51 protein-coding genes (1 of these 51 running past the window's edge) are annotated in these 53,383 nt (G+C 64.9%); 22 read left to right on the forward strand and 29 right to left on the reverse strand.

All coding sequences use genetic code 11. The annotated features are described in order from the left end of the window. The 7 genes from amaB to AC5P7S_RS11465 all read left to right on the forward strand — a co-directional run. Positions 1 to 912: the 3' portion of an L-piperidine-6-carboxylate dehydrogenase gene (gene amaB, locus AC5P7S_RS11435; RefSeq protein ID WP_005416301.1), read on the forward strand. The gene continues 621 nt to the left of window position 1, outside the view; the window shows 912 of its 1,533 coding nt (coding positions 622–1,533); its start codon lies beyond the left edge, outside the window; its stop codon occupies positions 910 to 912. Continuing rightward, positions 912 to 1,751 carry an SDR family NAD(P)-dependent oxidoreductase gene (locus AC5P7S_RS11440; RefSeq protein ID WP_095377696.1) on the forward strand — a complete coding sequence of 280 codons (840 nt, stop codon included), beginning with the start codon at positions 912 to 914 and terminating at the stop codon, positions 1,749 to 1,751. Before amaB ends, AC5P7S_RS11440 begins: the two co-directional genes overlap by 1 nt. A gap of 160 nt (positions 1,752 to 1,911) precedes the next feature. Beyond that, positions 1,912 to 2,196, forward strand: a complete 285-nt coding sequence (locus tag AC5P7S_RS11445; protein ID WP_005416299.1) for a DUF4190 domain-containing protein — start codon at positions 1,912 to 1,914, stop codon at positions 2,194 to 2,196. Positions 2,197 to 2,200: 4 nt separating this feature from the next. Further along, the gene (locus AC5P7S_RS11450) at positions 2,201 to 2,971 is read left to right on the forward strand and encodes a class I SAM-dependent methyltransferase (RefSeq protein ID WP_095377697.1); all 771 of its coding nucleotides are present in this window, start codon (positions 2,201 to 2,203) and stop codon (positions 2,969 to 2,971) included. Positions 2,972 to 2,979: 8 nt separating this feature from the next. Continuing rightward, entirely contained in the window at positions 2,980 to 4,035 is a 1,056-nt protein-coding gene (locus AC5P7S_RS11455; protein ID WP_095377698.1) for a quinone-dependent dihydroorotate dehydrogenase, read from the forward strand. An 8-nt stretch (positions 4,036 to 4,043) separates the two neighbouring features. Further along, positions 4,044 to 5,105 carry a UDP-N-acetylmuramate dehydrogenase gene (murB, locus tag AC5P7S_RS11460; RefSeq protein WP_005416296.1) on the forward strand — a complete coding sequence of 354 codons (1,062 nt, stop codon included), beginning with the start codon at positions 4,044 to 4,046 and terminating at the stop codon, positions 5,103 to 5,105. Positions 5,106 to 5,134: 29 nt separating this feature from the next. Next, positions 5,135 to 6,022 (forward strand): DMT family transporter, encoded by an 888-nt coding sequence (locus tag AC5P7S_RS11465; protein ID WP_095377699.1) that lies wholly within the window; start codon positions 5,135 to 5,137, stop codon positions 6,020 to 6,022. 118 nt (positions 6,023 to 6,140) lie between these two features. On the opposite strand, the gene AC5P7S_RS11470 is transcribed toward AC5P7S_RS11465, so the two are convergent. The 3 genes from AC5P7S_RS11470 to AC5P7S_RS11480 form a co-directional block, all read right to left on the reverse strand. Then, the gene (locus AC5P7S_RS11470; RefSeq protein ID WP_005416294.1) at positions 6,141 to 7,145 is read right to left on the reverse strand and encodes an aminoglycoside phosphotransferase family protein; all 1,005 of its coding nucleotides are present in this window, start codon (positions 7,143 to 7,145) and stop codon (positions 6,141 to 6,143) included. Positions 7,146 to 7,244: 99 nt separating this feature from the next. After that, a complete protein-coding gene (locus AC5P7S_RS11475; protein ID WP_095377700.1) occupies positions 7,245 to 8,279 on the reverse strand; it encodes a heparan-alpha-glucosaminide N-acetyltransferase domain-containing protein in 1,035 nt (344 codons plus the stop codon). After that, positions 8,276 to 8,866 carry a TetR/AcrR family transcriptional regulator gene (locus AC5P7S_RS11480; protein ID WP_095377748.1) on the reverse strand — a complete coding sequence of 197 codons (591 nt, stop codon included), beginning with the start codon at positions 8,864 to 8,866 and terminating at the stop codon, positions 8,276 to 8,278. Before AC5P7S_RS11480 ends, AC5P7S_RS11475 begins: the two co-directional genes overlap by 4 nt. Positions 8,867 to 9,011: 145 nt before the next feature. On the opposite strand from AC5P7S_RS11480, the gene AC5P7S_RS11485 reads away from it, so the two are divergent. Next, entirely contained in the window at positions 9,012 to 9,437 is a 426-nt protein-coding gene (locus AC5P7S_RS11485) for a DoxX family protein (protein WP_095377701.1), read from the forward strand. Here the strand turns inward: AC5P7S_RS11485 and AC5P7S_RS11490 are convergent. Continuing rightward, positions 9,410 to 10,213 carry an APH(3')-II family aminoglycoside O-phosphotransferase gene (locus tag AC5P7S_RS11490; protein WP_095377702.1) on the reverse strand — a complete coding sequence of 268 codons (804 nt, stop codon included), beginning with the start codon at positions 10,211 to 10,213 and terminating at the stop codon, positions 9,410 to 9,412. The two genes, AC5P7S_RS11485 and AC5P7S_RS11490, sit on opposite strands and share 28 nt — an antisense overlap. 278 nt (positions 10,214 to 10,491) lie before the next feature. Between AC5P7S_RS11490 and AC5P7S_RS11495 the strand changes: the two genes are divergently transcribed. Both AC5P7S_RS11495 and AC5P7S_RS11500 read left to right on the forward strand, forming a co-directional pair. After that, positions 10,492 to 11,208 (forward strand): SDR family NAD(P)-dependent oxidoreductase, encoded by a 717-nt coding sequence (locus AC5P7S_RS11495; protein WP_095377703.1) that lies wholly within the window; start codon positions 10,492 to 10,494, stop codon positions 11,206 to 11,208. Positions 11,209 to 11,304: 96 nt separating this feature from the next. Continuing rightward, the gene (locus AC5P7S_RS11500) at positions 11,305 to 13,251 is read left to right on the forward strand and encodes an EAL domain-containing protein (RefSeq protein ID WP_095377704.1); all 1,947 of its coding nucleotides are present in this window, start codon (positions 11,305 to 11,307) and stop codon (positions 13,249 to 13,251) included. Here the strand turns inward: AC5P7S_RS11500 and AC5P7S_RS11505 are convergent. Further along, positions 13,248 to 13,859, reverse strand: coding sequence for a TetR/AcrR family transcriptional regulator (locus AC5P7S_RS11505; protein ID WP_005416287.1), 612 nt, complete (start codon positions 13,857 to 13,859; stop codon positions 13,248 to 13,250). The genes AC5P7S_RS11500 and AC5P7S_RS11505 overlap by 4 nt on opposite strands. Positions 13,860 to 13,963: 104 nt before the next feature. On the opposite strand from AC5P7S_RS11505, the gene AC5P7S_RS11510 reads away from it, so the two are divergent. Further along, the gene (locus tag AC5P7S_RS11510; protein ID WP_095377705.1) at positions 13,964 to 15,040 is read left to right on the forward strand and encodes an MBL fold metallo-hydrolase; all 1,077 of its coding nucleotides are present in this window, start codon (positions 13,964 to 13,966) and stop codon (positions 15,038 to 15,040) included. 164 nt (positions 15,041 to 15,204) lie between these two features. Continuing rightward, positions 15,205 to 18,324 carry a discoidin domain-containing protein gene (locus AC5P7S_RS11515; RefSeq protein WP_095377706.1) on the forward strand — a complete coding sequence of 1,040 codons (3,120 nt, stop codon included), beginning with the start codon at positions 15,205 to 15,207 and terminating at the stop codon, positions 18,322 to 18,324. Positions 18,325 to 18,383: 59 nt separating this feature from the next. On the opposite strand, the gene AC5P7S_RS11520 is transcribed toward AC5P7S_RS11515, so the two are convergent. The 9 genes from AC5P7S_RS11520 to AC5P7S_RS11560 all read right to left on the reverse strand — a co-directional run bounded on the left by AC5P7S_RS11520 (position 18,384) and on the right by AC5P7S_RS11560 (position 29,002). Beyond that, complete coding sequence (locus tag AC5P7S_RS11520) at positions 18,384 to 19,361, reverse strand: ABC transporter substrate-binding protein (protein WP_069139936.1); 978 nt, start codon at positions 19,359 to 19,361, stop codon at positions 18,384 to 18,386. Between the two features lie 16 nt (positions 19,362 to 19,377). Further along, complete coding sequence (locus AC5P7S_RS11525) at positions 19,378 to 21,120, reverse strand: amino acid ABC transporter permease/ATP-binding protein (RefSeq protein WP_095377707.1); 1,743 nt, start codon at positions 21,118 to 21,120, stop codon at positions 19,378 to 19,380. Continuing rightward, positions 21,117 to 21,668: a GNAT family N-acetyltransferase gene (locus AC5P7S_RS11530; protein WP_005416281.1), complete on the reverse strand. Its 552-nt coding sequence runs from the start codon at positions 21,666 to 21,668 to the stop codon at positions 21,117 to 21,119. The genes AC5P7S_RS11525 and AC5P7S_RS11530 overlap by 4 nt, the downstream gene beginning before the upstream one ends. Further along, positions 21,665 to 22,885, reverse strand: coding sequence for a M20 aminoacylase family protein (locus tag AC5P7S_RS11535; RefSeq protein ID WP_095377708.1), 1,221 nt, complete (start codon positions 22,883 to 22,885; stop codon positions 21,665 to 21,667). The genes AC5P7S_RS11530 and AC5P7S_RS11535 overlap by 4 nt, the downstream gene beginning before the upstream one ends. Before the next feature lie 4 nt (positions 22,886 to 22,889). After that, complete coding sequence (locus AC5P7S_RS11540; RefSeq protein ID WP_095377709.1) at positions 22,890 to 24,233, reverse strand: LLM class flavin-dependent oxidoreductase; 1,344 nt, start codon at positions 24,231 to 24,233, stop codon at positions 22,890 to 22,892. 18 nt (positions 24,234 to 24,251) lie between these two features. Further along, the gene (locus tag AC5P7S_RS11545; protein ID WP_095377710.1) at positions 24,252 to 25,229 is read right to left on the reverse strand and encodes an MsnO8 family LLM class oxidoreductase; all 978 of its coding nucleotides are present in this window, start codon (positions 25,227 to 25,229) and stop codon (positions 24,252 to 24,254) included. A 14-nt stretch (positions 25,230 to 25,243) separates the two neighbouring features. Beyond that, positions 25,244 to 25,606: a DUF3088 family protein gene (locus AC5P7S_RS11550; protein WP_065197036.1), complete on the reverse strand. Its 363-nt coding sequence runs from the start codon at positions 25,604 to 25,606 to the stop codon at positions 25,244 to 25,246. A 156-nt stretch (positions 25,607 to 25,762) separates the two neighbouring features. Beyond that, positions 25,763 to 26,344, reverse strand: a complete 582-nt coding sequence (gene msuE / locus AC5P7S_RS11555) for an FMN reductase (protein WP_053498382.1) — start codon at positions 26,342 to 26,344, stop codon at positions 25,763 to 25,765. A gap of 81 nt (positions 26,345 to 26,425) precedes the next feature. Continuing rightward, positions 26,426 to 29,002: a TonB-dependent receptor plug domain-containing protein gene (locus AC5P7S_RS11560; protein ID WP_095377711.1), complete on the reverse strand. Its 2,577-nt coding sequence runs from the start codon at positions 29,000 to 29,002 to the stop codon at positions 26,426 to 26,428. A 337-nt stretch (positions 29,003 to 29,339) separates the two neighbouring features. Between AC5P7S_RS11560 and AC5P7S_RS11565 the strand changes: the two genes are divergently transcribed. The 3 genes from AC5P7S_RS11565 (at position 29,340) to AC5P7S_RS11575 (ending at position 31,444) form a co-directional block, all read left to right on the forward strand. After that, positions 29,340 to 30,341: a helix-turn-helix domain-containing protein gene (locus AC5P7S_RS11565; RefSeq protein WP_095377712.1), complete on the forward strand. Its 1,002-nt coding sequence runs from the start codon at positions 29,340 to 29,342 to the stop codon at positions 30,339 to 30,341. A 94-nt stretch (positions 30,342 to 30,435) separates the two neighbouring features. Further along, complete coding sequence (locus tag AC5P7S_RS11570; protein ID WP_095377713.1) at positions 30,436 to 30,879, forward strand: BLUF domain-containing protein; 444 nt, start codon at positions 30,436 to 30,438, stop codon at positions 30,877 to 30,879. A 97-nt stretch (positions 30,880 to 30,976) separates the two neighbouring features. After that, positions 30,977 to 31,444 carry a chemotaxis protein CheW gene (locus AC5P7S_RS11575; RefSeq protein ID WP_095377714.1) on the forward strand — a complete coding sequence of 156 codons (468 nt, stop codon included), beginning with the start codon at positions 30,977 to 30,979 and terminating at the stop codon, positions 31,442 to 31,444. An 11-nt stretch (positions 31,445 to 31,455) separates the two neighbouring features. Here AC5P7S_RS11575 and AC5P7S_RS11580 read toward each other — a convergent pair whose 3' ends face one another. Beyond that, positions 31,456 to 31,956, reverse strand: coding sequence for a hypothetical protein (locus tag AC5P7S_RS11580; protein WP_095377715.1), 501 nt, complete (start codon positions 31,954 to 31,956; stop codon positions 31,456 to 31,458). Positions 31,957 to 32,048: 92 nt separating this feature from the next. After that, positions 32,049 to 32,636 carry a TetR/AcrR family transcriptional regulator gene (locus AC5P7S_RS11585; RefSeq protein ID WP_095377716.1) on the reverse strand — a complete coding sequence of 196 codons (588 nt, stop codon included), beginning with the start codon at positions 32,634 to 32,636 and terminating at the stop codon, positions 32,049 to 32,051. Positions 32,637 to 32,869: 233 nt separating this feature from the next. Here AC5P7S_RS11585 and AC5P7S_RS11590 point away from each other — a divergent pair, with 233 nt between their 5' ends. The 3 genes from AC5P7S_RS11590 to AC5P7S_RS11600 are packed head-to-tail and all read left to right on the forward strand — an operon-like array spanning position 32,870 to position 34,112. Beyond that, positions 32,870 to 33,325: an SRPBCC family protein gene (locus AC5P7S_RS11590; protein WP_095377717.1), complete on the forward strand. Its 456-nt coding sequence runs from the start codon at positions 32,870 to 32,872 to the stop codon at positions 33,323 to 33,325. An 11-nt stretch (positions 33,326 to 33,336) separates the two neighbouring features. Then, entirely contained in the window at positions 33,337 to 33,651 is a 315-nt protein-coding gene (locus AC5P7S_RS11595; RefSeq protein WP_095377718.1) for an ArsR/SmtB family transcription factor, read from the forward strand. A 2-nt stretch (positions 33,652 to 33,653) separates the two neighbouring features. Further along, a complete protein-coding gene (locus AC5P7S_RS11600) occupies positions 33,654 to 34,112 on the forward strand; it encodes an SRPBCC family protein (protein ID WP_069139948.1) in 459 nt (152 codons plus the stop codon). Between the two features lie 9 nt (positions 34,113 to 34,121). Here AC5P7S_RS11600 and AC5P7S_RS11605 read toward each other — a convergent pair whose 3' ends face one another. After that, positions 34,122 to 35,450, reverse strand: coding sequence for an alpha/beta hydrolase family protein (locus AC5P7S_RS11605; protein WP_095377719.1), 1,329 nt, complete (start codon positions 35,448 to 35,450; stop codon positions 34,122 to 34,124). 143 nt (positions 35,451 to 35,593) lie between these two features. Between AC5P7S_RS11605 and AC5P7S_RS11610 the strand changes: the two genes are divergently transcribed. Next, positions 35,594 to 35,965 (forward strand): DUF4180 domain-containing protein, encoded by a 372-nt coding sequence (locus AC5P7S_RS11610; RefSeq protein ID WP_495213632.1) that lies wholly within the window; start codon positions 35,594 to 35,596, stop codon positions 35,963 to 35,965. Here the strand turns inward: AC5P7S_RS11610 and AC5P7S_RS11615 are convergent. From AC5P7S_RS11615 to AC5P7S_RS11630, 4 genes are all read right to left on the reverse strand, one after another. Further along, positions 35,962 to 36,744: a 3-hydroxybutyrate dehydrogenase gene (locus AC5P7S_RS11615; protein WP_005416264.1), complete on the reverse strand. Its 783-nt coding sequence runs from the start codon at positions 36,742 to 36,744 to the stop codon at positions 35,962 to 35,964. The genes AC5P7S_RS11610 and AC5P7S_RS11615 overlap by 4 nt on opposite strands. A 1,360-nt stretch (positions 36,745 to 38,104) precedes the next feature. Then, positions 38,105 to 38,584, reverse strand: coding sequence for a hypothetical protein (locus AC5P7S_RS11620; protein ID WP_242441342.1), 480 nt, complete (start codon positions 38,582 to 38,584; stop codon positions 38,105 to 38,107). Between the two features lie 85 nt (positions 38,585 to 38,669). Further along, on the reverse strand, positions 38,670 to 39,401 hold the full coding sequence (locus AC5P7S_RS11625; protein WP_095377720.1) for a hypothetical protein: 732 nt from the start codon (positions 39,399 to 39,401) through the stop codon (positions 38,670 to 38,672). A 91-nt stretch (positions 39,402 to 39,492) separates the two neighbouring features. After that, positions 39,493 to 40,914, reverse strand: a complete 1,422-nt coding sequence (locus AC5P7S_RS11630) for a DUF1963 domain-containing protein (RefSeq protein ID WP_095377721.1) — start codon at positions 40,912 to 40,914, stop codon at positions 39,493 to 39,495. A gap of 329 nt (positions 40,915 to 41,243) precedes the next feature. On the opposite strand from AC5P7S_RS11630, the gene AC5P7S_RS11635 reads away from it, so the two are divergent. Continuing rightward, entirely contained in the window at positions 41,244 to 41,819 is a 576-nt protein-coding gene (locus tag AC5P7S_RS11635) for a 5' nucleotidase, NT5C type (protein ID WP_095377722.1), read from the forward strand. A 95-nt stretch (positions 41,820 to 41,914) separates the two neighbouring features. On the opposite strand, the gene AC5P7S_RS11640 is transcribed toward AC5P7S_RS11635, so the two are convergent. Then, positions 41,915 to 42,754 carry a type 1 glutamine amidotransferase domain-containing protein gene (locus AC5P7S_RS11640; RefSeq protein WP_095377723.1) on the reverse strand — a complete coding sequence of 280 codons (840 nt, stop codon included), beginning with the start codon at positions 42,752 to 42,754 and terminating at the stop codon, positions 41,915 to 41,917. A 96-nt stretch (positions 42,755 to 42,850) separates the two neighbouring features. On the opposite strand from AC5P7S_RS11640, the gene AC5P7S_RS11645 reads away from it, so the two are divergent. Together AC5P7S_RS11645 and AC5P7S_RS11650 are read left to right on the forward strand one after the other, a co-directional pair. Continuing rightward, positions 42,851 to 43,768: a LysR family transcriptional regulator gene (locus AC5P7S_RS11645; RefSeq protein WP_095377724.1), complete on the forward strand. Its 918-nt coding sequence runs from the start codon at positions 42,851 to 42,853 to the stop codon at positions 43,766 to 43,768. A gap of 551 nt (positions 43,769 to 44,319) precedes the next feature. After that, a complete protein-coding gene (locus tag AC5P7S_RS11650; protein WP_095377750.1) occupies positions 44,320 to 44,676 on the forward strand; it encodes a hypothetical protein in 357 nt (118 codons plus the stop codon). A 139-nt stretch (positions 44,677 to 44,815) separates the two neighbouring features. Here AC5P7S_RS11650 and AC5P7S_RS11655 read toward each other — a convergent pair whose 3' ends face one another. From AC5P7S_RS11655 to guaB, 7 genes are all read right to left on the reverse strand, one after another. Beyond that, positions 44,816 to 45,223: a 5'-nucleotidase gene (locus AC5P7S_RS11655; protein WP_277948688.1), complete on the reverse strand. Its 408-nt coding sequence runs from the start codon at positions 45,221 to 45,223 to the stop codon at positions 44,816 to 44,818. Continuing rightward, positions 45,199 to 45,756, reverse strand: a complete 558-nt coding sequence (locus AC5P7S_RS11660; RefSeq protein ID WP_277948689.1) for a 5'-nucleotidase — start codon at positions 45,754 to 45,756, stop codon at positions 45,199 to 45,201. Before AC5P7S_RS11660 ends, AC5P7S_RS11655 begins: the two co-directional genes overlap by 25 nt. A gap of 281 nt (positions 45,757 to 46,037) precedes the next feature. Next, positions 46,038 to 47,192 carry a Shedu immune nuclease family protein gene (locus AC5P7S_RS11665; RefSeq protein WP_095377725.1) on the reverse strand — a complete coding sequence of 385 codons (1,155 nt, stop codon included), beginning with the start codon at positions 47,190 to 47,192 and terminating at the stop codon, positions 46,038 to 46,040. A gap of 508 nt (positions 47,193 to 47,700) precedes the next feature. Continuing rightward, positions 47,701 to 48,252, reverse strand: a complete 552-nt coding sequence (locus tag AC5P7S_RS11670) for a hypothetical protein (RefSeq protein WP_071305778.1) — start codon at positions 48,250 to 48,252, stop codon at positions 47,701 to 47,703. 1,093 nt (positions 48,253 to 49,345) lie between these two features. Beyond that, positions 49,346 to 50,911 carry a glutamine-hydrolyzing GMP synthase gene (gene guaA, locus AC5P7S_RS11675; protein ID WP_005413109.1) on the reverse strand — a complete coding sequence of 522 codons (1,566 nt, stop codon included), beginning with the start codon at positions 50,909 to 50,911 and terminating at the stop codon, positions 49,346 to 49,348. Continuing rightward, entirely contained in the window at positions 50,908 to 51,387 is a 480-nt protein-coding gene (locus tag AC5P7S_RS11680) for a hypothetical protein (RefSeq protein ID WP_095377726.1), read from the reverse strand. Before AC5P7S_RS11680 ends, guaA begins: the two co-directional genes overlap by 4 nt. Before the next feature lie 107 nt (positions 51,388 to 51,494). Continuing rightward, entirely contained in the window at positions 51,495 to 52,952 is a 1,458-nt protein-coding gene (guaB, locus tag AC5P7S_RS11685; protein WP_005416248.1) for an IMP dehydrogenase, read from the reverse strand. Positions 52,953 to 53,383 lie beyond the last annotated feature (431 nt).

Consider the following 53,383-nt stretch of genomic DNA (forward strand, 5'->3'; position numbering starts at 1 on the left):
GAAGCGGGCTTCCCGGACATCTTCTTCCTGATCAACGATGCCGGCACCGCGCTGTCGGAAAAGATGGTAGATGACCGCCGCGTGCCGCTGATCAGCTTCACCGGCTCGACCCAGGTCGGCCGCACCGTCAACGAGAAGGTCGCACGCCGCCTCGGCCGCTGCCTGCTGGAACTGGGCGGCAACAACGCGATCATCCTGGACGAAACCGCCGACCTCAAGCTGGCCGTGCCGGGCATCGTGTTCGGTGCGGTCGGCACTGCCGGCCAGCGTTGCACCACCACCCGCCGCCTGATCGTGCACCGCTCGATCTACGCCGACGTGCTGGCCACCCTGGTCAAGGCCTACAAGCAGGTGGAAGGCAAGATCGGCGATCCGACCGATGCCGCCAACCTGATGGGCCCGCTGAACAGCGAAGGCGCCGTGCAGCAGTTCCTCGATGCCATTGCCCAGGCCAAGGCGGCCGGCGGCACCATCGAGACCGGCGGCACCCGCATCGACCGCGCCGGCAACTTCGTGCTGCCTGCAATCGTCACGGGCCTGAAGAACAGCGACGCGGTGGTCCAGCACGAGACCTTCGCACCGATCCTGTACGTGATGCCGTACGACACCCTCGACGAAGCCATCGACATGCAGAACGGCGTGCCCCAGGGCCTGTCGTCCTCGATCTTCACCCAGAACCTGAAGACCGCCGAGAAGTTCCTGTCGGCCGCCGGCAGCGACTGCGGCATCGCCAACATCAACATCGGCACGTCCGGTGCGGAGATCGGCGGCGCCTTCGGTGGCGAGAAGGACACCGGCGGTGGCCGCGAGTCCGGTTCGGATGCCTGGAAGGTCTACATGCGCCGCCAGACCAACACCATCAACTATTCGGATTCGCTGCCGCTGGCGCAGGGCATCAAGTTCGACCTGTGATGGCAAACGACGCAGACACGTCTGTGGGTCAGAGCCCCTCCGGGGATCTGAGCCATGCCCAGGGTCGGATCCCCGCAGGGGCTCCGATCCTCGATTTCAGCGGCCGCCGCGTGCTCATTGCTGGCGGCAGCAAGGGCATTGGTCGTGAAATGGCACTGGCCTTTGCTGGTGCCGGCGCGCAGGTCTCGGTCTGCGCGCGCGGCCAGGCCGGACTGGAGGCCCTGCGCACCGATGCACAGGCGCAGGGCACGCCATTGCATGCGTTTTCCACCGATCTGGCCGATCCCGGCCAGATCCAGGCCTGGCTGCAGGCCGCCGCCGATGCCCTCGGCGGCATCGATGTGCTGGTCAACAATGCCACCGGCTACGGCATGGCCGACAATGAGGAGGGCTGGGCCGCGAGCCTGCAGATCGACCTGATGGCGGCGGTGCGTGCCTCACGCCTGGCCCTGCCCTGGCTGCGCGCATCCAGCGATGCCTGCATCCTCAACCTGTCGTCGATTGCCGCGCAGCAGCCGCGTCCCGGCGGCGCGCCCTACGCCGCTGCCAAGGCCGCGCTTTCGCACTACACCACCTCGCAGGCGCTGGCGCTGGCCAAGGACCGGATCCGGGTCAACGCCATCGCACCGGGCTCGATCGAGTTCGATGACGGGCTCTGGGACCGTCGCCGCGTCGAGGATCCAGCTCTGTACCACGGCACCCTGGCGAAGATCCCGTTCGGTCGCTTTGGCCACCCGCGTGAGATCGCCGACGCCGCCCTGTTCCTGTGCTCGCCACTGGCGCGCTGGGTTACCGGCAGCGTGCTCAACGTGGATGGCGGCCAGGTGTTGATGGGCTGAATTTGTAGAGCCGAGCCCATGCTCGGCTTGCACGCAAGACGCGGTCGATCCCGCATGAGCCCAAGGGGGCAGCCGAGCATGGGCTCGGCTCTACAGGGCACTGCCCATGGGATTGCCCGGGCAGAGGCACTATCATGTGCATACTGCCAAGGAGGACCCGATGAGCGTGGCACCCCGACAGACAAGCGCCCTGGCCGTGGTCAGCCTGGTCATGGGCATCGCCAGCTGGACCGTCCTGCCCTTCGTGGCCAGCATCGTCGCCATCATCACCGGCCACATGGCCCGCGCCGAGATCCGCCGCCGCCCGCATGAACTGGAAGGCGACGGCCTGGCCGTTACCGGCCTGGTGCTGGGCTGGGTCATGGTCGGCGCCGTGCTTGCCGCCGTCCTGGTCTTCATCCTGTTCTTCGGCGGCCTGGCATGGCTGGCGGCGGTGTCGAACTGACGCCATGACCGCCTCCGACAGCACTGAACGCTTCAGCAGCCGCGTCGCCGACTACGTCCGCTACCGGCCCGACTACCCGCCCGCACTGCTGGACTGGCTGCACGGCCCGATGGGCGTCAGCCACCAGGCCCGTGTCGCCGACATCGGCGCCGGCACCGGCATCTCCAGCCGTCCGTTTCTCGCCAGCGGTCATCCGCTGGTGGCGGTCGAGCCCAACGCTGCGATGCGCGCCGCCGCCGAACAGTGGCTGGCACCGCAGTACCCGCAGTTCCGTGCGGTGGACGGCCGCGCCGAGGCCACCACACTGGACGATGCCAGCATCGATCTGGTCAGCGTCGCGCAGGCCTTTCACTGGTTCGACACCGTGGCGGTGCGCGCCGAGTGGCAGCGCATCCTGCGCTCCGGTGGCCAGGCACTGATCTACTGGAACTCGCGCCTGCTCGATGCCAGCCCGTTCCTGATCGGCTACGAACAGTTGCTGCTGGACTATGGCACCGACTACACCGCTGTGGCCGAGCGCTACCAGGACGATGCCACCATGCAGGCCTGGTTCGGCCCCGGCCTGCGCGGCAGGGTAGAGCTGCCGAACGTGCAGCATCTGGACTTCGACGCCCTGCGCGGGCGCCTGCTGTCCTCCTCCTACGCACCCCAATCCGGTCATCCCCGCCACGCGCCGATGATCGACGCTTTGCAGGACCTGTTCGCCGCCCATGCGGTGGACGGCCAGGTCGCTTTTGAATATCGAACCCGAGCCTTCCTCGGCACGCTGGACTGAACCGACGCATGTATTCGCTTGCCCGCCCCTTCCTGTTCTCGCTCGACGCCGAGCGCGCCCACGGCCTCGGCCTGTCCGCACTGGACCTGGCCTATCGCACCGGCACCACGCCGCTGCTGGCCGCACGCATCGCGCCGATGCCCAGCACGGTGTTCGGGCTGACCTTCCCCAATCCGGTCGGCCTGGCCGCCGGCCTGGACAAGAACGGCGAGCACATCGATGCACTGTTCGCGCTCGGCTTCGGCTTCGTCGAAATCGGCACCATCACCCCGCGCCCGCAGGCCGGCAATCCGCAACCGCGCCTGTTCCGCCTGCCGGAACACAACGCCATCATCAACCGCATGGGCTTCAACAATGCGGGCGTGGATGCGCTGGTGCGCAACGTCGAGCGCGCGCGCAACCGCCGCGGCCTGCTCGGCATCAACATCGGCAAGAACAAGGACACCCCCAACGAACAGGCCGTGGACGATTACATCGCCTGCCTGGACAAGGTCTACCCGCTGGCCGATTACATCACCGTCAACATCTCCTCGCCCAACACCGCAGGCCTGCGTGAGCTGCAGGAAGAGACCGCGCTGCGCCAGCTGGTCAGCCAGCTGCGCGACCGCCAGGAAGACCTTGCTGCCCGGCACGGCCGACGCGTGCCGATGCTGGTGAAGGTGGCGCCGGACCTCAGCGAACGCGATATCGACGCCGCCGCCCGCGTGCTGGGCGAACTGCAGGTGGACGGCGTGATCGCCACCAACACCACCATCGACCACAGCAGGGTGGCCGGCGATCCGCTGGCCAATGAGGCTGGCGGCCTGTCCGGTGCACCGGTGCTGGAGCAGTCCACGCTGGTGCTGCGCCGCCTGCGTTCGCGCCTGCCCGAATCGGTGCCGCTGGTCGGTGTCGGCGGCATCCTGTCCGGCGCCGATGCGGTAGCCAAGATGGCGGCCGGTGCCGCACTGGTGCAGTGCTACAGCGGCCTGATCTTCCGTGGACCGGCGCTGGTTTCCGAATGCGTGGAGGCGATCCGTCGCCGCCGTGAAGCGCCGAGCCGCGGCGCGGTGGCCCCGCTGTGAGCGCGCCCATGGATACCATCGACGGCAACGCCCCGCTGCGCTGGACGCTCACCCGCAATGCGCCGCTGCAGGCGCTGAATACCTTCCATGTGCAGGCCAGCGCCGCGCAGCTGCTGGAACTGCACGATGCCGCGCTGCTGCCGGACGTGCTGGCATTGCCCGAGGTGGCCAGCGGCCCGCTGCTGGTGCTGGGCAGCGGCAGCAACGTTCTGATCGCCGAGGACCTGCCCGGCACCGTGCTGGTGTTCGGCAACCGTGACATCAGTTTCCTTGAACACCGCGCCGACCATGCGGTGATCCGTGCCGGTGCCGGCGTGCCGTGGCATGGCCTGGTGATGTGGTCGCTGCAGGAAGGCCTGTCTGGCCTCGAAAACCTGGCCCTGATTCCCGGCACGGCCGGTGCCGCGCCGATCCAGAACATCGGTGCCTATGGCGCGCAGGTCGGCGAGTTCATCCAGGCGGTCGAAGCGTGGGACTGCCAGGAGCAGGCCTGGGTGCGGCTCGACAACGAACAGTGTGGCTTCGCCTACCGCGACAGCGTGTTCAAGCAGCAACCCGATCGCTACCTGATCACCGCCATCGAACTGAAGCTGCCACTGCTGCACGATCTGCGCATGGACTACGCCGGCATCCGCGAGGAACTGCAGGCACAGGGCGTGGAGCTGCCGAGCGCAGTGGACGTGGCCAATGCCGTGATCGCGATCCGCCGCCGCAAGCTGCCCGACCCGGATGTACTGGGCAACGCCGGCAGCTTCTTCAAGAACCCGGTGCTGCCGCTGGAACAGGTCGACGTGCTGCTGCAGCACTTCCCCGACCTGCCGGTGTTCCCGGCCGAGCAGGATGACAAGCGCAAGGTCTCGGCGGCATGGATGATCGAGTCCTGCGGCTGGAAGGGCTTCCGCGAAGGTGATGCCGGCGTGGCGCCAAGCCACGCGCTGGTGCTGGTCAACCACGGCAATGCCAGCGGCGCTGAACTGCTGGCGCTGGCGCGCCGCATTTCGGCCTCGGTGCTGGAGAAGTTCGGTGTGCCGATCGAACCGGAGCCCCGCCTGCTCGGCGCACAGTGGTGAACACCCCCGCCCTTTCCCCAAGCGCCCCGATGCGGGCGGCGCTGCTGATGCTTGGCAGCACGATGGCATTCGGCCTGATGGCGGTCGCGATCCGCTACGCCACCCGGTACGTGCCAACCCAGGAAGTGGCGTTCTTCCGCAATGCCTTCGGCCTGCTGGCGTTGCTGCCGATGCTGCTGCGGCCCGGCCACGCGCCGCTGAAGACACAGCAGCTGCCGCGCTATTTCGTGCGCAGTGCGATCGGCCTGGGCTCGATGCTGTGCGCGTTCTGGGCGCTGGGCCACCTGCCGTTGGCGCAGGCGGTGTCGCTGTCGTACTCCACGCCACTGTTCGTCACGATTGCCGCCGTGCTGTGGCTGGGTGAAACCGTGCGCGTGCGCCGCTGGGCCGCGGTCGTGGTCGGCTTCATCGGTGTGCTGGTGATCGTGCGACCCGGTACCGCCGGCTTCACCGCGGGCAGCCTGGTCGCCGTGGCCGCCGCGGTGCTCAGTTCGCTGGTGGCGATCCAGATCAAGCAGCTCACCCGCGTCGACAGCGCCGATACCGTGGTGCTCTACACCTACGTGTTCTGGGTGCCGCTGTCGCTGGTTCCGGCGCTGTTCGTCTGGGTCTGGCCGAGCGGCATGGCCTGGCTGTGGCTGCTGGCCACCGGCGTGCTCGGCACCATCGGCCAGCTGTTGTGGACGCGGGCGCTGCGCCTGGGTGAAGTCTCGGCGCTGACCCCGATCAGCTTCCTGCAGCTGCCGCTGGTGACGCTGTTCGGCTGGCTGCTGTTCAACGAAAGCGTGGACCGCTGGACGATCATCGGCGCCGGCATCATCCTCGCCGCCAACGCCTACATTGCCCACCGCGAGGCCGTGCTGTCGCGCCGCGCCGCCAGCGCAGCCGCCTCATCAGCGGCGAAGCCCGCCGAGTAGATCCGCGCCACGCGTGGATGACGCTGCACTCCTCTGTAGAGCCGAGCCTACGCTCGGCTGCTCTTCGCGCCTCCACCGTTGACTGAGCGCGCAGGGTTCATCCACGCATGGCGTGGATCTACAGCGCGCGATACACCCGCTCGGCCGCGTCGAACACATTGCCCGGTGCGAACTGTTCGCTGAGGAAATGCAGCGACTGCCGGCGCAGCTGCGGCGACCGGTCCTCCCCATCGCTGCCCAGCAGGACCTGCTGGAACTCGATCAGGTCCTGCAGGATGCGCCAGTGACGGTACCAGGCAATCCAGCGAGGGTCGCCGCGGTCGCTGCCATAGCCCTCCTCGAATCCCAACGGGTTCTCGCGGCCCCAGCGCCCGCCGACAGCGCCACCGATGAACATCAGGTCGCGCTCGCGCGGTGCCAGCGACAGGCCATCCCAGTCGATCAGATGCAGGCCACCGTCATTGCCCATCAGCAGATTGCCGGCATGAAGGTCGGTGTGGCACAGGTGCAGCCGCACCGGCACATCCTGCAACGCCGCGTGCAGCTGCAGTGCCTGCGCGTGCAGCGCCGCGATGCGCGCGTGCTGCTGGTCCCAGACGGAAACGAAGGCACGGCCCAGCCCATCCTTGGCAGCCGCCAGGCCTTCGCCGGCCAGCCACTGCCCGACGGTATCAAGCGCCGCGGTTTCCATCCGGATGCTTGGCAGCGCTTCCTGCAGCGCCGGTGGCGGGCACGCCTCGTGCAGGCGCCGCAGCACCTCGCCCAACCGTTGCCATTGCGTGCGGCTCAATGCCGCCTCGAAACCGGACTGGCCTTCCACATACGGGAACAGGGTGAACTGCAGGCCCCAGCGCTGCACCGATGCCCCGCCGGTCAACGCCGGCCAGGGCGCAACGATCTCCTCGATACCCAGCGTGCCGCGCAGCCAATGCAGGGTGTCCCAGACGGCAGGGGCCACCTGATAACTGCGGCATTTCAACCACCACTGCCCGCGCCGTGCATCGATGCGATACACGCTGGCGTTGGCATCGGCGCCAACCGGGCGTGGCACCACGGCGGTCGCGGTGATGCCATAGGATTGCTGGAGGACTTCGCCGAGATGCTGCGCCGAAGCGGATGACATGGATGCAAGCGGAAAGTGTTATCTGCGACAACTATCGCAGATGTGCCCGCCACGACACAGACATGTCCGTCACAACATCGTGCCTGCGCGACCAACGTGCTAGCCGGCGACGCGACGCATCACCGCTTCCAATGGCCCCCGGGTGAACCGCCACGACCAGAGCCACGCTGCGCCCGTGGCCAGCATCAGGAACAACAGCGCCCACAGCAGCACGGTCGGTAGCGACGCGCTGCCATCGAGCAGCCCCAACCATTCCAGCGTACCCATGCCCAGCAGGATGTGGCCGACGTAGAGGGTCAGGGTCATTCGCCCTGCTGCAGTCAGCGGTTCCAGCCAATCCCCCGGATACCGGCGGCTGATCCAGAGGCACGCGGCAATCGCGCTGCAGGCTGCGCCCGCACCGGTCAACACGTAGGCCGGTCCCGGCGGCATCGGCTGCGTTCCCAGCCACGGCTGCCAGGGCGTTCCCTGTGCAAGGTGCTGCACGGCCTGGCCTGCGCCGATCAGCAGCAGGCCCACCAGCAGCAACGCACGCTGCACCCGCGCTTGTGACAACGGCAGGCGCGCCAGCAGCATGCCCAGCAGGAAGAAGCACATCCAGGGCAGCAAGGGATGGAAGCCGTTGAACAACAGGTTGCGCGCGGCACCCGGCCACTGCCAGAGACCGGCATACTCCAGCGTCTGCCAGTTCCAGCCCTGGCTGTAATTCCAGTGCAGCAGTGCCCAGAACGACCCGGCCGCCAGGCCGGCGATGCTGGCCAGCAGCACCCGTGACGACGCACGCAGCCACAGCACCGCCAGCGCGAAGTACACCGCGTAGTAGTGCAGGATGTCGGCCGGGAACAGGGTCAGGTTGAGCAGGCCCAGTACCAGCAGGAACAGCGCGCGCCGCCAGGTCTGCGCGCCGGCCGGCATCCAGCCAAGGCGCTGTGTGGCCAGTACCAGGCCAAGTCCGGCCAGGGTGACGAAGGTCGCAGAGGCCTTGCCTTCCAGCAGATGGAAGAAGCCGGCCAGCCAACCCTGACCCTCTGCCGGCACGGCCATCGCCAGGCGGAAATTGACCAGCACCATGCCTGCAAGCGCCAGATACCGTGCCAGATCGAGGCCGTGCAATCGCCGCTCAACCGCGCTCATGCGCGTGCACCGAGCAGCAGCGCGAGCAGGCCAGGGTCCAGCGGAGCCTCATCGGCGCCACCGGCTTCGCCCAGCCCGCGACGCAGCGCATCGCTTTCGATGGCATCCAGCAGCACCTGCGCCTGCAGTGCCGGGGCCAGCACGGGACGCCGACGTTCACGCTGTGCCACCTGCTGCAGCGCTTCGGCCAGCACAGCCTGCAACTGCCTGCGATTGGCCGCAAATGCCTCGGCCACGGCCCGATTGCGTGCGCTCTCGGCCAGCACTTCGACGGCGAGCGTCGCCCATTCCGGATGGCTGCACAGCGCGTGGAAGTCCTGCAGGAACGCCAGCACCTGCGTGCGATCACCGTCGGCCACGGCCAGCCGCTGCAGCAACGGCGCCAATTCCTCGCTCTCGGCCACGGCCACTGCAAGGATGATCGCTTCCTTGCCAGGGAAGTGGTTGTAGAGATTGCCCAGGCTGACGTCGGCCGCCTGCGCGATGTCACGCATGCTGGTCTGGTGGAATCCCTTGGCGAGGAAGCACTGCAGGGCGGCCTGCAGGATCTGCGCGTTGCGTTGCGCGTTGCGGTCGGCTCGGTTCATGGCGCCAATAATGAACGAACGTTCGTCCAACTGGAAGATGGCAACCCGGCCAACCAGCGAGTTCCGTTCAGCCGGCCCTTGACCTCAACTGCGGTTGAGGCCCGATGCTGCGCGGCCCGTTCCAAGCCCAACCCGGAGAGACTTCATGCCGCGGATGATCACCGCCCTGCTCGACAGCCGCGTGCTGTGGTTCCTGGCCCGACTGCTGCTGGCCGTGGTGTTCCTGTCATCGGGTCTGGCCAAGCTGCTGGCGTGGGACAACAGCGTGGCCGAAATGCAGGCGGCCGGGCTGCAACCGCCTGTGCTGTTCAACCTCGCCAGCGCCGTGGTGCTGCTGGGTGGCTCACTGTGCCTGCTGCTTGATCGCCTGCTCTGGCTGGGCAGCGGCGCGCTGGCGGTGTTCATGCTGCTGACCATCGCCATCGTGCATGCCTTCTGGACCAAGCACGGCGCGGAACGGCAGCTGGCCCTGTTCTTCGCACTGGAACACCTGAGCGTGATCGGTGGGCTGATCTGCGCGGCCATCGCCAGCCGCGCGCGGGCTCAGAAGAACTCGTCGAGCAGCCGGTAGAACGCCAACCGGCGCTCGTCGGCTACAGCGCCGTAGCGTTGGAACAACGGCGTGACCCAACGCGTATCACCGAAGTTGTGGACCAGGCTGCGCGCGGCCAGCGCCAGGTCCTGGTAACGGTCGGCCACGCCCAGCCGCCCACAGTCGATGAAACCGCTGAAACGCCCCTCGGCCACCATCAGATTCGGAAGGCAGGCATCGCCATGACTGACCACCAGATCTTCATGATCGGGACGGGTGCTGCACAGTTGGGCGAAGACCTGCTGTGGACTCTGTCCCAGGCGTTCGTCATCGAAGTCATCGGCGTCCACGCGCCCCGCCTCGACCCGTGCCTGCGCGGCCGGCAGGCGCGAGGCCAGCCGCTGATCGAACGGACAGGCTGCTACCGGCAAGGCATGCAGCCCGCGCAGCGCGTCGGCCAGTATCTCCACCCGTTGCTGCGGCGCGAGTTCCGGCGACGAAGCCAGATCGCGGCCAGGCAGCGCGCTCATCAGCAACCAGTGCCGGCCCGCTTCTTCGGCCGTGGCAATCACCGTTGGCGCCGGTTGTCCCTGTGCCTGGAGCCAGCGCAGGCGCGCGATCTCATCGCCCAGCTCACTGAAGGCATCGATCAGTTCCGACTTGAGGAAGGCGTCGGGTCTACCTGGCCGCAGCACGCGGGCAACGTCGGCCCGCGAAACACCCATCGACTGCCGCTCGATGCGCGCGTCGGCCAACGCTTTCTGCCACGCCAACGGCAGCGGCATGCCATCAGGGGTGGCGTTGTGCTCGTCCATGCCAGGAGATTCCTGTTGCCGGTGACCCTACGCATTCTCGCTCATCCTGGCGCACATCGCCCCCCGTGCGGGAGGCAGCCTGAGCGAGCTGACCGGGCCGTCGGCGGCCACTGCGTCCCAGCGCCTGCAGCAGCGACGGCTGCTGCCACGGTACCGGTGCCAGTTCGACGACACGGCCTCGACCCTTACCGCCGAACGCGGCGGCCTGCGCGCGTTCGCCAAGTGGAGCACCGTTCTGGCAGCCGATCGTGGCTGCCGCAGTACAACGAGGAAGCAACATGAAACTGATGGTCATCGGCGCCAGCAAGGGCCTGGGCCGCGCGTTCGTGGAAGGCCTCTGTGCCACGGGTGACACTGTGATTGGTGTCTCGCGCAACCGCCCGTGCGGCATCGCCTGCGCTGACGGCGTCACCCTGCAATGGATCGAAGCAGACCTGTCCCGGCCGACCGTGGCTGCCGACCACATCGCAGCGCAGGCACCGGCCGATATCGATGTGCTGATCCACAACCTGGGTATCTGGGAAGACAAGGCCTTCAGCGGCGAGTACGCCTTCCTCGATGAAAGCGACGCTGCACTCACGACGCTGGTCGACGTCAACATCACCGCGACCCTTGTACTGCTGCAACGCCTGCTGCCCCGCGTACTGGGCGCAGCGCGCCCGCAGCTGGTGCTGACCGGTTCGACCTCGGCCCTGCCTCGCAGTGGCCGCCCGGAAGTGGCGTTCGGCGCCTCGAAGTTCGCCCTCAACGGCATCGCCGATGCGCTGCGCGAAGGCTTCCGCGATCGCCGGCTGGCGGTGACCAGCCTGCAGTTGGGCTACCTCAACACCGACGACGCCTTGTCGGTGCCGGTGGCCGAGGCCGCAGCGCGCGGCGACGGTGAGCAGGTGCCGGTCCACGATGTCGTGGCCATGGTAAGCGCCCTGTTGCAGCTGTCATCCTCCGGCTTCGTGCGCGAACTGGTGCTGCCCGCCATCGCCGACCCGCGCTACTGACCTTGCCGGCCGCCGCAGAGCACGCTCAGTGGCCGCGCGCGCGGTCGTGGTTTACCCTGCTCGTCACTGGCCGTCGGTCACAGGCGGGAACCTGCTATGGATGCGCTTTCACGGGTCTCGACCCAGGTCCTGGACAGCGCCCTGCCCAGCCTGCCGCTGTATCTGCTGCAGGCCACGGCAGTGATCGGCATGATCGGCGTACTGCTGATCGCCACCCGTCGCGCCGGGCACGCCATTGAAGGCCGTCGCCTGTATGTCGGCGTAGCGCTGGGCCTGATCTACCTGTTCAATTCCTGGTTCGTGGCCCGTTATTCCCAGGGTGTGGTCAAGCTGCACCTCGGCTTCGACATCCTGCTGGTCAGTGGCCTGCTGGGCGGATGGCGCGGGGGCCTGGCCTGCCTGACCGCCGCCCTGCTGGCCCGCTACCAGTTCGCCGGTATCCCGTTCTTCCTGCCTGCCAGCCTTGAGGCCGTGTTGCAGATGGTGGCCGGCGTCTGGCTGCGCAGGCACCTGTACCCGCGCATGCTCAACGAGCTCTCGCCGCGCATGATCCTGCAGGCCTGGGGCGTGCGTATCGGGGTAACCGCTCTGGGTTTGGCGCTGGGTGTGGCGATCATTGGCGCCGATCAACTGCCGGTGGCCGAGCTGGCGATCCAGCGCGCACTGGCACTGCCGGTCTCGCTGCTCGTGCTCGGCGCCGTGTTCGCGCTGGTCTACAACGATGCCCAGATCGATGCGCAACGCCAGCGCGAACAGGCCTGGCTACGCATCGATCCGATCAGCGGGCTGCCCAACATGCGTGCGCTCGGTGAACGCCTGCAGCAGTACTGGCGGGATAACGACGGCACCGGCAAGGCCTGCCTGATCGTGGCCGAGATGGGCAACCTGCGCGATCTGCGCCTGCGCTACGGGCCGTTGCAGGACAACGGCCTGTGGCAGCGCGACAGCACCGAGGAAGTGCATCGGTTGCTGCCGTCGCTGCCGGCTGCGCAGCTGGAGATCTACCAGTTCGGCGATGCCGCGCTGGCGATCCTGGTGCGCGGCCTGACCTTGTCCACACTGCGCACGCAACCGCAGATCACCGAGCTGGCCAGCAACCTGGCCGATCGGGTCGGCCGCGATTGGCCGGGCTTCCGGCCGCTGTTCCGCTGTGCAGTGGTTGAATTGAAGCCCCCTGCTGATGCCGACGAAGGACATCTTCCGTTCCGCGCCATCACCGTGGCACTGAGCGCGATCGAGTCGGGCGTGGTGTTCTTCGATGACCCGATCCAGCGCGACAGCGAGATCGACGCCCTGATCGAGGTTGCCCTTGAGCACTGGCTGCAGCAGGGCAATGCGCCGCTGTGCTACCAGCCCAAGCATCGCCTGCAGGATCGCCAACTGGTCGGCGCCGAAGCACTGCTGCGCATGCGCGACGGCGAAGGCCGGCCGATTGCCCCGATGCGGGTGATCTCGCTGCTGCGCCGGCAGGGGCGGCTGGCAGACCTGGAATGGGCCACGCTGCGGTCGGCGGTGCACTTCCTGCAGCACTGCCGGCGGGACGGCGCGGCGCTGACAATTGCAGTCAATGTTTCAGCCGAATCGCTGCGCCTGCACGACTTCGGCCTGCGCCTGCAGGAGCTGCTGCAGCTGCATGACATCCCCGGTGCGATGCTGCGCCTGGAGATCGTCGAATGGACCGAAATCGTCGAGCGCGACGTGGTCGATGCCAACATCGCACAGCTGCTGGCAGCCGGGGTCACCCTGTCGCTGGATGATTTCGGCGCCGGCTATTCAACCCTGATCCTGCTTTCGCAGCTGGCCATCGCCGAGGTCAAGATCGAGCAGGCACTGATCGCCACGCTGTCCGACGCCAAGTCACAGTCGATCGTTCGCTTCATCGTCGAGGTCGCGCACCGCTGCGGCGCGATCGTGGTGGCCGAGGGTACCGAGACCCTCGCCCAGGAACAGAAGCTGCGCGCACTCGGGGTGGATGTCGGCCAGGGCTACCTGTACTCGGCGGCACTGCCGGCCGACGAGTTCCGTCGCTTCGCAGCCAGCTAGACCGCGTAGAACCCCAGGAACATCGCCACCGCCGATTCGGCCACGCGCGCACGTTCCTGCGCGGTCAACGGTGGCTGCCCCATCGTGACCTGCGGCCAGAACGCGAAGCTCTTCACCAGCCCGTGCAACTGGTGGCCGGCAAAGTCCGGATCCACCTCGCGCAGACGGCCATCGGCAATTGCTGCGCGGATCCAGGCACTCTCGCCACTTTCCTTCTCGCCCATGCGGCAGACGATGGCCTGCGCGCGCTCCGGTGAATGGATGATCTCGGCCATCGCGACCCGCGCCAGATCGATGAAATTCCCATCGCTGAGCAGGTCCAGCTTCTGGCCCAGCAACTGCAGCAACTGCGTCTGCAGCGGCTGGTCGGCGCGGTATGGCAGTGCGTCGCTGGCCACGCTGCGCTCCCACAGCTCCTCCAGGATCATCGAGAACAGCGCTTCCTTGCTCGGGAAATGGTTGTAGACGGTGCGCTTGGAGACCCCCGCCGCCTCGGCGATGCGGTCCATGCTGGTCGCCTCATAGCCCGATGCACGGAACTCCTCCACCGCCGCGCGCACGATGGCGTCACGTTTGCGGTCGGTCAGGCGTTGCGGGGGACGGGACATGGCGGGAACCGGATAACTGAACGTATGCCTCCATTTTACACTCGACAGTGTACTTTTGAAAAACACGAAACTACACTGTGCAGTGTACCCAGCGGACGTCACCCATGAAGCGCCTGCTCCTTGTCCTCCTGCTCGGAATCCTCGCCGTGACCGCCTACACCTTCTGCAAATCCTGGTCCCTTCCCGACTTCCCCGATTCGCCGCAGTACCGTGATGGCAAGTTCCGCAATGCCCTGCCCCGTCCGGCGATGGGCCTGCGCGACGGCGCGGAGATCTGGTGGACGTTCCTGTTCAACAAGCCCAAGGGCACCGTGCCCGCGAATCCGATTCCGGTGAAGCCGCTGGACCGCGCCACGCTGGACGCCGCACCGGATCGCAGCCTGTTCCGGCTGGGGCACTCCACGATCCTGCTGAAGCTGCGTGGCCAGTACTGGCTGACCGATCCGGTGTTTTCCGAGCGCGCCTCGCCGGTGCAGTGGATGGGGCCCGCACGCTTCCATGCACCGCCGATCAGCATCGACGCGCTGCCGCCGATCGCCGGTGTGATCCTCTCGCACAACCACTATGACCACCTGGACCATGCCGCGGTCATGCAGCTGGCCGGCAAGACCGCGCGCTTCATTGCACCGCTCGGCGTCGGCGACCAGCTGATCGCGTGGGGGGTGGATGCGCGCAAGGTCGAGCAGCTGGACTGGTGGCAATCCACCGAAGCCAACGGCCTGCGCCTGACCGCGACCCCGGGCCAGCACTTCTCCGGCCGCGGGCTGGGTGACAGCGACCGCAGCCTGTGGGCTTCATGGGTGATCCAGGACGGTGACTTCCGCATTTTCTTCAGCGGCGACACCGGCTACTTCGACGGCTTCAAGGCCATCGGCGAGAAATACGGTCCGTTCGACCTGACCATGATCGAGACCGGCGCCTATGATCCACGCTGGGCATTCGTGCACATGCAGCCGGAACAGACCCTGCAGGCGCACCTGGACCTGCGCGGCAAGTGGCTGCTGCCGATCCACAACGGCACCTTCGACCTGGCCCTGCACGCATGGCAGCAGCCGTTCGAGCGCATCACCGCATTGGCGGCCGCAAAAAATGTACCGGTGGCCACGCCGATGATGGGCGAAGCGCTGGACATGCAGGCGCCGCAGGCGGGTACGCGCTGGTGGGAGACGGTGGAGCTGTAACAGGCGGGCGCTTGACCTGCCGGGAACCATGTAGAGCCGAGCCCTGCTCGGCTGCGTCGACCACAGAAACGGTCTGCGCCGCTGCAGTGCGTCATGTAACCGATTACATCCCTTGCTAGCGTAGCGTTCGCCCGATTCCGGCCGAACCTGCGAGGCTGTCCGTAATGACGTTGCGCGCCGAACGCTCCAAGGTCTCCACACCGCTTTTTCAATTGCGCCCTGCTGCGGCCTTACTGTTGGCCGCCCTGGCCTCCAGCGCACAGGCACAGACCCTTCCCCCGCGCAGCCAATGGCAGGCCAGCAGTTCCTCGCAGCAAGTGCCGGCGATGGCGATCAGCCACCTGATCGACGGCAACCCGAAGACCGTTACCGGCGGTGCATTCAGTCCGGGCCACTGGTTCCAGATCGATCTCGGCGCGCCTGCAATGCTGGCCGGCGCGCGCCTCACCTGGGATGTCTCCAATCCGGAAGGCTATTCGCTGCAGACCTCACTGGACGGCAGGCAGTGGCAGACCGCGTACACGATGGCCGATTCGCTTGGCGACGTGGAAACGCTGTACTTCGCGCCACGGCAGGCGCGCTACCTGCGGCTGGCCAGCCCGCAGCGCACTTCCGATTGGGGCGTGTCGATCTTCGAGATGGAGCCGCTGGACAGCACGCTCAGCGCACGCATCAGCGGTATCGATGCAACGCAGGCAGCGGCGCTCTGGCAAGGCGGCGGCACCGTCGCGATGCCGGCCGGGGCAAATGGATCCCATACGTTCGAGATCACGCTGCCGCAGGCCCAATCAACGGCTGGCCTGGTGGTCGACTGGGCCGATGGCGCACGAGGCGCCGCCCGACTACAGGCGCAGGATGCACAGGGCCGTTGGCAGGACCTCGCACACGATGCACAGGCGGCCAGTCACCGGCAAAGCTGGCTGGCCACCACTGCAGCACAACCATTGCGTGCTTTCCGCCTGAACGTGGACGGCGCTGCGCCACGGATCGCACGCCTGCGCCTGCTCGGTCCGAAAGTCGTGATGACGCCGATGAAGCAGTATCAGATCGTTGCCAGCGGCGCCCAGCGCGCGTTGTTCCCGGCCTCGCTGCAGATGCAGCAGACCTACTGGACGGCCGTGGGTGTGCATGCAGGACGACAGAAATCGATCTTCGACGAGTACGGCAACCTGGAAGCCTTCAAGGGCGCGCCACTGGTGCAGCCGATCTGGCGAAGCGCTGACGGGCGTGCCGCAGGTGCCGCCGGGCAGGCAATGCAGCATGCCCTGCGCGACGGCTGGAAGCCGATGCCCTCTGCCACCTGGTCACCGCAACCCGGCCTGCAGCTGCGCAGTGAAGTATTCGCCATCGAGCGCGATGGCCAGCCGGTGACCTTCCTGCGGCATCGCCTGCACAACACCGGCAGCACCCGGATCGATGGCACGCTCAGCCTGGTGGTGCGCCCGATGCAGATGAATCCGCCGTGGCAGAACGGCGGGCTGTCCCCGATCCGCGAGGTGGCCATCGATAGGCAATCCGTGCGCGTCAATGGCCGCACGCTGCTGCAGTCGCTCACGCCGGTGGCTGCGTCGGGTGCGGCGCCATTCGGCAAGGATGGCGCAACGGAGATCACCGCGACCCTCGCTGCCGGCCAGCTGCCTTCCACGCAACAGGTGCGTGATGATCAGGGGCTTGCCTCGGCTGCATTGAACTACCGCGTCTCGTTGGCGCCGGGAACCAGTGATGCCGTCGTGGTCGCGTTCCCGTTGGGCACCGCCGCCGCCGATGCCAATGGCGTGCTGCCCGAAGCGCCTGCGCTGGATCTGGCCACGCTGCCCCGCGATGCCAATGCGGCGTTTGATTCACTGGCCACGCAGGCGTCTGCGGACTGGCAGGCACGGCTGGGCCAGGTCGGCCTGCGCCTGCCCGATCCGTCGCTGGTGGACATGCTGCGCGCGCAGGCCGCCTACATGCTGATCAACCAGACCGGTCCAGCCATGCAGCCCGGCCCGCGCAACTACAACCGTTCCTTCATCCGCGACGGCATGGCCACCTCGGCGGTGCTGCTGCGGATGGGCGAAGCCCGCGTGGCGCGCGACTACCTGGCCTGGTACAGCGAACACGGCGTGCATGCCAACGGCCTGGTCTCACCGATCCTCAACGACGATGGCAGCGTCAACACCGGCTTTGGATCGGACATCGAGTACGACAGTCAGGGCCAGTACGTCGCGCTGGTGGCCGATGTCGCGCGCCTGGACGGCGGACCCGAGTCGGTGCGTGACTACCTGCCGAAGGTGAAGGCCGCGCTGCGCTTCCTGCAGGAGCTGCGCGAGCGCACGCTGGTGCCCGGTTACAAGGCTGACCAGCCTTCGCCGGAACGGTTCGCGGGCATTCTTGCGCCGTCGATCAGCCATGAGGGCTATCCGTCGCCCACCCACAGCTACTGGGACGACTACTGGGGCCTGAAGGGGTGGCACGACGGCGCTTGGCTGGCCGAATCGCTCGGCGACCACCAGACCGCAGCCTGGGCGCGCGAACAATACAAGCTGCTCTACGACGCACTGCGTGCCTCGATCCGGGCGACGATGGCGTGGAAGGGCATCGACTTCATTCCCTCCTCGGCCGACCTAGGCGATGGCGATCCCACCGGCGTTTCGATCGCACTGGACCCGACCGGTGCGCAGAGCGTGCTGCCCGCCGAGGCACTGCGGACCACCTTCGCGCGTTATCTGGAGGATGTGCGCAAGCGCGGCCAGCCCGATGCGCTGTACGCCTATACGCCGTATGAGATCCGCAACGTGCTGAGCTATGTGCACCTGGGCCAACCGCAGGTTGCTGATGAGCTGCTGCAGGGACTGCTGCATGATCGGCGCCCGCTTGAGTGGCAGGTACTCGCCGAGGTCGTGCACTCGCGGCTGCGTTTCCCCCGCTACCTGGGCGACATGCCGCATACCTGGATTGGTGCCGAGTACGGCCGCACCCTGTTCGGCATGCTGATGCGCGAAGACGATGATGCGTTGTCATTGCTGCCGGGCCCGCCCCCCTCGTGGGTGGCGGGCGATGGATTGGCGGTGGAACGCCTGCCCACCGCGTATGGCACGTTGCAGATGCAGGCACGGCAACGCGACGGCACGCTATCGATCACGCTGGGCAAGGGCCTGCGCAGTGGGACGGCGGTGAAGGTCTGGTGGCCGGCGCGGACGATGCCGAAGACCGTGCGTGTGGATGGGCGCGACGTTACCGCGTTCGATGCGGAGGGCATGCGCTTGGCAAGACCATTCAGAACGCTGGAGGCGCGTTGGTAGAGCAGCCGAGCATGGCTCGGCTCTACAGAAGCAGCGGTAGCGCCGGGCCACGCCCGGTGTCATTGCAGCGTCGGCAACCCCGGCGGATTGGTCTGCGATTGCGGCACCGCCTCCTCGGCCAGGTTCCAGCGCGCCAATGCCTGCGCATAGGTGCCGCTGCCGATCTGGGTGTTCAACGCCTGCGTCACCGCATCGGCCAGGCCGCTGCCCTTGCGCGTCGTCACCGAGATCGCCGCAGCGTTCGGCCAGCCACCGGGGAACAGGCCCACGCGCCGCACCTTGCCATCGCGTGCCGAGTAGGCGCCGGTGGCATTGGGCTCGAACGAGACATCGGCGCGGCCAGTGATCACCGCCAAGCGGCCGACCACGGCGTCATCGAAGTACTGGTACTCCACCGGTTTCAGGCCGGCCGCAATGTTCTGCCGGTCCCACTGCCGCAGGATCTGGTCCTGGTTGGTGCTGGCGCCCACCACGACCTTCAGCCCGGCCACATCAGCGGGCTTTTCGATCTTCTGGATGGGCCCGTCGCTGCGCGTATAGATGCCCAGAAGATCGTAGCGGTAGCTGGAGAAGTCGAACTTCTTCTTGCGCTCTTCGGTCACCGTCACGTTCGACAGCACCGCATCGTACTTGCCCGATTCCAGCCCCAGCGGCCAGTCCGCCCACGCGACCGGCACGATCACCAGCTTCAGGCCCAACGCATCGGCGATCAGCCGCGCGATGTCCGGCTCGATGCCGACCACGTCCTTGCTGTCGGCGCCGTAGTCGGCCAGCGGCAGCTGCCCCGGATGGGTGGCCACGGTAAACGCCCCAGGGGTGACGAACTGATAACCGGCGGGGATCAACGCCTTCGCCTTCGGGTCGAAGGTGCCCTTCAGGACGGCCGTGTTCGCGCCGGCCAGGCTGGTCGCTGCCACGGTGCCTGCATCCGGTGCCTGGCGCACGCGCGAGTAGACGATACCGGCAATGCCGATGACCAGCACCGCCACGATCAACAGGGTGCTGCGCGAGGGACGACGCGATGCTGCACGACTCATGGTGCTCCTTCCGGGGTTACAGGGTCTTGGCCAGGAAATCGGCCGTGCGTTGCTGGCGCGGCTGCTCGAACACGGCGTCGGGCGTACCCTGCTCGATCACCCGGCCCTGGTCCATCATCACCACGTGGTCAGCCACGCGGCGGGCGAAGCTCAGCTCATGGGTGACGATCACCAGCGTGGTACCGGAACGGGCCAGTTCTTCGATCACGCTCAGCACCTCGGCCACCAGTTCCGGATCCAGCGCCGACGTGGGTTCGTCGAACAGCAGCACCTTCGGCTGCAGCGCCAGCGCGCGGGCAATCGCGATGCGCTGCTGCTGGCCACCGGACAGCTGGCGCGGGAAGGCATCGGCCCTGTCGGCCAGGCCGACCCGCTCCAGCAGCGTGCGCGCCTGTTGTTCGGCCTGCGCACGTGGCACGCCACGCACCGCGATCGGTGCCTCGATGATGTTCTCCAGCGCGGTCAGGTGCGGGAACAGATTGAAGCCCTGGAACACCATGCCCACCTCGGCACGCCGACGGCGGATCTCACGCTCGGGCAGTTCGTACAGGGTGTCACCGTCACGGCGGTAGCCGATCAACTGGCCGCCGACGGTCACGTAGCCGCTGTCGGCACGCTCCAGGTGGTTGATCAGCCGCAGCAGAGTGGACTTGCCGGCGCCCGATGGGCCGATCAGCACCGTCACGCTGCCGGCGCGCAGGTCCAGGTTCACATCCTCCAGCACCGGCTGGTCGCCAAACACCTTGCCTACGCCGTGCAGCGACACCGCCGCGCCCTCGCCGGCATCCACCTGCGCGGCGATGCACGGGCGGTTGACCACGCGCGGTGTGGCATCACTCTGCACGCGCGGCGATGACACGCGCGATGCCGAGCGCTCGCGCTGCAGTTGGCCGCGCGCGAAGCGCTGCTCCACGCGTCGCTGCAGCAGTGAAAGTACGGTCAGGATCACCAGGTACCAGACCGTGGCCACCATCAGCAGCGGCACCACTTCCAGGTTGCGCCGATAGATCACCTGCACGGTGTAGAACAGCTCCGGCAGCGCCAGCACGTAGACCACCGAGGTGCTCTTGGCCAGGCCGATCACATCGTTGAACGCCGCCGGCAGGATCGAACGCATCGCCTGCGGCAGGATGATGCGGCGCACCTGGCGGCCACGCGGCAGGCCGAGCGCGGCCGCGGCCTCGTACTGGCCGTGGTCGACCGAGAGGATGCCACCGCGGATCACCTCGGCCGAGAACGCTGCCTGGTTCAGGGTCAGGCCCAGCACCGCGGCGGTGAACACGCCGATCAGCTGCGTGGTCGGGTACGAGAACAGGCTGATGCCGGTGAACGGCACGCCCAGCTCGATGGTGCTGTATAGATAGCCCAGGTTGTTCAGCAGCAGCAACAGCACCAGCAGCGGGATCGAGCGGAACAGCCACACATAGCCCCACGACACCGCCGACAGCAGCGGCGAACCGGAGACGCGGGCCAACGCCAGCAAGGTGCCCAGCGCGAAACCGAGGCCAGTACCGAGCGCGGTCAGCAGCAGCGTGCGGCCCAGGCCCTCAAGCACCGGGCGTGCGAAGAACCATTCGGCAAAAGTGCCCCAGCCCCAACGCGGATTGCCAAGTACTGATTGAAGGCCGATCAGGATCAGCGCGAGTGCCAGCACCGTACCAACCCCCTGCAGTGGATGCCGGGCCGGCACGATCTTCAATTCGGGCGCTGGCGCAGGACGCGCAGTGATTCCCTCAAGCGCAGACGACGGTGTACTCATGCATGGGCCCCGTGCAGCACGGCCTGCGACGGCGAAAGCACTGGCGCCGGTTGCCCAAGGTGCTTCTCGAAGGGCAGGTGCGCGACGGTTTCCGGATCTGCATCCAGATCGAACAGCGCGGTGTAGCCATGGCTGAGGTACAGGCCGACAGCTTCGGGCTGGCGGAAGCCGGTGGTCAGGAACACACGCCGATAGCCTTGGCGTGCCGCCTGTTCTTCCAGTTCCTGCAGCACGCGCCGCGCGATGCCCTGGCGTCGCAACCCCGGCAGCGTCCAGATGCGCTTGAATTCGGCGGTGTCTGGATCGCGGTGCGGCATGAAGGCGCCGCCAGAGATCGCCACACCGTCGCGCAGCAACAGTACGAAGGCCCCTACCGGCGCCGCGAAGGCCTGCGCCGGATAGCGCTGCAGCTCCTCGCGGGCGCTGCCACCGATGCGTCGGCGCACGTCGGCGTAACGGCGGTCGTACTCCTGTTCCAGGCCAGCGAACAGCGGCCGCGCCAGCGGGTCATCGACCGAGGTATAGAGGAAGCGTTCGTTGTTGCTCATGCCACGTCCTTCACCAGGTAGTCTTCGGCCAGCCGCGCCCACAGGCTGGCAGCGGGTGCAATGGCGGCGTCGTTGAACACATAGCGCGGGCTGTGCAACGGTGCACTGTCGCCGTTGCCGACGAACACGAAGCTGCCGGGCCGCGCCTGCAGCAGGAAGGCAAAGTCCTCGCTGGCGGTGCGCGGTGCGAAGCCGGGCACCACCTGTTCGGCGCCGAAGCACTGCACCGCCACCTTGCGGACATAGGCCGTCTGTTGCGGGTGGTTGATCACGCTGGGGAAGCCGCGCGGGAATTCAATCTCGGCGCGCGCGCCGAACGCGGCGGCGGTCTGCTCGGCAAGTTCCGTGACCCGGCGTCGCAGCGTGTCGCGCACCTCGGGCAGGTAGGCGCGCACGGTCAGCTTCAGCTCGACCACGTCCGGAATCACATTGGCAGCCTGCCCACCGTGGATTGAGCCGACGGTGACCACGCCCATCTGCCGCGGATCGACATTGCGCGACACCACGCTCTGCAGCGCGGTGACGATGTGCGCTGCCGCCAGGATCGGATCCACGCTGCCCTGCGGCTCGGCACCGTGGCCGCCCTTGCCGATCACCTTCAGCCGCGCCCAGTCCACCGACGCCATCGCCGGGCCGTCGACGAAGCCGAAGTGGCCGACTGGTACGCCGGGCCAATTGTGCAGCCCATAGATCGCATCCACCGGGAAGCGCTCGAACAGGCCGTCGGCAAGCATCTTCGATGCACCCGAACCGGTTTCTTCCGCAGGCTGGAACACCAGCTGCAGGGTGCCGTCGATATTGCCGTGATGGGCCAGATAGTGCGCAGCGGACAGCAGGATCGCGGTATGCCCATCGTGGCCGCAGGCATGCATCAGGCCCTCGGTCTGGCTGGCGTAGGCCAGCCCGGAGTCTTCGTGGATCGGCAAGGCATCGATGTCCGCACGCAGCCCCAGCCGACGACTGCCCTGCCCGCGCTGCAACGTACCGACCACGCCGGTGCCGCCGAGGCCAGTGGTCACTTCATAACCCCATTGCTGCAGCAGCTCGGCCACGCGGGCGCTGGTGCGATGCTCTTCGAAGGCCAGCTCCGGGTGCCGATGCAGGTCATGGCGGATCGCGATGGCGGCCTCGGCGCGTGCTGCGATTTCGGGCAACACGCCAGTCGCTGGGGAACCCCGCCGGGCCTGGCCCGGTGCTACTGCGGTTTCTCCGCTCATTGCCCTACCCCACCTTCCGCGCCAGTTCAGCGTCGGTCGCATGGCGGCTGGCCTTGTACGGCAGACCCAGATGCTCGCGCAGCGTCTGTCCTTCCAGCTCGCGCTGGTGGTAGCCGCGCGCCTGCAGGATCGGCAGCACCTGGGTCACGAAATCGTCCAGGCCTTCGCGCTGTGCGGCGAAACCAAGGATGAAGCCGTCGCTGGCACCGGCATCGAACCAGCGGATCAGCTCATCGGCCAGATGCTCCGGCGTACCGATGAAGTTCGGTCGTGGGCTGACCGCCTCCAGTGCCACCTGGCGCAGGCTCAGCTCCTTTTCTCGCGCATCCTGCTTGATGCGATCGGTGGTGGAACGGAACGAGTTGCTGCCGATCTCACCCAACTCCGGGAAGGGCGCGTCCGGATCGTACTGGCTGAAATCATGGTGATCGAAGAAGCGCCCCAGGTACGCCAGCGCATCCTCCAGCGTGGCCAGTGCAGCGATCGCCTGGTACTTGGCTTCGGCCTCCTCGGCAGTACGGCCGACGATGGGGCCGATACCCGGGAAGATCTTCACGTCATTGCCGCTGCGGCCATGCGCGATCGCCGAGTTCTTCACCTTCTGGGTGAACGCGCGGGTTTCTTCCAGCGATGGCGAATGAGTGAACACCGCGTCGGCATACTTGCCGGCCAGCGCGATGCCGTCGTCAGACGAACCGGCCTGGAAGATTACCGGCTGGCCCTGTGGCGAACGCTGGATGTTGAGCGGCCCTTCCACCTGGAAGAAGCGGCCCTTGTGGTCGAGGCGGCGGAACTTTCCCGACGCGAAGAACGTACCGCTGTCGCGCTCACGCACGAAGGCGTCGTCATCCCACGAATCCCACAGCCCCTGCACCACCTCCAGATATTCGTCGGCGATCTGGTAGCGCAGCGCATGCTCCGGGTGCGGCCGGCCATAGTTGCGACCCGAACCTTCCAACGGCGAGGTCACCACGTTCCAGCCAGCACGACCACCACTGAGCAGATCCAGCGAAGCGAACTGGCGGGCCACGGTGAACGGATCGCTGTAGGACGTCGACAGCGTACCCGCCAGGCCGATCTTCTTCGTTGCCGTGGCCAGCGCCGACAGCAGCGAGATCGGCTCGAAGCGGTTGAGGAAATGCGGGATCGACTTCTCGTTGATGTACAGGCCGTCGGCCACGAAGCCGAAGGCGATGCCGTTTTCCTCGGCAGTGCGCGCGATGTCGATGTAGAACTGCAGGTTGACGCTGGCATCGGCCGGGTTGGACGGATGCTTCCAGGCATGCATGTGGCTGCCGGGGCCCTGCAGCATGATGCCGAACGGAATGTGGCGCGGGGTGGTGCTCATGGAAATCGCTCCTGCAGGTCAGGCCACCGCCGCGCGCGGCGCGGGCGACAGCAGTTCAAGGGATGTCAGGCGTGCGTCGAGGTCGGCCACCGGCGCATCGAGGATGAACTCGCCCACGCCGAAACGCCGGTGCAGCGCATCCAGTTCGCCGCGCACGTGCTGCGCATCACCGGACAGCACGCTGGGGCGCGTCTCCTCGATGCGGAAGTCGGCCACCCCCACCTGGCGCGCGTACTCGGCAGCCGCCTCGGGGCTGGGCAGGTTCACCGTCTGCCCCGGGCCAAGATGCAGCTTGTAGACGCGCAGCGCACCGATATGGCGTGCGGCTGCTTCGGCAGTCGGCGCGGCGAAGGCCACCGTGGCCAGCAACGGCGGTTGCGTGGAGACACCGCGGTAGGCGTCGAACGCGGCCTCGATGTGTTTCGGGTCGCCATCAAAGTGCGCGGCATACACGAAGCGCCAGCCGAGCTCGGCCGCCTGCTGCGCACTCTGCGGGCTGGCACCGAGCAGGAAGCGCTCCGGCGCCTGCTGTGGAATCGGGCGCGCCAGCGCCTCGGTTGCGGCACCGGACAGATAGCCCTCCAGGTCGCGCAGCTGCTGGTCGAAATCGGCGAATGCCGGGCGTCCCGCCGCCAGCGCGGCGGTCGATGCTGGCAGGCCACCGGGCGCCTTGCCCACGCCCAGATCCACGCGCCCCGGTGCCAACGCCGCCAGCAGGTTGAAGCTCTCGGCCACCTTGTACGGCGCATAGTGGCGCAGCATCACCCCGCCACTGCCGATGCGGATGCGACGGGTCTGCGCCAGCACCCAGGCGGCCAGCACTTCAGGCGCCGGGCTGGCAAGCGCCGGCGCGGCATGATGCTCGGCAAACCAGTACCGGTGATAGCCCAGCTGCTCGGCGCGCTGCGCCAACTGCAGGCTGTTGCGCAGCGCCTGCTCTGGCGAGGCGCCTTCGGCCACCGGGCTCTTGTCCAAGACGCTGATCAGATAGCTCAAGGTCGTGTCCTCGCTCAGGGGTGGGCCACGGGAATGCCAAGCAATCCGTTCAGCGCAGCCAGGATCGGCTCGGCACCGGAGATGTACTGGCGGTCCTGATGCGCGCCACTGGCCAGCTCGCTGCGCACGCCCTGCGGCAGCACCAGCTTGGGCAACGACTGGTCCTGCTCGCCGATCTCGGCGATCACCTCGCGGCGTGGCCGCGCGAAACCAATGCGACGTACGTCCAGCTGCGCGTCGAGGCCGTCGATGCTCGACAGCGCCCCTTCCAGCAGCAGGCTGTGCCGGCAGAAGAAGCGCTGGCCAGGAATCTGGCCATCCTCGAACTCGCGGTCGAGCAGGAACAGGATGGGTTTGCTTGCTGCGTCCAACGCCACGGGAGTGTCCTCATCAGGGCCGGCAATGCGATGCCGCTTCGATTTCGATGCTAGGGATGCCGGTGCTTGCGGTGGCGGTGCCAGGCGACAATCGGCGGTCAGATCCGGCCACGCAGATGCGCCTTGGCCATATGCAAAGCGCCGCCGGTTATGGCATCAGGCGATGCGTCGCAGTGGCGCCGCTACCGCCAGCGCCTGCGTAGCCAGATGCCCGGCCGCACGCTCGGTCGCCAGCGCGATGCGGGCCTGCAACGCTGCACTGTTGAGGTGCTCGCCATCAAAGTCGGCCGGCGTGGCATACACCCCGATCGGCAGCGTGTGCGCCTGCAGGAAGCTGAACAACGGCCGCAACTGGTGGTCGATCACCAGTGCATGGCGCTCGCTGCCACCGGTCGCCGCCAGCAGCACCGGTGTATCCACCAGCGCCTCCAGCCCGATGAAGTCGACCAGGTGCTTGAACAGCCCCGGATACGAACCGCGATGCACCGGCGCGGCCACCACCAGCAGTTCGGCGGTCTCGATGGCCTGCAGCGCCTGTTCCACCGCCGGCTCCACTTCATCGCGCGACAGCGACTGCCCCACTGAGCGCGCGATCGGCGCCAGCTCCACCAGCTCCACGCTGGCGTGCACCCGCTGCTGCAACGACGCCAACAGGTGCCGCACCAGCAGCAACGTACGTGACGTCGCCGAGCTGGTCGGTGACCCCACCACTGCAACCACCCTCAATGCAGAAGACATGAACTGCTCCTCGATGATGCCGAACCCCGTCCGGCCGCCTTTCGCGTTCTGTAGAGCCGAGCCATGCTCGGCTGCTCCACCTCAGAACCGGTAATTGATCCGCCCGTACCAGAACGTCCCGATCCGGCTCAGCACATCGCCCGAATCCCACGTCGTCTCGATGCTGGCCACATCGGTAGCACTGCGCGCGTACTCCGGCACCTTGCGCGTGCGCTTGTCGAACACGTTGTTGACGCCCAGCGCCGCGCTCCAGCCCGCACCCAGCTCCACCGCACCTGAAAGGTTGGTCACCAGCACCGGCGGCTGCCTGTATTCCACGCCGTTGTTCAGGCGCTTGATCGGGCCGTAGTAGGTGAAGTCGACATTCGAGCGCCAGCGCCCGTTCTGCCAGCCCAAGCCCGCCACCTGGGTGTAGCTGGGCGTGCGGAAGCGCAGTGCGTACTCGCTGGATTTGGTCAGCAGGTTGATATTGGGCAGCCCCTGCAGCGCCGCCGGAATATCACTGACCTTCCGGATCGTGGTGCGGCCGACGTTGGCCGCATAGCTCCAGCGCAGCTTGCCCCACGCCGTTTCCTGGTTCGCTTCCAGGGTCAGCTCGACACCGCGTGTGCGGGTATTGCCCACGTTGGTGAAGTAGCTGGCATAGAACGCATCACCCGGCAGGATGCTGATGCCGGCCGAACCCAGCAGCGCATCGATGGTGTTCTTCTGCGCCGCAGTCAGCACCGTGCCGCTGTTGTCGGTGATGCGCGCTGGATCCTGCGCGTTGTAGCCGATCTGGCTGGACTGGCCGAGCTGGCCACGGATGTCGATCTGGTAGGCATCCACGGCCAGGTGGAACGCCGGGCTCGGGTCCCAGGTCACGCCCAGGCTGTAGTTGGTGGCCTTTTCCGGCTTCAGCGGTGTGGCACCCAACGCATTCGCCGCCGGCGAAGACACCTGTGCCACCAGCGTGGTGCCGCACGGGCAGCTGCCGGTGGCCTGGTAGAACTGCGCGCCCAGGCTGGGCGCATGGAAGCCATTGCTGACCGTCGCGCGTACACCCAGCGCATCGGTGAAATCGAAGCGGGTGGTCAGGCGGCCGGTCGAGACACTGCCGAAGTCGGAATGGTCTTCCCAGCGCGCGGCCGCATCCAGATACCAACGTGAGGTGATGTTGGCGGCCGCACCCACGTACACCGCCTTGCTGTTGCGGGTGGCCTTCACCGCGTCCGCAGTGGAATAGCCGACGAACGCTGCAGCACCAAAGCCGGTGTACGACTCCCACTGCCCCGCCCCGCGCTCGTACTGTTCATGCTGGTACTCAGCACCTGCGCTCACTTCCAGCGGCGAAGCGAATGCCGCCACCTCGAAGCCACGGCGCAGGTCGAGGTTGGCGATGCCCTGCTGGTAGTCCAGCTTGCCGTCGTAGAAATCGGTGGGCGAGCCGGGGTACTGCAGCGAGTAGTTCACCGAGTTGCGCGTATAGGTGCGCACCGTGCTGCGATTGCCGGTCAGGCTGGCGTCGTAATCCCAGCCCGCGATCTGGCCTTTGACACCTGCGATGCCGGTGTACTGCTTCTCCTTGGTTTCCAGCACCGGCAGGAAGCCATCGGGAAACACGCTCAGCACACCCGGCGCCTTGTAAGTGGTGAAGATGGTCGCCGGCAGGCGGAAATTCTGGATCGCCTGCGCGGTTCGATCACTGGCGGTGGCATTGGCGTAGAACTGGGCGCTCTCGCCCAGGCCATGGCCCACGTTCACCGCAAACGCCTTCAGCGCATACGATGGCGAACTGAGGATGGTGTTGGCCTCGGCATCGCGGTTGGCCTCGGCCGGGTTCGGCGATGCGCCGGCCGGCAACCGGTTGTTCGGTCGCAGCGCGACCAGATTGCCGTTGGCATCTACCGCCGGATAGCTCAGATAGCCATCGATGTAGCGGCGGGTACGGATCGCGTGGTGCTGCCGCGTGGTTTCGCCCGACAGGTTGACGAAGCCATCGGCGCCCCACGGCAGGCCCACGTTGGCACGCACGCTGGTGCGCGCGCCATCGCCATCAATGCTCTGCCCGCTTTCCACGGAAAGCTCGCCACCGTGTGCCTGCGATTTCAGGATCACGTTGACCACGCCGGTGATCGCGTCCGAGCCATAGATGGCCGACGCGCCATCGCGCAGTACTTCCACGTGGTCGATCGCCGAGACTGGAATCAACGCCAGGTCTGCCCAGGCATGGCCGGGGAAACCGCCGCCGTTGGCACCGCTCACATAGGCACTGGCATTGCGGCGCTTGCCGTTCACCAGCACCAGCGTGTAACCCGGCGAGAGATTGCGCAGCTGGTAGCCACGGATCAGGCTCTCCTGGTCGCTCTGGTAGCCACCGATCTGGCTCAGCGACGGCAGGCTGCGCTGCAACGCTTCCAGCAGGTTGGCCTGGCCGGTCGCAGCAAGGTCCTCTGCGGAAATCACATCGATCGGGGTGGAACTGTTCTTCACCGTGCGCGTGCTGGTGCGCGACCCGGTAACGACCACCGCATCCAGCGTGGACGCTGCCACGTTGGCCGTTGCAGCGGTGGCAGCAGGATCCGCATCGGCGTCAGCCGCATGGCCAGGCGATGCGGCCAGAACGCTGGCGATCAGGACGGCGAGAGTGTTCAGCACAGGGGCGTGGGCAGCAGGCATGGGGCTCGTGGGGGTGGGCCGGAAACACGCTTCCATTCAAGGGCCTGTTCACCCACCGCGACAGGCGCGATCGCGTCACCCAGCCGTAACATCCGGCCACCCACATGACCGCTGGTAATGACGTTAGGTGGCCGCAACGGTGCGCTGCTGCCTGTAGAGCCGAGCCCACGTTCGGCTGCTCTTCGCGACGGCGTCAGATGCATCCCCCCTGCCGGTATTGAGCCGAGCGTGGGCTCGGCTCTACAAGAGGGGAGCGACTGCTCCATATGCCTGGCAGGCATCACCTCATGCCCGCGCACCACGCAGCGCCGCGCATCTCCACCCGTAGCATCAAGCCATGCCCAGCCCACCCGCCGATCCCACCGCGCCGCTCGTCGCCATCGTTGCCTGCCACGGCCAGGGGCTGTTCGAATTCGGCTGCGCGGTAGGCCTGTTCGCGCCTGTGCGGCCGGAACTCGGCGTGGCCTGGTACCGCACCCAGCTGTGCGCGGGTGAACCCGGTGCACTGCGCATGCTCGGCAATGCACAGGTGCAGCTGCCCTACGATCTCAGCACTGTTGATGACGCCGACATCATCGTCATTCCCGGATGGCGCGAACCCAGCGAACGCCCGCCGCAGGCACTGCTCGATGCACTCATCCGCGCCCACGTCCGTGGCGCACGCATCGCCTCGATCTGCTCTGGCGCCTTCGTGCTGGCCTGGGCCGGGCTGCTCGATGGCCGCCCGGCCACCACCCACTGGCGCCTCACCGAAGCGCTGGCACGCGACTTTCCGCGCATCGATGTGCGCGAAGACGTGCTGTACGTCGACACCGGCAACGTCATCACCTCGGCCGGCTCGGCCACCGGCATGGACATGATGCTGCACATGGTGCGCAAGGACTACGGCGCGCGCGTGGCCAACCTAGTGGCCGAGCGGCTGGTACTGGCGCCATGGCGTGATGCCGAACGCAGCCAGCGTGTCAGCCGCGCCATTCCGAATGGCGAGCCCTCGCGTCTGGCAAAACTGATGGAATGGATGCGCCGCAACCTGCGCGAGCCGCACTCGCTGGGCAGTCTTGCCGAGCAGGCCGCGCTCAGCCAGCGCACGCTGCAGCGGCAGTTCCTGGAAGCCACCGGCCTGTCACCCATCGACTGGCTGATCCGCGAGCGCGTGGCATTCGCCCGCGAGCTGCTGGAAACCACCGACCGGCCGCTGCAGTGGATTGCCGAGCAGGCCGGCTTTGGTTCGCAGGAGTCGTTCCGCCGGCACTTCCGCGGCCAGGTGGACGCCAGTCCTACCCAATACCGCAGCCAGCATCGCGGCGGAATTGGCGCGGATCGGTTGGTGGGCTGCTGATCCAACGCATCACTCCCGATGATGCGTGAGGAAAGGCTCACGGCAGGCTATGGCGACCCACGTATAGTGACGGGCGTCACAAGAAGCCCCTTCCATGCTCCACGCATTTGCCTACTCCAGCCACATGTCGGCTGCGCTTTCCGATGAAATCCTCCGGCAGATCGTCTCCCGCTCTGCCACGTTCAACCGTCGCGTGGACGTCACCGGAGCGCTGCTCGTCGACGGTCAGCGGTTTTTCCAGTACGTCGAAGGTCCGCCCGACGGCCTGGAGGCGGTCAAGCGCCGCATCCATGACAGTCGCTCGCATGCTGCCGTCGTTCCGGTACTGGACATGGCCATCAGCGCGCGTGCTGTTCCCTATTGGGCCATGACCCGCATCGAGACCGGGCAGGTCGTGGTGTCCGGCCTGGTCAATGCACGATGGGACGAATTCGGCCATTCCGTTCCGGGCATGGATCAGCTCGTCGGCCTGCTGCGTCCGCACTTTCCGCGCATCGGCCCGCTCAGTGCGCACCATGCGCCCGTCGGATCCAGCTGAACCGCCGCCTTGCGCGCGTAGTCCCACGCGGCCGCGTGCTCCCTGCAGACGTCATCATTCAAGCCGCGTTACCCATCGTTCCTGCCAGATCCACAGCATGCCTGTACCCGCTCAACCTTCAACGCAAACACGTGCCTCGCCCGCCGAGTTGTTCGAGGTCGTCGTCCTTCGTGCAGGCACGGCCCTGTTCGCGATCGACGTACAGGTGGCCGTGGAAATACGCGGCCCCGAGACTTTCGGCCCTGCAGATCAGCATGGCAGGCGGAACCTGGAGGTACGAGGGCAGCCATTGCCGGTGGCCGACCTGCGCAGGCTCAGCGGGCAACCGGCGTTCGATGGCGGCAGCCCAGCCATGCTGTTGATCAGCGCCGGCACCGCAACCCTGGCGCTAGCGGTAGATGAAGTGCTGGAAATCGAAACACCGGACGCATCTCCAGACGCAGCCTCGCCGGCGCAGGGTCGACCGTTCAACTTCTGCAGCCGGCACGTTCGGGTGGATGCCACACGTTCGGCTGCGCTGATCGAACCGCAGTCGCTGCTGGCCGCGCTCGCGGTGCGGGACTGAGGCGCCTCTGCTCAAGGGCGCCTGCGAACCGGTTGAAACCGCATGCGCCAGCACTGCGCGGCAAAGCCGATCACAAACACCACCGCCAATCCCAGCAACGTGTGCAGCACCACCGGTGCCATCGGCGCAGCCGCAATGGGATGGTTCACCGGCAACCGTGTCAGCGTTTCATTCACGCCTGGCACCAGCGACAGCAGGAAGCTGAAGGACAGCGCAAATGTCGACAGGTAAGGTGCGGCGCCACCCAGCCAGCGCAGCCGGGCCGCCAGCACGCCGCCGAACGCCACCAGCAGCACGATCACTCCGAATGCGTGGCCCGGGTTGATCCCGCCCGTACTGGAGACGGTGAACGACGTTGCCACCGACAGCACCAGCCCAAGCAGGTACAGCTTGCCGGAGCGTGTCGCGGGGTCGATCGCGCGATGGCGAATGAAGGCATACAGGCCGGCGAACACCGGTACAAGGCTGACGGCCGTATGGATCACGCCCAGCGTGGACAGAGAGTGCGACATGGAACATCTCCAAGGGTTGATTGAACCTACTAGTAGGTAGACTTCTAGATCAAAGAAAAGGCCTACGTTGCCGCAGGCCCAGCACACATCCATCAGGCAGCCGCGCTCACCCGCGCGATGGCCAACCGTGCCAGCGCAGCAAACGTCGCCGCATCGCCGAAACCGCGCGCGGCCAGCATCGCGCCATGCACCGAGGACATGAACGCTCTGGCCTCATCGGCCACCGAACCCTGCAGGCGCAGTTGACCCAGCGCCGCGCCCTTTTCCAACGTGAGCGCCAACCAGCCACTCAAATCCTCGAAATGCCCGCGTACTTCTTCGGCAATCTCCGCAGGGATCATCGGCGCCTCTGCCGCCAGCATCGCGCAGATGCAGAACGAAGACGTGCCACCGCCAATACAGCTCGACCAGTAGTCCACATACGCGTTGAGCTCCTGCAGCGGGTCGTCCAGCTGCCGGTCCAGCAGCGCCAGGCCTTCGCGCGCCTCGGCCCGGTACAGCTCAACCACCGTGCGCACCAGGTCCGCCTTGCTGGGGAAATGGTGATGGATGCTGGCCTTGCTGATGTTCACCCGCGCCGACACGTCGGCGTAGCTGAAGCCGTTGTAGCCACCGGCCTCCAGCAGCGAACGGGCGTGGGCCAGGATCTCCTGGGCCTTGGGCGAGAGCGGCTCTTTCATGTCGTCAACCTACTAGTAGGTTGACTCACTGTCAACTCCCCGCTGCGAGGTCGGCAGCATCTGGTAGTGCCGGCCGCTGGCCGGCAACTGCACGCCCCTGACTCCACCGGGATGCCGGCCAGCGGCCGGCACTACCAAACCCGGGCATTCGTGGCGGGTTTTGACATGCAGGTATTTACCTGCATATAGTCCACTCAAGGGCGGCGCCTGCCGGCCCATGCGAGGAACCTGCAATGGTGGATATCGCACACCGGGTCGGCATCAAGGCCCCCGCAAGCCAGGTGTATCAAGCACTGGCCACCCCTGAAGGCGTCGCCGCCTGGTGGGCCGAAGACACCCATGGCGACCGCGATACCGGCGGCACGGTCAGGGTGCGCTTCACGAACAACGACCAGGAAATCGGCGCCATGGAAATGCAGCTCGAACAGCTCATTCCCGGCGAGCTGGTGCTCTGGAAGTTCCTCGTCGGCCCTGCCGAATGGATCGGCACGCATGCGCGTTTCGTGCTGAAGCAGGAAGGCGACTACTGCATCGTCCTGTTCACCCATGAAGGCTGGAAAGAGCGCATCGAATTCACCTCCCACTGCAGCACCAAGTGGGCGGTGTTCCTGCTGAGCCTCAAGGCCCTGCTGGAAACCGGCAAGGGTCAGCCCAATCCACACGACATCAGGATCGACAACTGGAACTGAAGACGCCCCGCATGAATGCAGACAAGGTGTTCAAGGCCTTGGCCGACCCCACGCGCCGGACGCTGCTGGACCTGCTCTGCGAAGACAACGGCCAGACCCTGGGCCAGCTGTGCGAGCACCTGGACATGGCCCGGCAATCGGTCACCCAGCACCTGGGCCTGCTGGAAGACGCCAATTTGATCAGCACCATGCGCCGTGGCCGCGAGAAGCTGCACTTCATCAACCCGGTGCCGCTGCATGAAGTCTACGAGCGCTGGGTACGCAAGTTCGAGCAGCAGCGCCTGAGCCTGCTGCATGACCTGAAACGCGAACTGGAAGGAGAATGACGATGTCCGCAGAGACCACCCGCTTCATCCACGTGATCTATATCGCCTCCACCCCACAGAAGGTGTTCGAGGCCATCACCCGCCCCGAGATCGCCAGCCGCTACTGGGGCCACGAAAACGTCTCGGACTGGAAACCCGGCTCGCGCTGGCAGCACGTGCGCGCCAACGAAACGCGCTCGGTCGAACTGGTCGGCGAAGTGGTGGAAAGCACCCCGCCCTCGCGGCTGGTCATCACCTGGGCCGCCGCCTCGCAGGCCGACAATCCCGATGCCTACAGCCGGGTCACCTTCGAGATCGTGCCCTACCAGGACATGGTGCGGCTGACCGTCACCCACGACGAATTGGAACCCGGCAGCGGCATGGATACCGGCATCCGCCAGGGCTGGCCGATCGTGCTGTCGAGCCTGAAGTCGCTGCTGGAGACCGGCAAGGGATTGGATGTGTTTGCGAAGCCGAGCTGAGTCGTGCCGCTATCGGCGGCGGAGCGCCATCAGCCGCCTGCGCCACCATCCGCTCAATCGCTCACTGTGCGCGCGCCCGTATTGTCCGTGCACATCCTGTTTGATCCAATCCGCCAGCAGGCGCAGATAGCCGTCGGTGATCCGCGTCGACACGCGGTTGCCCTCGGCATCGATGCGGAACTCGACCATGCCATGGTCGGTGTCGGGGAACAGGTAGGTCTCGATCGGCTGTCCTGACGCGCGCAGGCGCCCCAGGATGGTGCGCGTGGCCGCAATCGGTGCGGCGCGGTCCTGCTCGGCCAGCACCCATAGCAACGGCACCTTCAGGCGGCGCAGCGCAGCCTCGGCGTCGTAGTCCCAGATCAGCTCCAGGTTATCGAAGCGCGCGCGACCGATCCGGCGCAGGTCAGCATCACTCATGCGCAGCATGTCACCGCTGTATTCGCCACTGATGGTCTTTGCCCACGGCGCGGCACCCACCTGCGCACGCACCTTCGCCAGCGCCTCGAAACCTTCACTGAAATGCGTGCGCATCAGCTGCGCGGTGGCCTCTGACAGCTGCCCGACCTGCTTCATGGCCGCCGGATCCAGTTGCAGGCGGTGCGCCTCGTCGAACAACTGCTCGCGGTCCTCCTCGATGGGCGAGACCACCAGCCCGAAACCGATCGCCACGAAATCCGCCTGCGAACGCGTGGCCGCCAGCGGCGCGATCCAACCGCCCTGGCTGCCACCGAAGTAGCCGGCACGGCCGAAGCGGCCTTTGGCCAGTTCACGCGCCTTCGCCAGCGCCGCCGCCGCGTCGTCGGCCAGCAGCTCGAAGTTCTGCGTGTACTCGCCTTCCGAATCGCCGGTGCCACGCTTCTGGTAGGCGAACACCGAGATTCCCTGCGCCACCAGCATGCGTTGGTAGATCGCCGCCACCGCCATCGTGCGTTCCGAGCCATGGACCAGCACCACCAGCGGCCGCTTGGGATCGGCCGGACCGGCGGGTTCGATCAACTGCCCGACCAGCTTGGTTCCGGCACTGGTGAAAGTTGCATCGGTATCGCGGGTGGACAGTCGCTGCCAGCGCTGCGTGGCCCCCGCAGGCGAGCTAACGCTGACCACATCGCCGCTGCAGCTCACCGGTGCGTTGGCATCGCCGGTGGCGCCACGTCGCCCGTCCAGCATCAGATAACGCTGCCCCGTGGCCGGTGCCGCAGCGGGTGCGCCCAGCACCACGATGTTGCCCTGCCCATCACCGTAGGCACTGGCCGTGCACAGCTCGGCGGCTGCAACCGGCAGGCCCGAACACACCAGCACCGCGCTCAACAACGAACGACTCTTCCACCCTGCCATGCCCGTCCCCATTGCAGTGAACCCGCGTCGCGCAGGCGCCGGGCGCAGCCTAGCGCGTTCGTTCGCCAGATTCATGCTGCACCCGCTCGCCGTCGCCTTCTGCCATGGCCATACTGGAAGGACGATACGGACTTCAGAATGCCATGCACCCACACTTGGAACACATCGGCACCACCCGCATCCTGCGCGTCGGCCCGCAGGGCCCGACGCTCGATGCCACCACCCTGCGCGACCTGGTCGGCGATGCCCTCGGGCACCAGGCCGAGTGGATCGCCGTGCCGGTGCAACGCCTTTCGGCGGACTTCTTCGAGCTGCGCTCCGGCATGGCCGGGCAATGGCTGCAGATGCTGGTGAACTACCGCTTGCGCTTCGCCGTACTGGGCGAAGTCAGCGCCTACCGCGCACAAAGCGCGTCGCTGGATGCATGGATCACCGAGTGCAACCGCGGCCGCGACGGCTGCTTTGTCGCCGATTGGGATGCCCTGCTGGCACGTCTTCCCGTATCGGCCAGCTAGCGCGCCGTCCAGCCCCCATCCACCGGCAGCGCCGTGCCGGTGATCTGTGCCGCCGCGTCCGAAGCCAGGAACACCACCATCTCGCCCAGTTGCTCGGGCGTCACGAACTGCAGCGACGGCTGCTTTTCAGCCAGCAGCGCACGCGCGGCGGTCTCCTGATCCGTGCCGTCGTTCTCTGCAAGCGCGGTGATCTGCCGCTCGACCAGCGCCGTCCGCACCCAGCCCGGGCAGATGGCATTGGCGGTGATGCCGGTGCCCGCATTCTCCAGCGCGGTTACCTTGGTGAAGCCCACCACGCCATGCTTGGCCGCCACATAGGCCGACTTGTTCACCGAGCCCACCAGGCCGTGTACCGACGCGATGTTGATGATGCGACCGGCGCCCTGCTGCTTCATGTGCGGCAACGCCGCCGCCGTTGCATGGAACACCGCCGACAGGTTCAGCGCCAGGATCGCATCCCACTTGTCGACCGGGAATTCCTCGATCGACGCGGTGTACTGGATGCCAGCATTATTCACCAGGATGTCGATGCGGCCCATCGTCGTCACGACGCGGTCGATCATCGCGCGCACCGCCTCGCCCCGGGAAAGGTCCGCGCCATCGTGCACCACCCGCACGCCGAACTCAGCTTCCAGGCGGGTACGGATGCGTTCGATCTCCGCCGCATCGCCGAAGCCATTCAGCACGATATCGGCACCTTGCCGCGCCAGCGCCGTGGCGATGCCAAGACCGATACCGCTGGTGGAGCCGGTGACCACCGCAACCTTTCCACTGAACATGGGTGAGCTTCCATTGGGCGTAGGTGGCCAGTGTAGCTTCACCGGCGCGCCCCTTTAAGCGACGCTACCTTGGTCAATCAACGGTTAGAACGCGTTGGGTACCCGCGGAGGGAAGTGTCCAGCGTTCATTCAAAACGGTACACCTCAGAGGGGGCGCAGTCGTGGCCTGCTAGCGATACTGTCCGACTCCCACATAGGGCAATGCATCCATGCTTTGCCCGGCGGATCGAAATCGAACAGGTCCGAAAATAGCTTCTGCAGCCGTTCTACTCCCCCCACCGCCAACCGGGGGGGGCGCCTTTCATCCAGCAGATGAGGACAAGGACCAACACTACGGCCCACGTGTAGAGCTGAAACGCGATGGGCTCGCGAAATGGAGAGAACAGAAACGGACCCGCCAGCAGCAGGCCGAATGCGACTGCGTACACCAGCCAGCCCTGCCACGCGCACGGCATCCCCCAACCCCATCCGTACTTTTTCCTGGTAAACCAGTACTTCCTGCTGATCATTGCAATCTTCCTCGATGGCCGCCGGTCTCACGTACCTGATCCAAGCATGCTTTGAGCTGTTCATGAAGACGTCGGTCCAGAATCAAGTCAGTATCCCCTCTGGTTGTGACGAGAACAGAGCTACGGTCCGTGCGCAGCACGAAGACGTTGCGACCGTTCTGCATGCGGAACTTGCCAAGTTCAACGCCCCCTGTGCTGGTCCCAAGTTGCCGGTGAGGCAGCGTGATCCTTGAAGCATCGGAAGAGTCCTGCCACGAGACACTGGAAAGCGGGAGCTGCAGTCGGACAAACGCTGCTGACCCAATCAGCTGGCCATCTGTAACGGCGATGTACGCTGTTCGCGCTTGATATACGAGGCCAAAGGCAACTACGACAACAACGGCCAGCGCCGAGCCGAGCGCAATATTCCTGGCTGGCACCCCGCCAGAGCGGGATGCAAACCATATTGTGATCAGAACCACGGCTGCTGCCACGCATATGCCGAGAGGAAGCGCGTAGGCGTGAATCAGGGATACATCCAGCGTCGATCGGCACATCATCAGGAACTACTCCGCAGAGATTGACCGCATGCCATAAACGTAAATCGTCTCGACAATTGTCTCAAATGCGTTTTCGTCACAGGTGACAAGGCCCACGCTTCGCATCGCGCGCAGAAACGAGCGGACCTCGTTCCATGTTACGGGCTTTGCGTGTTCATCGCAGATCATACTTGCACTGCCACGCATGAGAATGCTTCGGCATCAGATACCGCGCAACAAACGCCCATCTCTCATCGATCACATCGGTCGAACATGGGCTGCGCGCTGTGATGCCATTGCAGTGACACTGTTCATACCGAACTTCAACACGCTCTAGAAGAGAACGCTCGCTCGATCAACGGTCGCCAGCGGGCTGGCCTTCCGCACCGCCTCAAGGAACAGCAGGAAATCCCGATTGAACAGCGTCAGGTTGTTGGTGAACGTCACGCACTTTCTGCCCGACGCTTTGCTGAAGCACACCTGCCAGACATAGCGCCCGTAGATCCTGTCGGACGTTCGTGTGACTGAGGTGATCTGCGAAAGCGGAACCGCCGTGGGCACTGGCCCACGCCGCAGGTAAAAGGACGCCGCATCAAAGAAGTAGTGCTCCCGATCTTCTTTCCCATCCACCATCACCAAGGTCATGGACCTGCCGGAAATCCGGCGCGGAGCATGCAAACGCAGCCCCGTCTCTACGGACGAGCGAGCAGTTGCTGCCATTCGCCGAAGGGTGAACCAGAGGATCACCAACGGAAGTGCCGCAAGGACAATGAAACCTACGGTCTTCAAAACAGTTTCCAGCGTGCTGGGCACACAGATCTCCAGGATGAACGTTCAGGCACTTGCAAGGCCCGACTAGATCCACGCCACGCGTGGATGCTCTGGCTTCAATGCCCCATCACTTCCAGTGATCCGGCCCCAGGAACGGCAGGCTCAACACGAACACCGGAACCGCCACAGGGATCAGCGCCGCGCCGAGCACCTTGCCGGCCGCCGAACCCACACCCGGCTTGTCCTCCCTCTCCGGCAGGATCCGCTGCGCCCGCGCATTGATCGGCTGTGCCAGCTTCCCCTTCTCCGCCAGTGCCGCAGCATCCGGCAACTGCACCTGCTCGCCGTCGCCCTCGAACAGCGCGCTGTAATAGCTGCCGCCCTTCCTTGAAAGATTGCAGGCGCGATCAAACGCCAGCGCGTAGCGGGTCCGGTCCATCGGCAGGTAGTAGCGCGCCCGCTCCTCCACGGCCTTGGCCTCACGCGGGGGGACCTCAATCCGCTCCAGCTTGAACTGCGCGGCCTGTTGCGCCGTCACCTGCTCCGGCCGCAGCAGCAGCGCATAGCTGCCGTGCACCTTGGCCTTGTTCGCCGGGTCGCGCCAGTCTTCATGGAAGTACATCTGCGCGCAGGCCACCGCCTCGCGCAGCGGGCTGTCCATCAGCGCGCGGTACTCGCGGAACGGCGCGGCATTGAAGCGCATCGGCTCGTCATAGCGCGGCAGCAGGTACAGCTGGCCGTCGTCGGCCACGAACGCACTGGTGATCTCGCGGCTAGAAGCGTGCTCCTCCGGGCCACTGGCACAGCCAGACAGCAGGCCAAGGCACAGGGCGGAGAGGATGAAGAAGGACGTTCGCATGTCGTGTTCGAGGGCTTCCCTGGGTAAACGGCCCCGCCCGAAGGGACGAGGCCAGCCCGTCATGGTGCCATGCCGGGCTTGCCATGCCCAATCAGTGCGACTCCACCACACCCACGACGCGGTCAAACCTGCAGTTGCGCAGGTCCTCACGACTCAACCAGAACGTGGCCTGGCCACAATCACCAAAGACCAGGTCAATCGCCGGGTCACACGCCAACTGCAGCAGGCAGACCGCGTCGCCCTCGCCTTCCACGTCGGGCACGATGCCGTGCAAGCGCGGTACGTGCCCCAGCATCTGGTGCACCCGCGTCTCGGCGCAGCGCTTGCGGCCATCAGGCAGCGTGCCCAGGCCTTCATCAAACGGCAGATGTTCGTCCTGCAGGTGGCGGTACATCAGTGCAGGTATACGCGCGGCCGCAGCCGGCGAGCCCGCCGCGTAGGCAACTGCCGCCAGCAGTCCCTTGGTGAACGCCCGCCCCATGCCCAGGTCGGTCAGCGTCATACGCTCGAAGTCGTCGCTGATCTGTCCGATAATCCACTCACGGAATGCCTCCCGCGTTGCATCATCCGGGGCTTCATCCAGACCAATGGCGGCGGCGCGCTTCACCCATGCGCGTACATCGGCGTAATCAATACCCCCGCGCTTGCCTGCACGTCGTTCATTACCGATCACCCGCGAAAGGCGGTCAATGATGATGCCTACCTGGGGAAAATCGGTCTGGTAACGCAGCCATTGCACCGGGAACGTCCACGCAGGTGACTGCGGGCGCTCCCATTCCGTGGCGGCGTCCGCGCGCGGAAACAGGCCCGTGGCCGCCACCACCGCACCCAGCCGCATTTCGTCCCGGCGCGAGGGGTAGATCTCGTAATACGGCCTATCCTCCTCACCCGGCGGCAGCTCCAGCTCGTCCGGCCAGGTATCCATGTGCCGCGCCACCAAGGGCCATTGAACATGCACGCATGGGCCATCTTCGTCAGGCAGCAGCCATGCAGGATTGCGGTGCGCATGGTCCGAAGGACCTTCATCCAGAATCGGGCGCACGCCGTCCGGCAGCGCACGCACGTGCTGATCGGCCGCGACCTCGGGCGCGTACAGCACACGCACGCGTTGCTGCGGTTCGTCCGTGTCCCATATCTGCTCTTCGTCGTTCATGGCGAAGAAGAACAGCATGCCTTGCGAGGGCATATCGGGATCCACGCGTGGCAGCTCGGCGCAATCGATCTGCGCCAGGAAGTGCATCGGCGCCGCTTCGCCGTAACTCTGGCCAACCGGCCAATCCATCCCATCGGGCAATTGCGGCAGACCGCCTAGACGGCTCCGAACCCCGGGGAATGCCGCCGGCGGGTAGAAACGCTGCAGCACCAGGGCCGGGGTTCGGTGCTTGGCGAAGAAGGCCTCAAGCACGGCTTCGGCATGGTGGTCGCGCTGGTCGGCGTGGTACATTGAATCTGCCTGAGCATCCATTTCGGCGACGTCCTTTTGAGTCTGGATCGAGCACCACAGGTATATCATCACCCGGCCTGCCTGTAGCGCCCGGCGATGATCCACTCACCAGCGCGCCAGATTGCTCCTTGGTTGGCGGAATGAGCCAGCGGCTGCGGGCCGTGCGTCCTGGCCAAGGGCCAGGTCAGCCACCCGGCAGGCCTTTGAAGAAGCGCCTCGACATAAGCCGCATTTCCAGCATGCCGATTACGGCATCCGTGGGTCGCCGGCCCCTTCAGCCGTGCGGGCGCAGTCGGCATCGCGATTGCCGCCATGTCTGTCGCATTCGCCAAACACTTTGCCCCGCTACTGGGGAACCGATGAAGAAGAAAGCCCACTCTTGAAAGGAGAGCGCGTAAATGAACGCTGATGATGTGAAGTCAATACCGATGATGGACCCGCTCGCGAACCAGCACACCGGTGGATCGAGTGCATCCAGACGCACCATCTACGTAGATCTTGATGGCGTAATGGCCGACTTCGACGCGGCATTTCCCGCCGTGTTTGGCCTGGACCATCGTGTGCTTGCCGACGATGAAATGTGGGGGCACATCAACAGCCACCCGTCATTCTTCCGGGACCTTCCGCCGATGCACGGTGCAGTAGAGTTCTTCCACAGCATCCACCACTTGAACCCGGTGATTCTCACGGCCTGCCCGAAATCGAACTACCCACTCGCTGCCATGCAGAAGCGGCAGTGGGTCCGCGAGCACCTGTCAGCAACCTGCCTGGTGTTGCCTGTGCTCGGCGGCAGGCACAAGCCTCTTTTCATGCACCAGCCAGGCGATGTTCTGATCGACGATTTCGAAGCGAACTGTGATGCCTGGACAGCGGCCGGAGGCGTGGCGATCAGGCACGCCGGCGATTGGACTGCGACGCGTCACGCGCTTTCCCAGATTGAAGATCTGTCAGGGGCAGCGCTCGCGAAGGGCTAATGCCCTCTCTGCCGACCACGTTGGCACTTCCATAGACAGGCCGAGGCGCTGGCCCCTCGGCCCCCAAGGCTGGCAACCTGCTGCGCAGCCCCGCCTTACTTCAACCGCTCCACCAACCGCTGCCCCACCTCCAGCGCAGACGCCGGGTTCTGCCCGGTAATCAGCTCGCGGTCCACCACCACATGCCCGGTCCACGGCGTGGTGTTACTGCTGAACGTCGCACCCGCCCGCTGCAACGCGGTCTGCGGGTAGAACTTCATCTCACCGCCGCCCAGCAGCGGCTTGGCCTGCTCTTCTTCCTGGTTGCTGATCACCGTCATCTGGTAGCCGCTGTAGATCCACTTCGGCGTGGCCGGCGTCGCACCCGCCTCCAGCTTTGCCACGAAACCACCCGCATCCGGCAGCGTGGACAGCAGCGCGATCGGCCCGTGGCAGACCAGCGCGGTGGTCTTGTTGCGCTGGTGGAAGTCGGCCAGCAACCGGCCCAGCGCCGGGCTCTTCAGCAGGTCCTGCATCGGCGCGTGGCCACCGGGAATGTAGACCGCATCGAAACGCGCGTAGCCCTGCTGCTCAACGCGCGCTAGGCTTACCACCGGCGAGGCGGTCGGTGAGGTCAGCGCCAGCTTCTCCAGCAGATCCTTGTGCAGTCTCAGCTGCGCGGCATCGTTGCCGAAGTACGCCGGCGTCACCGAGGACACATCCACCGTCGGCGCCCGCCCCTGCGGCGTGGCGAAGGTCACCGCGTGGCCCGCGTCCAGCAGCAGCTTGACCGGCTGCATCAGCTCGTTGAGATAGAAGCCGGTAGACAGCACCTTGCCGTCCTTCAGGTCCAGGTGGTTTTCGTCGGACAGCACCACCAGCACGTTGGCGGCCTGCGCGCCGCTGGCGGCCAGGGTCAGGGCCAGCGCTGCGGCCAGCCGGGTCATCAGGTTCATGGGGAGCTCCTATCGGGGAATGGCGGCCACTTTATTCATCGCCCCAGCGGCGATAAATTGGCCTCACCGCAAAACATCTGTTCCCCGGAGAGCCAAATGAGCCGCAAGTTCGACTATCTGGGCGACGTTGAGGTGTTCCTGGCGGTGGTCGAGCACGGCTCGTTCACGGCCGGCGCGGTGGCGCTGTCCACCACGCCCTCGGTGCTGAGCCGCGCGGTCACCCGCCTGGAAGCACGGCTGGGCCGGCAGCTACTGCAGCGGACCACCCGCCGCGTGGGCCTGACCGACGCCGGGCGCCTCTATCTGGAACAGGTGCGCACGGCCTTCGGCCTGCTGGACGATGCCGAGCGCGACGTACTGGCCCAGGACGGTGCGCTGGCCGGCCGCGTGCGCCTGAGCGTGCCCACCACCTATGGCCACTACCGGCTGCCGCCGGTGCTGGCGCGCTTTGCGCAGCAGTACCCGCAGGTGCACGTGGAACTGAACATCACCAACCGCAACGTGGACCTGGTGGCCGAAGGCTTCGACCTGGCCATCCGCCTGGGCCAGCTGCCGGACAGCGGGCTGGTGGGGCGGAAGCTTGAGGATGCGCCGCTGTTGCTGGTGGCCGCGCCGGACTATCTGCAGCGCCGCGGCACGCCGCAGACGCTGGACGACCTGCAGCAGCACCTGTGCCTGCCGTTCGTGATGCCGCGTACCGGGCGGTTGGCGCCGTGGATCTTCCGCGACGGCGGGCGCGACGTGGATTGGCTGCCGCGTTCGTCCATCGAGACCTCCGACGATGTGCTGGGCGTGGTGTCGCTGGCCGAACAGGGCATCGGCATTTGCCAGAGCTATGCGTTCATCGTGCGGGAGCGGTTGCAGCGGGGGCAGCTGGTGGAAGTGCTGCCGCAGCTGCGCGGGAGATCGCGGCCGTTCTCGGTGATCTATGCGCCGCATCGGCGGCAGTCGGCGGCGGCGCGGGCGATGATTGAGTTATTGGTGGGGAATGCGGCGGAGGCTGGCGTTGTTTGAAGCTGCGAGCTTGTTAACAGTGTCGGGTTTGAACCGCTTTTCGGGATGTGCGGCTGATCGCGCGCCGTTGATTGGCGAGGCGGACTAAGAACTGTTGCAAAGAAGGCCGTCGCGCTATTCGCTTGGGGCATGGGCGATTGCGCCACGTTGATTCGCTATTAGCAGCGCAGCTGCGCGAATGCGTCTGCTGGCGTCGCGTGCTGCACGAATGGCGCGTGTAACAATAGTCCTTCGCTCTCGGATTCCGCGATTCCTTCGCGAATTTCTATTGGCATTCGGAGCGGCGGCGTAAACACCATGGCGCGCCACCGACAAAGGGTGGCCGGGTCTGCAAACCCGCATTGATGTACGCGTCTGTAGTTTGCGCTTGCCCGTCGGCACCGTCCTTAACCGGTGCCGGCGGGCAATCCGTCGGCCTTTCTGGCGGGCGGTGCGTGGGGATCTTCGGATCCACCGGTTCTATGACGCTACTTCATTCCGGTTTGCAGCCATGCATCGTCCGCCACCTCTTCGCGGTGGCGCTGTTAAGCACAGCCACGGAAGCCGACGCCATGAACGAATCCGACACCTTTTCCTCGTACACCGTTATTGAGCCGATCAACGACGACACTCCCCTGCCCGATCTGAACTCCCTGCTTGGCATCCTCAAGCGCATGCGCGGCTGCGAGGGCGCTGATGGGCATCCCTGGCCGGAAACCGATGTGTCACCCGGCCGACGCGTGAGCTTGGCCAGGAGCGAGCGCGCGATGGTGGGAGCGCTGACAGTGCTGGAGCTGTTGCACGCGGCAGACCGCTGCCGAGTGGCAGCGGAGCCGGAGCGGCATCTGGATGAGGGGGTTGTGGATGGCTTGTTTTTGGCTTGCCGGGGACTGGTTGAGTGGGCTTGCCACGAGGTTAGGCCAGAGTGACCTGCTCGATCGGAGCACACTTACGGTAGGGTTGGTCGAGCCTCACTTCGACCAGTGCCGCTCCGAGCCAGTAGCTAACCTTCAACGCCTGAACTAATTCGCGCCGTGATGCGGCGTCGCCTGAAACATCCGCTAGCGATCACTCTTCTCGTTTATTGGTGATGCCGAACGGAATATGTACCGATGGAGCCACCTCGCTGGCCGTTACAAGGTGCCCCGATTGATCATCAAAGAAGATGTGTGGCTGCAGAACGTTCAAGACAAGCTTTTTTTCAACCCCGCCAAGAAAGAATGCATCGTTCGCCATCACTCCCCAACTCTTCAACGTGTTGATAGCCCTCTCATGGGAGGGCGCGTTCCTTGCCGTGACAATAGATACTCGAAGTCGATTTCTATAGGCTGAATCTTCTTTTCGCCTCTCTTCCTCTACCTTTTGAATCTTTGAGATCTTTAGCAAGAAGGTCTTGAGCGGACCACCACCGAGCGGCTCCATAACGTTGGCAGTCTCATGATCGTGGAATTTTAAAACATCCTTGGTGTTCTGCATAACTGTCTCAGCAGTATCATCAGCAAGTACAACATCAAAGTCAAAGGCGATCCGCAAGGTTTATCCTGAGGATCATCGATTTTTTTTGAATCCATTACGTAGCCAGCCGGAAATCCCTTGGCGATGGCCTCAACAACATCGCTCTGGTTGGATGAAAGAAATAATGAAACATTCAAAGCTGGAATGTAATCGTACGGAGACAAACCTTGCTGAAAGATCGCACGAGTGATCCCCAAGGCGTGATGCTCGATAGACTTCATCACGCGAAGTCCTGTATCCGGGTCATTACGAGACAGCAGAACGACCTCTATCAATGGTCCAACACCTGCGGGACTCAGATCATTCAGTGACAGCAGACGTTTGATGAATGAAAAAGCAACCCCCTCACTCAACGGATCATTCTTATGAGCTTCCTGATACTGCCGATAATTTTCCTCGCCCTGAGTCCTGAAAATTCGGTCTGACTCGGTCAAATCAAACATGGCACTCGATGCGACACCAACCACCAGCCTGTCTTTCAACTCATATGCCACGATATTCCCCCGTGCGCGCGAGATAACTAATAGACAAACTCACCAATCCGGTTACACGACTCATCCACAAAGCATCGCACGCCCTCCGTTTTACAACTCAAATTCAGAGCGGGCAAGTCCGGCAAACAGGCTTGCCACTTCCCTAGACAATCCAAGTACAAGGCCTCAGACCGAATTCACATGAAAGCTCGCGTTGGATCTGGCGCCCTCTGATCAGGAGTAGCCGTGGGTAACGACTGAGTAGGGCCGATTCTTAAAGCGACGTCAACTTAGACGAACTGCTAGCCTTCACTGGTACCTACAATGTGGCGGGCGCGCTCATAGAGCTCATCAAAAGTAATCACTTCCGGCTGATGCAGGTTGCGACGATAAAGCTCGAAGGACCTTAGCTGCCCCTCATTCACACCGTGCTCTCCGGAAAACTGCCCAAGCGTGCCAACAACAACAAAGGATCTGGGTGAGAAATTAAAAGCCTCTTCTGCCGTGGGAAAGCCTTTCTTGTCCGCGAGGCAGAGTCTTCCAAAAATAGTTTCCCCCGCGTATGACACGGTGCCTTGCACCTGTGCCACTGCGCCAGATAGATACTCTGATGGTGCCCAGCAGCCCCTGCGATAATCCGAGGAGGCAAGTAGAGGTGTCCTATGGGTCTTGATTTCCACGAAGCACAGGGTTGAGGCTAGCGCCCGTGTCTTTAGAAGCGCATCTACACGCTTCCCAGGCTGATCGACCTGGTAACCTCGAACCACTTGCTCAAGATTTTTTTCATCAAGCCCCGACGAATAAACATAACTTAGCCCATATCCAAATATCCACTGATTGGCCTCGAAAAACTGCTGCCACAGCGCCTCATCCTTGCATTTCTTTCTTTTCTTTAGGTCATTGAAGTAGCTTTCGCTCTCTAGAAGTTTGCCAAAGACCTCAAGTTGTCTCTTACGGTATCCAAGCGCCACTATGTCTCTCTTTGTAACAGAGTGCCGCAAAACTTCCGCGATGAGCTCCTCGTTATCCACCACCAGCTCTTTCGCTTGACGTGACGTGAGTGCGATTTTGCGCAACTCAGCATCTGAGATGTTAACCGAGCTTCCATTTTCCAAGCTAACAGCCTGAATATTGGCGAGAAATTCACAAAAGCGCCCGATCTCCTCGCCGACGAATGAGAAGCCAGCACCATAGGGCATGCCAGTATCCGCAGAGAACTTCTGAATAGTGAGAACGAAAACACCCTTAGTGTCTTCGAGAAATTTCGCCCTGATGTAAGTGGCCGCATCGGGCTTCTGCCGCACGACAACTTCATCCCGCTCTTTGACGTACTCGTATCCATCCTTAGATGCCAGAACTTTCGACGCTATGCGGACTCGACGAGTCTTGTCCCCAAAAGCCGGAAGCGCTGGACTTATGTATGTCTTCCCGGGCTTAGGATGCTGATAGTTGTCCATGATCACCAGAAGATGGGGTGTGAAAGCTGACTCTGAATTCGACCCCGCTGCCAAGCGGATCAGACTAGAATGGACTACTACGCGGCGGTCGAGAAGAACTCACTTATGCGCACCAGGTCGCTTCGGTCTGAAGCATGATTCTGAAGAATCTGCCGCAGCATTTTTGACCCTGATGCCAGCCACTCCTCTACGAGCCGGTCAAATGCCGGCGTGCGCTCAATGTCCGGAGCCAACCGACGGATATAAGCGTCTGAAATGGTCTGGCACTCAACTCCTCGTTGTTTAGCGATTTGACGCACTACCTGAATCCTCACCCTTCGAATTGCGCCTGGCTTATCGGGCTGGTAGCCACCGCGGATTCCTGCGAGAACCCGAAGAACGTCCTCAATTTTCTGACTCATTACCACACACCCCTAGCAACCCACCTAATGTTGGATTTGACTGGAACGCAGAGCCATTGCGCATGGCGAATAATACCAACTCGCACACACGCCGAACGACATATTAGTTATAGCACATTGTTCATCTCCGCTCGCTGAGCCCCCCAATCTGCGCAGACTCGCTTTAAGAGTGACACGTATTCCTCCACATCCTGGCGATCGACCGCCACAGGATGAAAGTGCTCCGGAGGCGAATGCGACAAAAGGTTCCGAAGGTTCGCCCACGCCAGCAGCTCGGCAACATCGGCTTCGGGAGTCCGATACTCTTCAGCTGCCATGGCCTCCAGCTTGGCCTTCAATCCGAAGAGCCGCTTTCCCGGCTTTTTGGAAAGGTAGCGCACAACCAAGACTGCCTCGAACATCCCCTGCAGCCGCCACAAAGCGAACGACCAGAGAAGATCTTTCTCGAGATGGTTGTAGTAGCGGAGATCAGATGACACCTCGACGTGCGCATCGGCGAACTCAGGAGGGACATCAGCGCCTGAGATCATTTGCTCTACACAGGCATCAGCATAGTCCGAGTATTTCTGAATGAGCCCTACAACTTCATCGAACTCATGGACATTCGGTCCATATAGCCAGTAGTCGTCCTCGGTCAGAACACGAAGGGCATCTCTCATGCGCTCTATCCATTTAATAGACGGACCTGTTGACCCGGTTACACGACTCACCCACAAATCACCGCATAGCGGGCTTTCCCCTTGATACATCTCGTTTTTGGGCCGACCAAGTCAAGCTGACCGGCCAGCACTGTAGCCCGTCACAGCCGCAAGCTCAGCGCTCACCGCAAGTAGGTCAGCCCCCTCCCCCAAAAAAAAGCTATCTAGCGTGCGGAGCACCCGCAAGAGCAAGCAACATCTTCCGCGTTTCCTTATCAGGGCGGAGCGTCGTTGTCCCGCCATTGGACGTGTAGACATGCACACGCCATGTGAATACCGCCCACCGCGTAATTTGGAATTTGGATGCCAAATCTCTCAACCATCGATTGTCTGGCCCGAGCGGGACGCTCCAACTCCCGGTTTCTCCATCAGCCAATGGCTTCGGGATGCCGTGACCGAACTGATTTTGCACAAGCGCAATGATGCCGTGCCTCTTCCAACGCCAAGCTCCAAAGGTAAATCCAATATTAGTTACTACTGTTGGACGCTGCGAAATATTAGTGACTGAAACTGAAAAAACTTCTACCCGCGGCTGGCCTGGACCGATGATCAAGCGATGTCCAGCGTAGCCGCGAAGCTTTATCTTCTGGGAAGAATGAGCTACGTGCAGGGCAACTACTGCTGCCGCCAACGAGCCGATGCCTGATACCCAATCAGCGATAGATCCCCATTCGACTGCCACAATCATCTCCTCCGAGATTTAAAGCCAAGTCACACCGGCTGGGACTAGTTGGGCTTGCATGCTCAGCGCGGGCTCTGGCCTCCCACTCCGCCAATGATTCATCCTGATCGGGAGCCCTTCGACGCTCGCTTCCAACCGTACATGGGCAACCAACAATGAATGGTCAGGGAACTCAAAGAGAAGGCTCGCCCTGAATCATCCCCGCCAGACAGCTGACCTGTCTACAACCCCCTCAATGCCTGCCCCTCTTGGGGGCCACGATTCTGGACATGATGCCAGTCCAGCACGACGCGACAGAAGACTCGCAACGGGGCCCCATAAGCAAACCCCTCAAACAACAAGGGCGCCTCTCGGCGCCCTCGTTCTTTCAACTCATTCCCACTCAATAGTAGCCGGCGGCTTCCCCGAGATGTCATAGACAACCCGCGACACACCCCGCAACTCATTGATGATCCGGTTGCTCACCGTACCCAGGAACTCATACGGCAGATGCGCCCAGTGCGCCGTCATGAAGTCGATGGTCTCCACGGCCCGCAACGCAATCACCCACTCATAAGCCCGCGCATCACCCACCACGCCCACCGACTTCACCGGCAGGAACACGGCAAACGCCTGGCTGGTCTTGTCGTACAGGTCGGCCTTGCGCAGCTCATCGATGAAGATGGCATCGGCCTTGGCCAGCAGTTCGGCGTACTCGCGCTTCACTTCGCCCAGGATACGCACGCCCAGGCCCGGGCCCGGGAACGGGTGACGGTAGACCATGGTGCGCGGCAGGCCCAGCTCGACGCCCAGGCGACGCACTTCGTCCTTGAACAGCTCGCGCAGCGGCTCCACCAGGCCCAGCTTCATGTGCTCCGGCAGGCCGCCCACGTTGTGGTGGCTCTTGATCACATGCGCCTTGCCGGTCTTGCTGCCGGCCGACTCGATCACGTCCGGGTAGATGGTGCCCTGCGCCAGCCACTTGGCGTTCTTCAGCTTGTTCGACTCTTCGTCGAAGATCTCAACGAACAGGTTGCCGATGATCTTGCGCTTGGCTTCCGGGTCGCTCACGCCTTCCAGCGCGGCGAAGTAACGGTCGGCGGCATTCACGCGCACCACCTTCACGCCCATGTGCTCGGCGAACATCGCCATCACCTGGTCGCCTTCCTGCCAGCGCAGCAGGCCGGTATCCACGAACACGCAGGTCAGCTTTTCGCCGATGGCCTTGTGCAGCAGCGCAGCCACCACGGACGAATCGACGCCGCCGGACAGGCCCAGGATCACTTCGTCATCGCCCACCTGTTCGCGCACGCGGGCGATCTGGTCGTCGATGATGTTGGCGGCGGTCCACAGGGTCTGGCAGCCGCACACGTCCACCACGAAGCGGCGCAGCAGCGCCTGGCCCTGCAGGGTGTGGGTCACTTCCGGGTGGAACTGCACGCCGTACCAGCGCTTCTCTTCGTTGGCCATGGCGGCCACCGGAATGCGGTCGGTGGTGGCGGTGATGGTGAAGCCCGGCGGCGCAACGGAGACGTGGTCGCCGTGGCTCATCCAGACATTCAGCTTCGGCTCGCCGCCGTGGTCGCTCAGGCCCTTGAACAGTGCATCGGGGTTGATCACGTTCACTTCGGCGTGGCCGAATTCGCGCTGGTCAGCGGCTTCGGTCGCGCCGCCCAGCTGCGCGGCCAGGGTCTGCATGCCGTAGCAGATGCCGAAGATCGGCAGGCCGCTGTCGAACACTTCCTGCGGCGCGGCCGGCGCGCCCGGCAGCGTGGTCGATTCCGGGCCACCGGACAGGATGATGCCCTTGGCGCCGAACGCGGCGATCTCGGCCGGGTTGTGGTCCCACGCCCAGATTTCGCAATAGACGCCCAACTCGCGGATGCGGCGGGCGATCAGCTGCGTGTACTGCGCGCCGAAATCGAGGATGAGGATCTTGTCGTTATGGATGTTGGTCATGGTGCCGTTCCAGTGGTGTTTTTCGCAGTGCCCGGCGCTTCAAGGCTCTGCGTCAGCGTGGCGATGAACGCCTCGCGTTGTTGAATATGTGAGGGGTCTTCCTCATCCCAGCGCAGCATCAGCAGGCCGTGCGGTGCGTTGGGGTTGGCGCGGTCGGCGCGCGGCAGCTCGGCGATTTCCTGCACTTCGGTGCCGGGCACGATGCGCCGTTGCAGCGTGTGCATCGGGTAACCGGAATCCACGGCGTTGCCCCAGAACGCGGACTGCACGCTCATCCGTTTCGGCTCCAGGGGCCCTAGCTCGGCGGTGACCACAGGATCTTCAAGCCTCTCACTCAGATCGGTAACGCACCGCAGGATCACCTGCAGCGGGCGCTCGCCGGTGCCTTTCAGCAGCCAGCGCTGCTCGCCAGCGGCCTGCACCTGCCAGCCCTTCGGCAGCGAGAACGCGTTCTGGCACGCCTGCACGGCCTGCAATTGCGAAACCGCCGCGCCCGGAGACCCGGAGCGCGGCGGCGGTTCGGACAACGAACAGCCTGCCATCAGCAGGCTGCCCGTAATCGCAAGAGCAGTTCGCAAGCGCATCAGGCGCGGTAGTTCGGCGGCTCTTTGGTGATGGTCACGTCGTGGACGTGGCTCTCACGCTGGCCGGCGCCGCTGATCTTCACGAACTTGGGCTTGCTGCGCATGTCTTCGATGGTGGCGCAGCCCACGTAGCCCATGGTGGCGCGCAGGCCGCCCATCAGCTGGTGGATGATGCCGCCCACCGGGCCGCGGTACGGAACCCGGCCTTCAATGCCTTCCGGCACCAGCTTGTCGGCGGTGGCGGCGTCCTGGAAGTAGCGGTCCTTCGACCCCTTTTCCATGGCAGCCAGCGAACCCATGCCGCGGTAGCTCTTGTACGAACGGCCCTGGTACAGCTCGGTCTCGCCCGGCGATTCTTCGGTACCGGCCAGCAGGCCACCGACCATGATGGTCGAGGCACCGGCGGCCAGCGCCTTGCCGATGTCGCCCGAGTAGCGGATGCCACCGTCGGCGATCAGCGGGATGCGGTCCTGCAGCGCTTCGGCCACCAGGTCGATTGCGGTGACCTGCGGCACGCCGACACCGGCGACAACGCGGGTGGTGCAGATCGAGCCCGGGCCGATGCCGACCTTCACTGCGTCCGCGCCGCTGTCCAGCAGCGCCAGTGCGGCTTCGCCGGTGCAGATGTTGCCACCGATGACCTGCACGTTCGGGAAGTTCTTCTTGACCCAGCTGACGCGGTCCAGCACGCCCTGCGAGTGGCCGTGCGCGGTATCAACCACGATCACGTCCACGCCGGCGGCGACCAGCGCTTCCACGCGGCGATCGGTATCGCCACCCACGCCGACGGCAGCGCCGACCAGCAGGCGGGTCGACAGATCCTTGGCAGCGTTCGGGAAGTCGGTGTTCTTCTGGATGTCCTTGACGGTGATCAGGCCACGCAGTTCGAACGAATCGTTGACCACCAGCACCTTTTCGATGCGGTTGCGGTGCAGCAGCTGCAGCACTTCATCAGACGCGGCGCCTTCCTTGACCGTGATCAGGCGATCCTTCTTGGTCATGATGTGGCGGACCGGATCGTCCAGCTCGGTCTCGAAGCGCATGTCGCGGTGGGTCACGATGCCGGCCAGCTGGCCGTCGCTGCCCACCACCGGCACGCCGGAGATGTTGTGCGCCTGGGTCAGGGCCAGCACGTCGCGGATGGTGGTTTCCGGGCCGACGGTGATCGGGTCGCGGATGACGCCGGCCTCGAACTTCTTGACCTTGGCCACTTCCGCGGCCTGCTGTTCCAGGCTGAGATTCTTGTGGATGATGCCCATGCCGCCGAGCTGGGCCATGGCGATGGCCAGGCGGGCTTCGGTGACGGTATCCATCGCGGCGGACAGGATCGGAAGCTTCAGCTTCAGGTCGCGAGTCAACCGCGTTTCGAGGTTGACGTCCTTGGGCAGGATGGTCGAGTGGGCGGGGACGAGCGAGACGTCGTCGTAAGTGAGTGCTTCAGCCTGGATGCGCAGCATCGGCATACCCGAGATGTGGGGAAGCGCGACATTTTACCCTGTTTTCGCGCCGCGTGGCAGGGGGTAGATGCGACGCAGTGTCGCGCGGGCGGTGATCGGTTCAGGAGGGTTTAGAACCTGCCTCGGTGGGTGCGGACCGTTGGTCCGCACTGCCTTCATATACCTGTGCACCGGCATTGTGCCGACCAACGGTCGGCACCCACCTTGAGAGGATTACCCGAGCCAGCCCTGAAGCGCCTTTGGTGGGTGCGGACCGTTGGTCCGCACTGCCTTCATACACCTGTGCACCGGCATTGTGCCGACCAACGGTCGGCACCCACCTTAAGAGGATCACCCGAGCCAGCCCTGAAGCGCCTTTGGTGGGTGCGGACCGTTGGTCCGCACTGCCTTCATACACCTGTGCACCGGCATTGTGCCGACCAACGGTCGGC

Source organism: Stenotrophomonas sp. YJH_SMC_32 (assembly GCF_059369975.1).

Excerpts from the sequence above, each read along its gene's own strand:
- AC5P7S_RS11440 (WP_095377696.1), top strand. The coding sequence starts at position 912 with ATGGCAAACGACGCAGACACGTCTGTGGGTCAGAGCCCCTCCGGGGAT.
- AC5P7S_RS11445 (WP_005416299.1), top strand. The coding sequence starts at position 1,912 with ATGAGCGTGGCACCCCGACAGACAAGCGCCCTGGCCGTGGTCAGCCTG.
- AC5P7S_RS11450 (WP_095377697.1), top strand. The coding sequence starts at position 2,201 with ATGACCGCCTCCGACAGCACTGAACGCTTCAGCAGCCGCGTCGCCGAC.
- AC5P7S_RS11455 (WP_095377698.1), top strand. The coding sequence starts at position 2,980 with ATGTATTCGCTTGCCCGCCCCTTCCTGTTCTCGCTCGACGCCGAGCGC.
- murB (WP_005416296.1), top strand. The coding sequence starts at position 4,044 with ATGGATACCATCGACGGCAACGCCCCGCTGCGCTGGACGCTCACCCGC.
- AC5P7S_RS11465 (WP_095377699.1), top strand. The coding sequence starts at position 5,135 with ATGCGGGCGGCGCTGCTGATGCTTGGCAGCACGATGGCATTCGGCCTG.
- AC5P7S_RS11470 (WP_005416294.1), bottom strand. The coding sequence starts at position 7,145 with ATGTCATCCGCTTCGGCGCAGCATCTCGGCGAAGTCCTCCAGCAATCC.
- AC5P7S_RS11475 (WP_095377700.1), bottom strand. The coding sequence starts at position 8,279 with ATGAGCGCGGTTGAGCGGCGATTGCACGGCCTCGATCTGGCACGGTAT.
- AC5P7S_RS11480 (WP_095377748.1), bottom strand. The coding sequence starts at position 8,866 with ATGAACCGAGCCGACCGCAACGCGCAACGCAACGCGCAGATCCTGCAG.
- AC5P7S_RS11485 (WP_095377701.1), top strand. The coding sequence starts at position 9,012 with ATGCCGCGGATGATCACCGCCCTGCTCGACAGCCGCGTGCTGTGGTTC.
- AC5P7S_RS11490 (WP_095377702.1), bottom strand. The coding sequence starts at position 10,213 with ATGGACGAGCACAACGCCACCCCTGATGGCATGCCGCTGCCGTTGGCG.
- AC5P7S_RS11495 (WP_095377703.1), top strand. The coding sequence starts at position 10,492 with ATGAAACTGATGGTCATCGGCGCCAGCAAGGGCCTGGGCCGCGCGTTC.
- AC5P7S_RS11500 (WP_095377704.1), top strand. The coding sequence starts at position 11,305 with ATGGATGCGCTTTCACGGGTCTCGACCCAGGTCCTGGACAGCGCCCTG.
- AC5P7S_RS11505 (WP_005416287.1), bottom strand. The coding sequence starts at position 13,859 with ATGTCCCGTCCCCCGCAACGCCTGACCGACCGCAAACGTGACGCCATC.
- AC5P7S_RS11510 (WP_095377705.1), top strand. The coding sequence starts at position 13,964 with ATGAAGCGCCTGCTCCTTGTCCTCCTGCTCGGAATCCTCGCCGTGACC.
- AC5P7S_RS11515 (WP_095377706.1), top strand. The coding sequence starts at position 15,205 with ATGACGTTGCGCGCCGAACGCTCCAAGGTCTCCACACCGCTTTTTCAA.
- AC5P7S_RS11520 (WP_069139936.1), bottom strand. The coding sequence starts at position 19,361 with ATGAGTCGTGCAGCATCGCGTCGTCCCTCGCGCAGCACCCTGTTGATC.
- AC5P7S_RS11525 (WP_095377707.1), bottom strand. The coding sequence starts at position 21,120 with ATGAGTACACCGTCGTCTGCGCTTGAGGGAATCACTGCGCGTCCTGCG.
- AC5P7S_RS11530 (WP_005416281.1), bottom strand. The coding sequence starts at position 21,668 with ATGAGCAACAACGAACGCTTCCTCTATACCTCGGTCGATGACCCGCTG.
- AC5P7S_RS11535 (WP_095377708.1), bottom strand. The coding sequence starts at position 22,885 with ATGAGCGGAGAAACCGCAGTAGCACCGGGCCAGGCCCGGCGGGGTTCC.
- AC5P7S_RS11540 (WP_095377709.1), bottom strand. The coding sequence starts at position 24,233 with ATGAGCACCACCCCGCGCCACATTCCGTTCGGCATCATGCTGCAGGGC.
- msuE (WP_053498382.1), bottom strand. The coding sequence starts at position 26,344 with ATGTCTTCTGCATTGAGGGTGGTTGCAGTGGTGGGGTCACCGACCAGC.
- AC5P7S_RS11560 (WP_095377711.1), bottom strand. The coding sequence starts at position 29,002 with ATGCCTGCTGCCCACGCCCCTGTGCTGAACACTCTCGCCGTCCTGATC.
- AC5P7S_RS11565 (WP_095377712.1), top strand. The coding sequence starts at position 29,340 with ATGCCCAGCCCACCCGCCGATCCCACCGCGCCGCTCGTCGCCATCGTT.
- AC5P7S_RS11570 (WP_095377713.1), top strand. The coding sequence starts at position 30,436 with ATGCTCCACGCATTTGCCTACTCCAGCCACATGTCGGCTGCGCTTTCC.
- AC5P7S_RS11575 (WP_095377714.1), top strand. The coding sequence starts at position 30,977 with ATGCCTGTACCCGCTCAACCTTCAACGCAAACACGTGCCTCGCCCGCC.
- AC5P7S_RS11580 (WP_095377715.1), bottom strand. The coding sequence starts at position 31,956 with ATGTCGCACTCTCTGTCCACGCTGGGCGTGATCCATACGGCCGTCAGC.
- AC5P7S_RS11585 (WP_095377716.1), bottom strand. The coding sequence starts at position 32,636 with ATGAAAGAGCCGCTCTCGCCCAAGGCCCAGGAGATCCTGGCCCACGCC.
- AC5P7S_RS11590 (WP_095377717.1), top strand. The coding sequence starts at position 32,870 with ATGGTGGATATCGCACACCGGGTCGGCATCAAGGCCCCCGCAAGCCAG.
- AC5P7S_RS11595 (WP_095377718.1), top strand. The coding sequence starts at position 33,337 with ATGAATGCAGACAAGGTGTTCAAGGCCTTGGCCGACCCCACGCGCCGG.
- AC5P7S_RS11600 (WP_069139948.1), top strand. The coding sequence starts at position 33,654 with ATGTCCGCAGAGACCACCCGCTTCATCCACGTGATCTATATCGCCTCC.
- AC5P7S_RS11605 (WP_095377719.1), bottom strand. The coding sequence starts at position 35,450 with ATGGCAGGGTGGAAGAGTCGTTCGTTGTTGAGCGCGGTGCTGGTGTGT.
- AC5P7S_RS11610 (WP_495213632.1), top strand. The coding sequence starts at position 35,594 with ATGCACCCACACTTGGAACACATCGGCACCACCCGCATCCTGCGCGTC.
- AC5P7S_RS11615 (WP_005416264.1), bottom strand. The coding sequence starts at position 36,744 with ATGTTCAGTGGAAAGGTTGCGGTGGTCACCGGCTCCACCAGCGGTATC.
- AC5P7S_RS11625 (WP_095377720.1), bottom strand. The coding sequence starts at position 39,401 with ATGCGAACGTCCTTCTTCATCCTCTCCGCCCTGTGCCTTGGCCTGCTG.
- AC5P7S_RS11630 (WP_095377721.1), bottom strand. The coding sequence starts at position 40,914 with ATGATATACCTGTGGTGCTCGATCCAGACTCAAAAGGACGTCGCCGAA.
- AC5P7S_RS11635 (WP_095377722.1), top strand. The coding sequence starts at position 41,244 with ATGAACGCTGATGATGTGAAGTCAATACCGATGATGGACCCGCTCGCG.
- AC5P7S_RS11640 (WP_095377723.1), bottom strand. The coding sequence starts at position 42,754 with ATGAACCTGATGACCCGGCTGGCCGCAGCGCTGGCCCTGACCCTGGCC.
- AC5P7S_RS11645 (WP_095377724.1), top strand. The coding sequence starts at position 42,851 with ATGAGCCGCAAGTTCGACTATCTGGGCGACGTTGAGGTGTTCCTGGCG.
- AC5P7S_RS11650 (WP_095377750.1), top strand. The coding sequence starts at position 44,320 with ATGAACGAATCCGACACCTTTTCCTCGTACACCGTTATTGAGCCGATC.
- AC5P7S_RS11655 (WP_277948688.1), bottom strand. The coding sequence starts at position 45,223 with ATGCAGAACACCAAGGATGTTTTAAAATTCCACGATCATGAGACTGCC.
- AC5P7S_RS11665 (WP_095377725.1), bottom strand. The coding sequence starts at position 47,192 with ATGGACAACTATCAGCATCCTAAGCCCGGGAAGACATACATAAGTCCA.
- AC5P7S_RS11670 (WP_071305778.1), bottom strand. The coding sequence starts at position 48,252 with ATGAGAGATGCCCTTCGTGTTCTGACCGAGGACGACTACTGGCTATAT.
- guaA (WP_005413109.1), bottom strand. The coding sequence starts at position 50,911 with ATGACCAACATCCATAACGACAAGATCCTCATCCTCGATTTCGGCGCG.
- guaB (WP_005416248.1), bottom strand. The coding sequence starts at position 52,952 with ATGCTGCGCATCCAGGCTGAAGCACTCACTTACGACGACGTCTCGCTC.